This window comes from Streptomyces sp. NPDC090045, assembly GCF_044747975.1.
Taxonomy (GTDB): Bacteria; Actinomycetota; Actinomycetes; order Streptomycetales; family Streptomycetaceae; genus Streptomyces.
In genome coordinates this window covers 1-56,064 of record NZ_JBIVFA010000004.1, presented here as the reverse complement: position 1 = coordinate 56,064, position 56,064 = coordinate 1, and the positions used below count along the sequence as shown (strand labels likewise).

At 72.9% G+C, this 56,064-nt stretch carries 48 protein-coding genes and 2 pseudogenes (1 of these 50 only partly in view); 21 read left to right on the top strand and 29 right to left on the bottom strand.

Annotation, left to right across the window (positions count from 1 at the left end):
- From lanKC to ACIPYQ_RS12455, 6 genes are all read right to left on the bottom strand, one after another.
- Nucleotides 1-2,439: the 5' portion of a class III lanthionine synthetase LanKC gene (gene lanKC / locus ACIPYQ_RS12480; protein ID WP_401249503.1), read on the bottom strand. The gene continues 198 nt to the left of window position 1, outside the view; 2,439 of the gene's 2,637 nt are visible here — the first part of the coding sequence; its start codon is at nt 2,437-2,439; the stop codon falls past the left edge of the window.
- A gap of 159 nt (nt 2,440-2,598) precedes the next feature.
- A complete protein-coding gene (locus ACIPYQ_RS12475) occupies nt 2,599-3,210 on the bottom strand; it encodes a VanZ family protein (protein WP_401249500.1) in 612 nt (203 codons plus the stop codon).
- Entirely contained in the window at nt 3,197-3,688 is a 492-nt protein-coding gene (locus tag ACIPYQ_RS12470; RefSeq protein ID WP_401249497.1) for an ATP-binding protein, read from the bottom strand. Before ACIPYQ_RS12470 ends, ACIPYQ_RS12475 begins: the two co-directional genes overlap by 14 nt.
- Nucleotides 3,689-3,780: 92 nt before the next feature.
- Nucleotides 3,781-3,936: a DUF6131 family protein gene (locus tag ACIPYQ_RS12465; RefSeq protein ID WP_319732060.1), complete on the bottom strand. Its 156-nt coding sequence runs from the start codon at nt 3,934-3,936 to the stop codon at nt 3,781-3,783.
- Nucleotides 3,937-4,089: 153 nt separating this feature from the next.
- The gene (locus ACIPYQ_RS12460) at nt 4,090-4,461 is read right to left on the bottom strand and encodes a PRC-barrel domain-containing protein (RefSeq protein WP_361758570.1); all 372 of its coding nucleotides are present in this window, start codon (nt 4,459-4,461) and stop codon (nt 4,090-4,092) included.
- 147 nt (nt 4,462-4,608) lie between these two features.
- On the bottom strand, nt 4,609-4,788 hold the full coding sequence (locus ACIPYQ_RS12455; protein WP_361758567.1) for a CsbD family protein: 180 nt from the start codon (nt 4,786-4,788) through the stop codon (nt 4,609-4,611).
- Between the two features lie 236 nt (nt 4,789-5,024).
- On the opposite strand from ACIPYQ_RS12455, the gene ACIPYQ_RS12450 reads away from it, so the two are divergent.
- From ACIPYQ_RS12450 to ACIPYQ_RS12435, 4 genes are all read left to right on the top strand, one after another.
- A complete protein-coding gene (locus tag ACIPYQ_RS12450) occupies nt 5,025-7,478 on the top strand; it encodes a SpoIIE family protein phosphatase (protein ID WP_401249493.1) in 2,454 nt (817 codons plus the stop codon).
- A 178-nt stretch (nt 7,479-7,656) separates the two neighbouring features.
- Nucleotides 7,657-8,019: an STAS domain-containing protein gene (locus tag ACIPYQ_RS12445; protein WP_401249490.1), complete on the top strand. Its 363-nt coding sequence runs from the start codon at nt 7,657-7,659 to the stop codon at nt 8,017-8,019.
- Between the two features lie 13 nt (nt 8,020-8,032).
- Nucleotides 8,033-8,494, top strand: coding sequence for an ATP-binding protein (locus tag ACIPYQ_RS12440; protein WP_401249487.1), 462 nt, complete (start codon nt 8,033-8,035; stop codon nt 8,492-8,494).
- A 535-nt stretch (nt 8,495-9,029) separates the two neighbouring features.
- Nucleotides 9,030-9,197 carry a hypothetical protein gene (locus ACIPYQ_RS12435; RefSeq protein WP_401249484.1) on the top strand — a complete coding sequence of 56 codons (168 nt, stop codon included), beginning with the start codon at nt 9,030-9,032 and terminating at the stop codon, nt 9,195-9,197.
- Here the strand turns inward: ACIPYQ_RS12435 and ACIPYQ_RS12430 are convergent.
- Nucleotides 9,176-13,126: a hypothetical protein gene (locus ACIPYQ_RS12430; protein WP_401249482.1), complete on the bottom strand. Its 3,951-nt coding sequence runs from the start codon at nt 13,124-13,126 to the stop codon at nt 9,176-9,178. The genes ACIPYQ_RS12435 and ACIPYQ_RS12430 overlap by 22 nt on opposite strands.
- Nucleotides 13,127-13,164: 38 nt before the next feature.
- Between ACIPYQ_RS12430 and ACIPYQ_RS12425 the strand changes: the two genes are divergently transcribed.
- A complete protein-coding gene (locus tag ACIPYQ_RS12425) occupies nt 13,165-13,320 on the top strand; it encodes a hypothetical protein (protein ID WP_401249479.1) in 156 nt (51 codons plus the stop codon).
- 45 nt (nt 13,321-13,365) lie between these two features.
- On the opposite strand, the gene ACIPYQ_RS12420 is transcribed toward ACIPYQ_RS12425, so the two are convergent.
- On the bottom strand, nt 13,366-13,557 hold the full coding sequence (locus ACIPYQ_RS12420) for a hypothetical protein (RefSeq protein ID WP_361758546.1): 192 nt from the start codon (nt 13,555-13,557) through the stop codon (nt 13,366-13,368).
- Nucleotides 13,558-13,906: 349 nt separating this feature from the next.
- Here ACIPYQ_RS12420 and ACIPYQ_RS12415 point away from each other — a divergent pair, with 349 nt between their 5' ends.
- Both ACIPYQ_RS12415 and ACIPYQ_RS12410 read left to right on the top strand, forming a co-directional pair.
- Entirely contained in the window at nt 13,907-14,077 is a 171-nt protein-coding gene (locus tag ACIPYQ_RS12415; protein ID WP_401249475.1) for a hypothetical protein, read from the top strand.
- A gap of 619 nt (nt 14,078-14,696) precedes the next feature.
- On the top strand, nt 14,697-14,966 hold the full coding sequence (locus tag ACIPYQ_RS12410; protein WP_401249472.1) for a hypothetical protein: 270 nt from the start codon (nt 14,697-14,699) through the stop codon (nt 14,964-14,966).
- On the opposite strand, the gene ACIPYQ_RS12405 is transcribed toward ACIPYQ_RS12410, so the two are convergent.
- Nucleotides 14,956-16,455 (bottom strand): DUF2079 domain-containing protein, encoded by a 1,500-nt coding sequence (locus ACIPYQ_RS12405; protein WP_401249469.1) that lies wholly within the window; start codon nt 16,453-16,455, stop codon nt 14,956-14,958. The genes ACIPYQ_RS12410 and ACIPYQ_RS12405 overlap by 11 nt on opposite strands.
- 217 nt (nt 16,456-16,672) lie before the next feature.
- On the opposite strand from ACIPYQ_RS12405, the gene ACIPYQ_RS12400 reads away from it, so the two are divergent.
- Nucleotides 16,673-17,221 carry a hypothetical protein gene (locus ACIPYQ_RS12400; RefSeq protein ID WP_401249466.1) on the top strand — a complete coding sequence of 183 codons (549 nt, stop codon included), beginning with the start codon at nt 16,673-16,675 and terminating at the stop codon, nt 17,219-17,221.
- Nucleotides 17,222-17,305: 84 nt separating this feature from the next.
- On the opposite strand, the gene ACIPYQ_RS12395 is transcribed toward ACIPYQ_RS12400, so the two are convergent.
- Both ACIPYQ_RS12395 and ACIPYQ_RS12390 read right to left on the bottom strand, forming a co-directional pair.
- On the bottom strand, nt 17,306-18,211 hold the full coding sequence (locus ACIPYQ_RS12395; protein ID WP_401249464.1) for a twin-arginine translocation signal domain-containing protein: 906 nt from the start codon (nt 18,209-18,211) through the stop codon (nt 17,306-17,308).
- Nucleotides 18,212-18,339: 128 nt separating this feature from the next.
- Complete coding sequence (locus ACIPYQ_RS12390) at nt 18,340-20,274, bottom strand: serine hydrolase domain-containing protein (protein ID WP_401249461.1); 1,935 nt, start codon at nt 20,272-20,274, stop codon at nt 18,340-18,342.
- Nucleotides 20,275-20,389: 115 nt separating this feature from the next.
- Here ACIPYQ_RS12390 and ACIPYQ_RS12385 point away from each other — a divergent pair, with 115 nt between their 5' ends.
- On the top strand, nt 20,390-22,285 hold the full coding sequence (locus ACIPYQ_RS12385; RefSeq protein WP_401249458.1) for a sensor histidine kinase: 1,896 nt from the start codon (nt 20,390-20,392) through the stop codon (nt 22,283-22,285).
- A gap of 7 nt (nt 22,286-22,292) precedes the next feature.
- On the opposite strand, the gene ACIPYQ_RS12380 is transcribed toward ACIPYQ_RS12385, so the two are convergent.
- The 8 genes from ACIPYQ_RS12380 to ACIPYQ_RS12345 form a co-directional block, all read right to left on the bottom strand.
- Nucleotides 22,293-22,901, bottom strand: a complete 609-nt coding sequence (locus tag ACIPYQ_RS12380; RefSeq protein WP_362236529.1) for a response regulator transcription factor — start codon at nt 22,899-22,901, stop codon at nt 22,293-22,295.
- Between the two features lie 147 nt (nt 22,902-23,048).
- On the bottom strand, nt 23,049-23,264 hold the full coding sequence (locus tag ACIPYQ_RS12375) for a DUF6243 family protein (protein WP_401249454.1): 216 nt from the start codon (nt 23,262-23,264) through the stop codon (nt 23,049-23,051).
- 136 nt (nt 23,265-23,400) lie between these two features.
- Nucleotides 23,401-24,189, bottom strand: coding sequence for a formyltransferase family protein (locus ACIPYQ_RS12370; RefSeq protein ID WP_401249451.1), 789 nt, complete (start codon nt 24,187-24,189; stop codon nt 23,401-23,403).
- On the bottom strand, nt 24,186-27,590 hold the full coding sequence (locus ACIPYQ_RS12365) for an amino acid adenylation domain-containing protein (RefSeq protein WP_401249448.1): 3,405 nt from the start codon (nt 27,588-27,590) through the stop codon (nt 24,186-24,188). Before ACIPYQ_RS12365 ends, ACIPYQ_RS12370 begins: the two co-directional genes overlap by 4 nt.
- Nucleotides 27,587-28,747, bottom strand: a complete 1,161-nt coding sequence (locus ACIPYQ_RS12360) for an NAD-dependent epimerase/dehydratase family protein (protein WP_401249445.1) — start codon at nt 28,745-28,747, stop codon at nt 27,587-27,589. Before ACIPYQ_RS12360 ends, ACIPYQ_RS12365 begins: the two co-directional genes overlap by 4 nt.
- Complete coding sequence (locus ACIPYQ_RS12355; protein WP_401249442.1) at nt 28,732-30,780, bottom strand: fatty acid CoA ligase family protein; 2,049 nt, start codon at nt 30,778-30,780, stop codon at nt 28,732-28,734. The genes ACIPYQ_RS12360 and ACIPYQ_RS12355 overlap by 16 nt, the downstream gene beginning before the upstream one ends.
- A gap of 5 nt (nt 30,781-30,785) precedes the next feature.
- On the bottom strand, nt 30,786-31,640 hold the full coding sequence (locus ACIPYQ_RS12350; RefSeq protein WP_401249439.1) for a hypothetical protein: 855 nt from the start codon (nt 31,638-31,640) through the stop codon (nt 30,786-30,788).
- Nucleotides 31,641-31,649: 9 nt separating this feature from the next.
- Entirely contained in the window at nt 31,650-32,708 is a 1,059-nt protein-coding gene (locus ACIPYQ_RS12345) for a 3-oxoacyl-ACP synthase III family protein (protein WP_401249436.1), read from the bottom strand.
- 426 nt (nt 32,709-33,134) lie between these two features.
- Here ACIPYQ_RS12345 and ACIPYQ_RS12340 point away from each other — a divergent pair, with 426 nt between their 5' ends.
- Nucleotides 33,135-34,214, top strand: a complete 1,080-nt coding sequence (locus ACIPYQ_RS12340; protein WP_401249433.1) for an LLM class flavin-dependent oxidoreductase — start codon at nt 33,135-33,137, stop codon at nt 34,212-34,214.
- A gap of 31 nt (nt 34,215-34,245) precedes the next feature.
- Here ACIPYQ_RS12340 and ACIPYQ_RS12335 read toward each other — a convergent pair whose 3' ends face one another.
- Nucleotides 34,246-34,467 carry a helix-turn-helix domain-containing protein gene (locus ACIPYQ_RS12335; RefSeq protein ID WP_401249430.1) on the bottom strand — a complete coding sequence of 74 codons (222 nt, stop codon included), beginning with the start codon at nt 34,465-34,467 and terminating at the stop codon, nt 34,246-34,248.
- Nucleotides 34,467-34,958, bottom strand: a complete 492-nt coding sequence (locus tag ACIPYQ_RS12330; protein WP_401249427.1) for a DUF2975 domain-containing protein — start codon at nt 34,956-34,958, stop codon at nt 34,467-34,469. Before ACIPYQ_RS12330 ends, ACIPYQ_RS12335 begins: the two co-directional genes overlap by 1 nt.
- Nucleotides 34,959-35,135: 177 nt before the next feature.
- Here ACIPYQ_RS12330 and ACIPYQ_RS12325 point away from each other — a divergent pair, with 177 nt between their 5' ends.
- On the top strand, nt 35,136-37,229 hold the full coding sequence (locus ACIPYQ_RS12325; RefSeq protein ID WP_401249424.1) for a protein kinase: 2,094 nt from the start codon (nt 35,136-35,138) through the stop codon (nt 37,227-37,229).
- Between the two features lie 262 nt (nt 37,230-37,491).
- Here the strand turns inward: ACIPYQ_RS12325 and ACIPYQ_RS12320 are convergent, their stop codons facing one another.
- From ACIPYQ_RS12320 to ACIPYQ_RS12310, 3 genes and pseudogenes are all read right to left on the bottom strand, one after another.
- Nucleotides 37,492-37,800, bottom strand: a complete 309-nt coding sequence (locus ACIPYQ_RS12320) for a peroxidase family protein (RefSeq protein ID WP_401249422.1) — start codon at nt 37,798-37,800, stop codon at nt 37,492-37,494.
- Nucleotides 37,801-38,037: 237 nt separating this feature from the next.
- On the bottom strand, nt 38,038-38,343 hold the full coding sequence (locus tag ACIPYQ_RS12315; protein ID WP_401250822.1) for a thiamine pyrophosphate-dependent enzyme: 306 nt from the start codon (nt 38,341-38,343) through the stop codon (nt 38,038-38,040).
- 92 nt (nt 38,344-38,435) lie between these two features.
- A pseudogene (locus ACIPYQ_RS12310) lies at nt 38,436-39,605 on the bottom strand (thiamine pyrophosphate-binding protein); the annotation flags it as partial.
- A 356-nt stretch (nt 39,606-39,961) separates the two neighbouring features.
- Here ACIPYQ_RS12310 and dhaK point away from each other — a divergent pair.
- From dhaK to ACIPYQ_RS12295, 3 genes are all read left to right on the top strand, one after another.
- Nucleotides 39,962-40,966 (top strand): dihydroxyacetone kinase subunit DhaK, encoded by a 1,005-nt coding sequence (gene dhaK / locus ACIPYQ_RS12305; protein WP_401249419.1) that lies wholly within the window; start codon nt 39,962-39,964, stop codon nt 40,964-40,966.
- Nucleotides 40,967-41,047: 81 nt separating this feature from the next.
- Complete coding sequence (gene dhaL, locus ACIPYQ_RS12300; protein ID WP_401250819.1) at nt 41,048-41,632, top strand: dihydroxyacetone kinase subunit DhaL; 585 nt, start codon at nt 41,048-41,050, stop codon at nt 41,630-41,632.
- Complete coding sequence (locus ACIPYQ_RS12295; RefSeq protein ID WP_401249416.1) at nt 41,629-42,045, top strand: PTS-dependent dihydroxyacetone kinase phosphotransferase subunit DhaM; 417 nt, start codon at nt 41,629-41,631, stop codon at nt 42,043-42,045. Before dhaL ends, ACIPYQ_RS12295 begins: the two co-directional genes overlap by 4 nt.
- Nucleotides 42,046-42,131: 86 nt before the next feature.
- Here the strand turns inward: ACIPYQ_RS12295 and ACIPYQ_RS12290 are convergent, their stop codons facing one another.
- A complete protein-coding gene (locus ACIPYQ_RS12290) occupies nt 42,132-42,530 on the bottom strand; it encodes an RNA-binding S4 domain-containing protein (RefSeq protein WP_361758453.1) in 399 nt (132 codons plus the stop codon).
- A 134-nt stretch (nt 42,531-42,664) separates the two neighbouring features.
- Here ACIPYQ_RS12290 and ACIPYQ_RS12285 point away from each other — a divergent pair, with 134 nt between their 5' ends.
- From ACIPYQ_RS12285 to ACIPYQ_RS12270, 4 genes are all read left to right on the top strand, one after another.
- Nucleotides 42,665-43,060, top strand: coding sequence for a helix-turn-helix transcriptional regulator (locus tag ACIPYQ_RS12285; protein WP_326593088.1), 396 nt, complete (start codon nt 42,665-42,667; stop codon nt 43,058-43,060).
- 191 nt (nt 43,061-43,251) lie between these two features.
- Nucleotides 43,252-44,064 (top strand): molybdate ABC transporter substrate-binding protein, encoded by an 813-nt coding sequence (modA, locus tag ACIPYQ_RS12280; protein ID WP_401249412.1) that lies wholly within the window; start codon nt 43,252-43,254, stop codon nt 44,062-44,064.
- Nucleotides 44,065-44,311: 247 nt separating this feature from the next.
- Nucleotides 44,312-46,273, top strand: a complete 1,962-nt coding sequence (locus ACIPYQ_RS12275) for an ABC transporter permease (protein ID WP_401249409.1) — start codon at nt 44,312-44,314, stop codon at nt 46,271-46,273.
- A 127-nt stretch (nt 46,274-46,400) separates the two neighbouring features.
- Nucleotides 46,401-47,129: a DUF4328 domain-containing protein gene (locus ACIPYQ_RS12270; protein WP_401249407.1), complete on the top strand. Its 729-nt coding sequence runs from the start codon at nt 46,401-46,403 to the stop codon at nt 47,127-47,129.
- 73 nt (nt 47,130-47,202) lie between these two features.
- On the opposite strand, the gene ACIPYQ_RS12265 is transcribed toward ACIPYQ_RS12270, so the two are convergent.
- Nucleotides 47,203-49,272, bottom strand: a complete 2,070-nt coding sequence (locus ACIPYQ_RS12265) for a SpoIIE family protein phosphatase (protein ID WP_401249404.1) — start codon at nt 49,270-49,272, stop codon at nt 47,203-47,205.
- Nucleotides 49,273-49,475: 203 nt separating this feature from the next.
- Here ACIPYQ_RS12265 and ACIPYQ_RS12260 point away from each other — a divergent pair, with 203 nt between their 5' ends.
- A complete protein-coding gene (locus ACIPYQ_RS12260; RefSeq protein ID WP_401249401.1) occupies nt 49,476-50,399 on the top strand; it encodes a S41 family peptidase in 924 nt (307 codons plus the stop codon).
- Between the two features lie 12 nt (nt 50,400-50,411).
- Here the strand turns inward: ACIPYQ_RS12260 and ACIPYQ_RS12255 are convergent, their stop codons facing one another.
- On the bottom strand, nt 50,412-51,077 hold the full coding sequence (locus ACIPYQ_RS12255; RefSeq protein ID WP_401249398.1) for a response regulator: 666 nt from the start codon (nt 51,075-51,077) through the stop codon (nt 50,412-50,414).
- Between the two features lie 34 nt (nt 51,078-51,111).
- Nucleotides 51,112-52,290, bottom strand: coding sequence for a sensor histidine kinase (locus ACIPYQ_RS12250; protein WP_401249395.1), 1,179 nt, complete (start codon nt 52,288-52,290; stop codon nt 51,112-51,114).
- A 126-nt stretch (nt 52,291-52,416) separates the two neighbouring features.
- Here ACIPYQ_RS12250 and ACIPYQ_RS12245 point away from each other — a divergent pair, with 126 nt between their 5' ends.
- Nucleotides 52,417-52,665, top strand: coding sequence for a hypothetical protein (locus tag ACIPYQ_RS12245; RefSeq protein ID WP_401249392.1), 249 nt, complete (start codon nt 52,417-52,419; stop codon nt 52,663-52,665).
- 581 nt (nt 52,666-53,246) lie between these two features.
- On the opposite strand, the pseudogene ACIPYQ_RS12240 reads toward ACIPYQ_RS12245, so the two are convergent.
- Nucleotides 53,247-54,488, bottom strand: a pseudogene (locus ACIPYQ_RS12240) (DUF6777 domain-containing protein); the annotation flags it as partial.
- Between the two features lie 183 nt (nt 54,489-54,671).
- Here ACIPYQ_RS12240 and ACIPYQ_RS12235 point away from each other — a divergent pair.
- A partial coding sequence (locus ACIPYQ_RS12235) for a streptophobe family protein (RefSeq protein WP_401250816.1) occupies nt 54,672-56,064 on the top strand: 1,393 nt, incomplete at its 3' end.

Genomic DNA, 56,064 nt, shown 5'->3' with positions numbered 1-56,064 from the left:
CTCGCCGGGGAAGGCCAGATGCCCCTGGTACGGCACGGCGTGCCGGGCCAGTGCGTCGATCTGGCGGGCTATGGCGCCGGCCCCGGTGCCCGGGCCCGGTGTGGTGGTCCGGGCCAGGTGGAGGATCATCCCGGCGGCGCCGCGCAGCAGCCCGGGCTGGGCGTAGAAGGTCGCCTGCGCCGCTCGTACGATCTCGCGCCGGGCCTGTTCGAAACGCTCGTCCGGGCCGTGCTCCAGCCAGTCGTCGAGCACCATGCCGATGCCGACGCTGCCCTCGCCGAGGTACGGCATCGTGCGCCAGCCCTCGTTCACCTGGAGGGTGCCGAACGCGCTGGTGACGCAGCGGTCGAGGTCGCGGTGGAGCGCTTCGGCGGCCTGGACCAGCAGTTCCTTGTCGCCGGTGCGCTCGTAGAGCCGTACGAGGAGCAGGGCCGCTCCGGAGTTGCCGTAGAGCAGTCCCGCGCGCCGGGGCCGCCGTTCGGGCCGGACGATCAGTTCGGCGCAGCGCAGGGCCGCGGCGTGCAGTGCGCTCTCGCCGCTCGCGGTGCCGAGTGCGTCCAGGGCCAGGCCGATGCCGGCGAGTCCGCCGTGCAGGTCGGGGCCCGCGCTCTCCCACGGCTGGTGCAGCAGCAGGTCGACGAGGGCGAGGGCGCGGTCGTGGTGTCCGAGCCGGTGCAGCGTCCAGGCCGTGCCGGCCAGGCCGTCGTAGAAGCCGAGCGGGGTGCCGGAGACGGGTTCCCGGGTCCGGTCGAGCAGCCATTCCTCGGCCTCGGGCCAGGGTCCGGCGCCGGTCTCGGCGAGGGCGTGGAGCACGCCCGCGACCCCGTAGCCGAAGCCGACGCCTCCCCCGGCGGCCGCGAACTGGGCGATGTCGCCCGGGAGGAAGCGGTCCTCGCGTTCCGGGGTGGCGCTCGCGCGCAGCGCCGCGGTCATCGACGTACGGGTGGCGGGCCATGCGCCCGGCTCGACGGGCAGGTACGGCCCGGCCGGTGCGGGCGGGCCGGCGGCCGGTGCGCCCTGCCGGACGCCGGACAGGATCTCCTCGACGGCCTCGTCGAGGAACGATCGCGGTACGGGGAACTGCTCGGCGGCGACGGCGGCCAGATGTGCGGCCTTGGCCCGGTCCAGGACGAGCAGGCTGGTCAACGGGAGGAAGAGGGCGAGCCGCAGGCAGGCGAGGGCGTAGCGGTCGACGGAGAACCCGCGCCGCCCGGCCGGGGCGACGAAGGCGGGGTTGGCCACCGTCTGCCGCAGCCCCTCGTCGACGTGCGCGGCGGCTTCGAAGTCCAGGAGCGCGACGGTGGGTTCGCCGCTCTCGTCCTCCGCCACCATGATGTTGAAGAGGTGCAGGTCGTTGAAGACCACGCCGCGGGCGTGCACGGCGTCGACGGCCTCCGTGACCCGCCGGTGGATCGTGAGGGCCCACTCGGTGTACGAGGCGAGCTCCGCCGGGTCGGGATCCGCCTCGATCAGGGGGTGACGGCGGGCGAAGTAGGTGTTGAGCGGTTTGCCTGGCAGGTGTTCCAGCACCAGGAAGTGGTGGTCGCCGACCGTGAACGTGCCGCGGACCGCCGGGACGCACTCCAGGCCCGCCAGCCGTTCCAGTGCGGCCTGTTCGCGGTGCAGCCGGGTCACGGCGTCGGCGCCGTCGGCGGCGAGGCCGGCGTACGGCCGGGCCTCCTTGAGGACCACGCTCTCGCCGGTGCGGCTGTCCTTGCCGACGTAGACGCCGCCGCCGTTGGAGAAGTGCAGCGCCCGCTCGACCGTGAAGGGGATGCCGGTCAGGGTGACCGCGGAACGCGCTTCGAGGTGCGGCTTCAGGAAGCCGGGCAGTTCGAGCCACTCGGGCGGCTGGAAGGCCGGCCCGCGCTGGTCCGGTACGAGCCGCCCGTCGGGGGCCTCGATCGCAGGGACCAGTTCGCCCTGCTCGGTGTAGCAGTGCCGCAGGGTGAAGCTGCCGTAGCGCAGGTGGACGGGTCCGGCACCCCAGCGCAGATCGCTGAGGATGTACGGGCCGGCCGCCCCCGCCAGCGCGGCGTCGAGGTCCTCCGCGATGCGGCGGCACTGCTGCTCGTCGGACGGGTACACGGTGATGAACTTCCCGCTCGCCGCGCGGTCGGCGTACTTGGCGTTGCGCAGGTGCAGGAGGTACCGGCTCGGTATGAACTTGAAGGCGATGCGCCGGTCGGTGCAGTACTCGTACACGGTCGTCAGCAGCGACTCGGCGTTGTCGAGGGTGGCCGATACGTGGATCTTCCAGCCCTGCGAGGGCAGTTCGGCGTCGGCGGGACGCAGCGCGAGCCAGTCGCCGCTGCGGTGCGAGCGCCACCCCGCCGGGACGGGGGCGTCGGCCGCCGGGTAGTTCTGACCGGCCCGCCGGTACGGCGCGTCGTAGAACCAGCGGTCGGTGTCGCAGAAGGCGGCGTACCCCTTGTTCACACCTGCTCCCTCGGTCGGCGGCAGACCGAAGGTGTCACGCCGGGCTGACGCGCCGACAGTCACCGCTGTCACCGATGGGGTGTGCAGTACTCACGAGTCACGAGGAACGGGGCACACGTCCTGGGGCACACGCCCTGGGTCACGGTCACGGGTCACGGGTCACGGGTCACGGGTCACGAGGCTTCCGGAGTCCCGGGGTGTCTTGGGGAGTCCGGGCCGGCGGGGGCGGGTCCAGCGGTGCCACCAGTGCCTGCGGCGCGGGTGCACGGCCCGCCCCAGCCGCCGGCCGATCAGCAGGTACCCGAGGAGCGCTCCGGCCGTGTTGAGGATGACGTCGTCGATGTCGAAGACGCGTCCCGTGACGAGGGCGCCCTGAGTGAGCTCGACCAGCGTCATCAGGCAGACCGTCACGGCGGCGACCCGCAACAGGCCCCGGGCCGGGGGCAGCAGGACGGGCAGGAGCACACCGAACGGCAGGCCCAGCAGCAGGTTCCCGCCCAGCTGGCGCACCGCCTCGATCGTCGAAGTCCCGTCCAGGTAGGCGCTGATCGAACGGCCGGGGCGGACGTTGCTGTGCACGAGGGCCGCCGAGGCGGCGGAGGGTTCCAGCGTCAGCCGGGCCAGGACCACGCTGAACAGGACGGTGCCGGCGAAGGCGGCCACCATGGCCAGCGCCCGGACGGCCGGGTGTGCCGGGCCGCGTCTCCTCCCGGTGGCCGGGACGACCGCTTCCTCCGGCTGCACACCGCGTCGCGCGTCACTCCGTGTCATACGAGCGCGTCTGCCCGGTGAACGGCCGGGTACGCAGGGACGGCTGACGGTCCGCCATGGCGGGACCGGGTTCCGTGGAGAGCCGGGCGGACTCGATCTCAGCCCAGACGACCTTGCCGGTGTCGTGGGCGTAGGAGCCCCATCGGTCGGAGAGCCGCTGCACGATGTGCAGGCCGTGGCCGCCGGGGACGCCGGGCCTGGCCACGGCCTGCGGGCGTGGCAGCGCCCTCGCGCCGTCGAGCACGTCGATGCGCAGGGTCTCACCGGCGGTCAGTACGAGTTCGTGACAGCCGCTCGCGTGCAGGGCCGCGTTGGCGACCAGCTCGGACACGACGAGCAGGGCGTCCTCGGCGCTCTCGCGCCGGTCCCACCCCCAGTCCCGCAGGGTCCGGCGGGTGAAGTCGCGGCCCTTGCCGACCGCGCCCCGGACGCTGCGGAGGGCGAGACGGCGGCACTGGCCCGTGACCGGCACTCCCATACGCCGGGGATCTCCGGTGGCTGCTCCCGTCGTGTTCACTGTCGCCTCACCCTGGCCGTCTACGCTGCTCGGTTGCCGTGCTGGAGGGGCGGTTACCAGTAATGGCGCCGGCCGCCGACCGCGTGCCCGACCGAACCCAGGATCCACAGCACCGCCCCCACCACGAGCAGGATGACCCCGATGGTCCACAGGATGGAGATTCCGGTCAGGAATCCCACGATCAGGAGAATAAGTCCGACGAGAATCATGATGCCCCTCGTTGTCACGTTGGGAATTCGGCGGACCGATCGGACCGCCGTGGCGTCTCGGATCGCGTCTACCCTCGAAGCTCGTGTACGAACGGACCGCCGGCATGGAAAAGGGCCCGAACTCGACGAGTTCGGGCCCGTTCCTGTACCGGGTCAGAAGGGGCGGCGGCCGAGGGGGCCGCCGGCGGAGTAGTAGTACGTGCCGAGCGCCTCGCGGTAGTCGACGTCACCGAGGTGCTTGTCCCGGTGGAATTCCGGGGCGTTCCTGATCTGCTCCTTGGTGCCGTCGACGTAGACCCTCTTCTCGGCCTCGTCGATCCGGATCACCGTGCTCGCCGGGAGCAGGACCTCCTTGCCGAAGATCCACACACCGGTGTCGACGACGAGGTAGGCGTCGCCGGCCTCGTACGAGTGCTTGTCGACCTTGCCGATGTCGCCGTCGATCGCCTCGACCTTGTACCCGGCCAGATCGGCACCGACCAGGTGGCCCGCGGTCGGCCTGTAACTCCACACATGCTCGGTCACGCGAGAACAACTCCTCCGGCGGGCCGGGGACGGCGGGGATTTCCCCGCCGTCCCTCCCTCTTCGATGTCGTACGCGGCGGCCTTGTCGCCCCGCACGGACTTCGATTGCCCCGCTTTCGGCGCTTCATTCATCGGGTCGGTGCGAGGTCAGGACCTGCCCGTTCCCTTCTTCATCTTCTCCGAGGCCTTCGCCGTCATTTCCTCGGCCTTGCCGCTCATTCGCTCGGCACTGCCCTCCGCCTGCATGCCCTTGTCGTCCATGGCACTGCCGGCGCTCTCCTTGATCTTGCCCTTGATCTGCTTGGCCTTGCCCTTTGCCTTGCTCATGACGGGATGGTTCCTTCCTGGAGGGGGGTGCTGCCCACCTTGCTTCGACGGCAGCCACTCCGCAATTCGGACCGGAATTCCTTGGTTCCTGCCGAGCCGGCACCCGTGGCGTCTGCCCCGTCGGACGCGCCCCAAGCGGGGGCCGCGGCGACCGGGGCGTCACCGCGCGCCGGGGCCGCCCCGAGGGGCCGCCCCACCTGGGCGCACGCCGGGTACGGCCGTGGCATGCTCAAGGAATGAAGGGCGATGCCGCGCCTGAGGGCGAGGGCGCCGGACCCGAGGTGCTGGCGCTCGCCAAGGTGGTGGCCAGGTTGCGATCGGAGGTCGCGGACCTGGAAGGCGTCGCCGCGACCACGGCTGTCGTCGAGCGGGCCAAGGGCGTCCTGATGGCCCGGTCGGGCGTATCCGCCGACGCGGCTCACACCGTGCTGCTCGGCCGTGCCGCCGAGGGGGGCCACACCCTTCTGGAGGAGTGCTGGATCACCCTGGGGCAGATCCGCTCGCACCCACCGCCCGGAACCGCACCGCCCGGAACCGCAGCACCCTCCGACCCGCCCGGCGGCCCCACGGCGGGCGCGGGGACGAAACCGGCGGCCGCGGCGTTCAGCTCCGGGCGCCGTCTCGTCGGCCGCGCCGGCGAGGCCGCACTGCGCCCGCCCCTGGCCCGGCTCGCCGACGGCCTGGCGGTGGCGCACGGCGGTGACGCCGTCGCGGAGCTGCTGAGGACCGTGCTGGGCGCCGAGGCGGGCGTGGACGCGGTGATGATCTACACCCTGACGTCCGCCGGAAGCCTGGAGCTGACCGGCAGCGCCGGCATCGACGACGTGCTGGCCGAGCGGTGGCGCCGCATCCCCCCGCTCGCCGGGGTGGCCGCCCACGAGGCGGTCGCCGGGCACCGGGCCCTGTGGCTGGAGGACCCGGTGCAGGACGCCCGCCACTACCTGCTGATCTCGGACGCGACGGACCGGTGGCGCTCGCGGGCCTGGATCCCCGTACCCGCCGACGGCTCCCCGGACACGGCGATCGGCTTCCTCAGGACGCGGCCGGGGCCCTTCACGGCCGACGTCCGGGCGCTGCTGCGGCGGGCGGCCCGGCTGTGCGCCGGTCCGCTGGGCGTGCCGGAGCGGCCCCCCGACGCCGACGACGGGCCGGCAGACGTCGACGTGGCCTCCGCCCAGCGGATGCTGGACGCGCTGGCCGGACCGGCGATCCTCCTCACCCCGCTGCGTTCGGAGACGGGCGAGGTCGAGGACTACCGCATCGACGCGGCGGCGCCCGAGTCGGTGGACGTCGCCGGGCGGCGCGGCAAGGAGCTCGTCGGCCGCCGGGTCCTGGAGACGTACCCGACGGTGGTGGGCACCGCGCTGTGGGACGGGTACCTGGAGACGCTCACGACGGGAACGGCGTACGAGGGCGAGCCCTTCACCTACGAGGAGGTGGTCGCCGGCGTCCCGCAGCAGTCCGTCTACTCCGTCCGGGCCTCCAGGCTGGGCGACCGGCTGGTCGTGTCGTGGATCCGCCACGACACGAGCGAGCGCGAGGCACGGCGGCTGGCCGACATGCAGCGGCTGGGCAACCTCGGCTGGGCCGGATGGAACCTCACGACGGACACCGTCACCTGGTCCGATCAGGTCTACGCCATATTCGACCGGGACCCCCGCCACGGGCCGATGGCCCTGGAGGAACTGCCGCGGCGCGTCCTCCCCGACGACCTGCCCAGGCTGGGCGCCGCCGTGCGGCGGCTGCTGCGCAGCGGGGAGGCCGTGGACCAGCCGTTCCGGATCACGACCGCCGCCGGCGTGCGTCACCTGCGGATCGTCGCCGAGGCCCGGACGGACGCGGACGGCACACCGGTGGAGGTGCACGGCTTCTTCCAGGACCTCAGCGCACAGCGCGGCGCCGAGCTCGCCCTGCGCGAGAGCGAGCGCGCCGTCCTCGTCCAGAGCGGCATGCTCCAGGCCGAACGGGCGCTCGCCGCGAGCCTCCAGGACACCCTGCTGCCGATCCCCGACCAGTCCCTGGAACTGGCCGGCCTGTGCATCGACGTCGCCTACGTTCCCGCCGACCGCGGGATCAACGTCGGCGGCGACTGGTACAGCGCCATCGAACTCCCGGACGGCAGCGCCCTGTTCGTCGTCGGGGACGTGGCCGGCCACGGGCTGGCCGCCGTCGGCACCATGGCCCAGCTGCGGTTCACCACGAAGGGCATGACGATCACCGGATCGCCCCTGCCCGATGTGCTGCGCCGGCTCAACACCCTTCTGCTCCATACCGCTTCGGACCCGTCCGCCACCGCCACCGCCACCATGGTCATGGGCCGCTACCAGCCCTGGGACCGGCGCCTGACCTGGGTACGGGCGGGCCACCTGCCACCCCTGCTGGTCCGCGGCGACCTGGCGGACTTCCTCGACCAGCCGCAGGGCAACCTCCTCGGCGCCGGCTTCGACTCCTCGTACGGGCAGGCCGTCATCGAGCTGATGCCCGGTGACCGCCTGCTGTTCTACACCGACGGGCTGGTGGAGGAGCCGGGCGAGGACATCAGCGTCGGACTCGACCGGCTCGCCGCGTCCACCCTGCGGCTGCTCCGGGAGGGCCACGGCGAAACCCTCGCCCGGACGCTCGCCGCGCTGTGCCCGGGCAACCGCGACGACATCTGCGTACTGGACATCCACGTCCCGGACGACCCGTGATCCGGCACACCGGGCGCGGCCGCGCCAGGACACCGACCGCCGCCGCACGCCCCCCGGTCCCAGGCTTGGACGGCGCCCCACGGGGTAGGCGCGACGTGCCCCGAACATTCCGGATGGGAGGAGCCATGGCAGCCCCAGCGGTTCATCCGACCGGGCACGGAGAGGGAGTGTGTGCCTGATGGCCACGTCGAACGGAGAACGATTCACCGTCGAGGCGCGGTCCCTCCAGGGGGCCACGGTCCTGGCCATGGCGGGGGAACTCGACCACGACACCGCCGAGCCCCTGCGGCAGGCCCTGGACACCACGTGGCCGGACGGCGGGCGGCTGCTCGTCGACCTGACCCGCCTGGATTTCTGCGACTCGACGGGCCTGAACGTGCTGTTGCGCGGCCGGCTCGCGATCCAGGAGTCCGGAGGCACCCTCGAGCTGGTCGGCCTGCACCCACCGGTCGCCCGCATGTTCCACATCACGGGCGCGGACCGGATCTTCCGGGTCCACACGGATCTGGAAGCCGCGCTCGCGACGTCCCAGCGCCCGTAGGGGAGGAGCACCCATGGACGAGGGCCGGTCACCGGAGCTGACCCGGCTCCTCGTGCTGCACGGGGCCGCGAACGCGGTCACCCGGTGCCGCGACTTCGCACGTCAGGCCCTCACGGAGTGGCGCTGGCCGCCGGGCCCCGTGGAAGAGGGCACTCCCGGTGCGGAGGCCACCGACGACGCCCTGCTCCTGGTCTCCGAGGTCGTGGCCAACGCGTGCCTGCACGCGGGCGGGCCCACGTCCCTGGTCCTGCGCTGTACGGGCGAGCGGCTGCGGATCGAGGTGACGGACGGGAGCCCCGCCGCACCGCGGGCCGCGCACCGGTCCGATCCGTCCCGGCCCGGGGGCCACGGGCTGCTCATCGTGGAACGGCTGGGCCGGAACTGGGGCTGGCATCCGCTGGACGACAACGGCATCGGCAAGTGCGTGTGGGTGGAGATCGGCTCCCCGCCGGGCGGATCCGGTACGGGGACCTGACGGGGGTGGACCGGCGCGTGGTGCCCGTCCGCCTGACGGGTGTGGACCGGCCGGTTCACCAGATCCAGCGGAAGCCCGCGGCGGCGTTCTCCAGCGAGGCGACCTGCCCCTGCCGCAGCGGGCGCGGGAGCGTGATCTCCAGCACCGGAGTGCTCCAGTCGCATGTCCGGGAAGATCTCGCTCTGGGACCTCTCCGACCCCCGTCATCCCCGCAGGACGGCCCGGCTCCAAGGCGGTGACCCGCAAGCCGAGCTCAGGGCCGTTCAGTTCAGCCCGGACGGCGGCACGGTGGCGGCCGGCCACAAACGGTGGACGGTCACCGATCCCCACCACCCGAAGGCCGCCCCCGACCTGCCACTACCCGCGGGTCTGCGCAGGATCGACCTGCTCGCCTACGGCCCCCACGGCGCCGTGGCGACCAGCATGGAACACAGGGACGTCACGGTCTGGTACCTGTCCGACGGCTTGACGCCGGTCAAGGCCGGGCGAGTCGTCCACACGGCGCATCCGCACGCTCCATCTGCCCGAAGGACATGTGCTCTCCGCCTCTTCCGACAGCGTATGGGTCCTGGACATCACCCACATCACCGATGTCACCGCCGATCCGGCCGCCGCGGCCTGCCGCGCCGTAGGCCGGTCGCTGAGCCGGGAGGAATGGGCCGAACACGTACCGGACGCGGACTACGCCGCCGGCTGCACCTGACGCAACACCTCACGTGCGAGGGCCTTCACGGCCTCGGGTGCCAACCGGGCCAACAAGTGCAGGCTGTTGTCCCAGTGCAGGAAGCGCAGTGCCATCGCGAGGAACCGCCGCGCGACGACGGCCGGGGTCACCTCCGCCAGCGCCGTCAGCGCGGCGGACTGCTGTTGCCGATCGTCGATGGAGGCGACCACCGATTCCGCTCGGCTGACATCGCCGGCGCGTGCGAGGGCGACCGCCACAGCGGTCATCGCCGCTGCGCGCTGGCGCTGGTCGGCGATCGACCGGGCCACGCTTTCCGCAGGGCCCGGTTGGTTCGCGCGGGCGAATGCGGTCGCCAGGTACCGCGCCAGTTCGCCTTCCTCCACCCCATCGTGGTGGTCGTCCTCGGCAATCATCCTGCTCACGCGCATCACACCCGAGGGGTCTCCCGCACATCCGACCGTCTCGGCGATCCAGGCCCACCCGGCGCTCCTGCGATCTGCGCTGTGGATCCTCGGCATGACGCCCATCGCCTCCTCGGCCATGGACCGTGCGCGATCCCGGTCTCCCAACCGGGTAGCCGTCCTCGCCAGGATCTTGAAGTGCTCGATCATGCCGAGGTTGTGGCCCATCACCCGGATCGCTGCTTCGGCCTCATCGATCAGGCGGCGTGCCCTGTCTTCTTCTCCGGCATGGGCCAACGCGGATGCCGTCTTCACCAGTGCGCTGGCGTGATAGAAGCTCTCTTCCAGTGACCTGGCCATGCGCTCCGCACGATCGAACTCGCCCACGTACGCCAATACGGGCGCTGTCCGACACAGCGCGCTGGGCAGCTCCAGGAGATCGGCAATCTTGCGCACGACCAACTCGCCGCGCTCCACCTCGCCTCCGCAGATCAACCCTTCCGCCAGCATGACAGCAGCGTCAGTTCCGGAGCTCGAGCGAACGAGCGACTCGGCACGTCGGGTTCTACCCGCTCGTGCCAGGCACCGGATGGCCCCGTTGAGCGCAACCTGACGGTGGACCGGGTCCGTGACCAGCACGGCCTGCGCCTCGGCCCGCTCGGCGAGGGCACCGGCAGCACGCAGTTCGCCGGCCTCCGCGGTCCACCACGACAGCCGGGTCAGACTCAGCGCCCACGACCAGGGATCCGTCATCGCGCGTGCGTCGCGTTCGACCTCGTCGGCCAGCTCGCCGGCCCGCGTGAGGTCGCCCGCCGCGGCCAGCGCCCGGGCCCGGGCTGTCATCAGCACCAGACGTTCGCCGAGCTTTGCCTGGGACCGGCACAGCGATTCGGCGGCCTCCTCCTCACCGATGAGGACGGCACCTGCCACAACCAGGGACATGGCCTCGACCCGGTCGTCGTCAGTCCAGATCGCATGCGCGGCCGTCGTGGCTTCCTCGATCAACGCGCGTGCCCGATCGTGTGCGTCCATGTCGGCGTAGAGCCGCACGACACCGATCAGCGCCACCACCCGGTCCGGGTGCATGCGCGTACGTACGGCGGCCAACGCCTCCTCGGCGGCCGACAGCGCCTGATCGGCACGGCCGGCTCGCTGCCATGCCCCGGCAACGCCGATCAGCGCACTCGACCGGCTCTCAGGTTCTGCGATCGCTCGGCACGCTCTCAGCGCGCGAGCGGGCTCGCCCCTCGCGACCAAGGCTTCCACGACCGCGCTGCGCGCCTCGGACTGCCGGAATTCGTACGGAACGGCGCCGATGAGGCGTTCCGCTCTCGGGACGTCGCCCTGCCGAGCTGCGGCTGCCGCCAGGGCGACGAGGGCAACGTCCTCCCCCTTTGCCTGCGCGAGTGACCGCGCCTCCGCTTCGGCGGCGTCCCAGTCTCCGGTGTATGCGAGAGCGCGTGCGTAATCGCCCCGGTGGTGCGCTTCCTGCCGCGGGCAGCCTTCGTACAGGCGGACACAACGTTCGGCCAGTCGGGACGCCTTGACGCCCTCGCCCGCCTCCGCGGCCAGTTCCGCCAGCGTCACCAGAGAGGTGAGCTGTCGTTCCTCATCGCCGAACGAGGCGATGAGTGATTCGGCTCGGTCCGTCAAGGAACCGACTGCGGCTTGCCGGCCCAGCTTGCCGAAGCTGGTGATCGCGCCGAAGAGCAGCCGCAGTTGCGCCTCCTCGTCGTCCGCCGAGTCGACCAGGGCTTCGACGCCGTCCATGTCGCCGGCGACGGTGAGGGGTTCGACCATCTCCGTCAACGCCTGCGTGCGCCGCTGCGGGTTCGGGATCGACTGTGCCGACGCCAGCGCGCGGATCGACTGGCCGAGCATCGTCCGTACCGCGGGCAGGCCCACGGGCACGTTGGCGTTGCGCTGCTCGATCTCGCTGCGGTGCAGGGCCAGCCTGGCCAGGCTGGTCAGGTCATGGGAGCCGTCCGCCAGCAGTGCTTCGTGGGCGGAGTTCACCTCGTTGAGCGCCGCCGTGTCTCCCCCGGTGACTTCCGCCAGGCGGTCGTGCCGCATGCGATCGGTTGCGCAGGCCACCAGTCGGCGCAGGTCCCTGGCTTCGCGCAACATCCGGAAGTACCCGTTCAACAGGTACTCGGGCGTGCCGGCCGGCCAGCCCTCGGCACGGTGTTGGTCCGCCCAGGCGTGCAGGCGGTGCCGGTATCCCGCGATCCCCGGCTCCTCCAGATGCTGTCGAGCCGATCTCTGGATCTCCTCGTGACCGAGGACGTACGCGAAGGACTCGGTGTCCGGTCGCCAGCTGCCGGTCTGGGCCACGAAGCTCCGCCCGGCGACCGCGTGCAGGTGGTCCTTGATCCTCCAGGCGGGCTGGCCGGTCAGCGCGGACAGGTCCGCGCCGGTGAGACCGCCACCGGCGGAAGTGATGAGGCCGAGGAGGTGCTGCTCCAGCGGGGAGCCGTTGAGCATCCGCTTGAGGTCGCGTTCCATGTCGTTCCGGGCGACTTGGGCGTGTTCGGAAGGCACGAGCGTTCTCACCGCGTCCGCGGCGTGCAGGGGGTGATCGGCGGGAACGTCCCGCGGCAAGGGCGGGTTCAGCCGGCCCGCGACCACGATGCGCATGCCGTGCGGCGGCTCGGCCGGCAGCAGTCCGGCGACGCTGTAGGAGTCGGGGTCGGCGGTCACCCCCCGGTCCTCGTCCAAGCCGTCGACCACCAGCACCAGTCGCTCGCCCTGCTTGTGGCAGTGCTGCGCGGCCTCGGTGAGCATGCGCCGCAAGTGCGCCGCCCGGGTGGCATAGGGCAGGTACGCGGGCATCGGCTGGTGGAGGAGGTCCGCGATCTGCTCCATCACGACGTCGGTGAACGCGAGCCAGTCGCTCTGGCCGGCGAAGCGAGCCGTGATGAAGAAGGAGATGACCCGGACCCCGGGGGGTGGGTCGAGCACGAACCAGGACAGCAGTGCCGACTTGCCCGCCCAGGCCTCCGACCTCCACCACACGTAGGAGGGGCCGTCCGGGCTGGTACAGAAGGCGGTGAGCGCAGCCAATTCCGTGCTCCGCCCGCGCAGCTCGGCCGGCGCGATGCTGCGCACCTGTTCGAGGTACGCCGATCGGACGACCGGTGCTTTCGCAGCCTGTACGCCGACCTGCCGACTGAAAGCCGGTTCGCAGCGGTCCATCCAGTATTTCGGCGTGTCCATTCCACTGGGCAGGACGACGGACGATCTTCTGGAACCCGCGTAGTGCAGGCATCCGTGGACGAAGGCCTCGACCGTGGAGCGGCGGGGGTTCGTCGTCGCTTTGAGCAGATTGCCCACGGTGGCGCTCGACAGCGTCCCCTGGACGTCGGCCTGAGCCGCGTGATCACTGACGGCCCTGACTCCTGGACGTCCGACCAGCCCGTACAACTCGACGAGGACCGCGTTCCAGCCTTCCGGTGACGGCTCCAACTCCCCCTCCTGCGCCTCGTTCTCCCTGCCTGCAGGTGTCCAGTTTCCATCCTGGACCACATTGGACAGGTGGCTCGCCATGGTCGGTCAAGTCCCCGACGACCGAACCAGGAGTGATCATGCTGACGACGATCTCGACCATCATCCTCACCCACGCCCACACCGCCCAGGAGTGGCTCCCCGCATGCGTCATCGCCCTGAAGTTCGCCACGGCGGGCATCAGCTTCAGCGTCGCCGCCCACCGGGCCGTCCGCTATTGGCGCGGGCACCGGTGACACTGCTCCTCCAGCCCGACAGGCTGCGCCCACGGGAGCGGAACGCTAGAGAGGCGGGGCCAGCCGGGAGACGATGCGAAAGCGCATCTCCCCGGCCGCGTGACGGATCTCCTCGGGCTGCGCATCGTCCTCGAGCACCCCGAGGAGGAGCATCAAGGCCCGCGCCTCGTCCCCGCTGATCAGCTTCAGGCGCGGCTCGGTGACCCCGTCGAGGAGCACGTCCAACATCTCTTCCATGCAGGCAACAACGCACCACGGCCCCTCGCGTCACCCTGCCCGCTCCGACGCGGCGGTCAGCTCGCGCCCCAAGGCAAGGTCACCGATCTTCGTGTTCTCGACTACAGCATTCAGCGCAAATTACCTACGCACAAATCCCTTATGCCCAGGTTGAGTTGACACCGTGGTGTATTTTTATACGAGCGCGACTCGCGCGCTCGCCGCACTCGTACACAACCACACCACGCTTGCAACTCACGGCCCCTGACCTGCGAAAACGCGGTTTGAGTGCCCCGCCCTCCGTCCCCAATCTGGTTCTTGTGCCCGGGATGACCCGGGTCTCCAGATAAGCGCGAGGGGATGCGGGACCATGCTGGAAGTTGCCCAGGCAGTACTGAACAGCGGAATGGCCTTCTTCTGGGACGAGGTCCTCGGGGAGTACATCGCGGGTCTCCTGGTCGCACTGACCATCGGTGTGGCCGGCAGGACCTACCGGCGCCGGCGCCACCGGCAGACTCCCGAGGGCCAGTCCGGGGAGTAGTAGGTGGAGGGAGAACTGTGGCGGGGTCCCGCCCCGGGCGGGGGCCCGGGCAGGTCCTGGCTGGTGATCGCCGATCTGCGGAGCAGGCGCCACAGTGCGGAGGGGAAGAGCCGGCCAGGCCCAGGAACGCGCCACCGGTCATGGCGCTTGCGCTCGGCGCTACGGCAGGACCACCACCCGCCTGGTCGCCGAAGTCGGCGGATCGAGCCGGTCCGCCCCCGGTGGCCGCGACACAAAGGGCGTGAGCGGTGTCCGGAGAATTCGCACCGCTCAGCCAATAACCGGCCACTATCTGACTGACGGCCAGCTTCGTCGCACTGCCGAACCGGGAGATCGTGAGCTCCGTATCGGAAGTCGGTGGGGGACTTCACCCGGCTGTGACCAGCTCGCTTCACGGAGGACACGTGCCGCAGGACATCGAGTTCCGCCTCCCCTTCCCGACCTCCCTCAGTCCGGATCTGGAGGGCGCGCGCCAGCGCAATCTGGCGTGGGTACGGCGTATGGGGCTGGTCGGGGAGGGCCGCTCGCTTCAGTGGTACGCGTCGTGGGACATGCCGCTCCTGGCCGCCCACGGTTTCCCCTACGCCCAAGGCCCGGCCCTGGACCTGTCGCGGACGCCATGGCGTTCTTCTTCGTCTTCGACGACCAGTTCGACGGCCCCCTCGGACAGGACCCGGCCCGCGCCGCGGCCGCATGCCGGCAACTGATCGACATCGTGCACGGCGCCGCCCCCGCCGCGGGGGCGGACGCGTGCTCGGTGGCGTTCGCCGACCTTTGGGCGCGCAGCTGCGGCGGCGCGCCCCCGGGCTGGGTGGCCCGTACCGCGTATGTCCAGCGAGCCCGGTGCGGGGAATTGCCACGCGGCGCCCCGGAGTGGCCTACCGGCTGACGGAGCTCCGGCCGGAGCCACCGGCTTGTGGTCCGGGTGTGGAACGGTGGAGCAAGAGGAATCCGTCGTCCTGGGCAACGGCGCGGTATCCGTCGAGGCGGGCTTGGTCGAGGGCGTCGGATTGGGCCTGGGCCGACATCGGGAATCCCATGGGGTATTTGACATCAACGATGATCCAGTCGGCTGTGAGGGGGATGTTCGGGAAGCCGAAGAGTGTCACCGTGCACCGGTGGGTGAGTTGGGGGACGAGGCGGTTGCTGGCGGCCACGGTCGCATCGTCGGGAATGTTGTCCATGACGCGGTGCGCGGCTGCGGCGCGTGGTGGGGTCTGCCAGGTCACCGGATCGGCGAGGGCGGAGAGGGGGAAGCCGGCGATCAACAGAACGGTCATGGCGCTGCTGATGGCCAGTCCGGTACGCAGGGTGCGACGGTCCTGCGTCGAGCCGTCAGGGGCCCAGCGGTTCAGGGAGTGGACGAAGGCCCCGAAGACGACCGGCATCAGGATGGCGCTGTAGTGGTAACTGGTCCCCCAGTAGGGCGGATATGCGGACAGGAAGCGCCAGCAGAGCGTGGGCAGAGCCAGCAGGATCAATGGGGAGCGCAGCGCCATGAACGCGGTGGGCGCCAGCAGCAGGACCAGGGTGATGACTTTGGTCTGCGGGGTGATCAGGTCCATCGGCAGGTGCAGCAGGCCGAGCAGGATGCCGCCCGGTGACTCGATGCCGCCGAAGCTCCCCGCGTGGGAATAGGAATGGTCGGGGTTGAAGGCCGGAACGATGACGAGAACTTCCAGCAGGGTGCCCGCCAGCCCCGCGAGGGCAGTGGCCAAGCCCAGGCGCCGCGAGCCCTGCCAGGCGATGTAGGCGCCGATCACCATGACCGTGAGGCCCAGATCCTCCTTCACCAGGAGCAGCGGCAGCGCCCATCCCGCGGCAGCGCGCCAGCGCTCGTTGCCCAGGGCCGTCACCGAGAAGGCCAGGAGCGGGACGGCGAAGCAGATCTCGTGGAAATCGAAGCCCACGGCCGAGGCGATTCCCCATGAGGCCCCGTAGCCGATGCCGGTCACGAGTGCGGCCGTCCGGCCGTGAGCCTGGTAGGCCCAGCGGCTCAGCGGTACGACGGCAACGGCGAGAAGGGCTGCCTGGGCCACGAGAAGGGTGATCGGCGAAGGGAAGATCCGGTAGACGGGGGCGAGGCTCGCGAGGACCGGGGAAAAGTGGTCGCCGAGCAGATGGAAGCCGGGCCCCTTCAACGCCGAGACCGGCGCGCGGCCATGGGCGTAGGAGCGGACGGCCTGCTCGAAGATCCCGAGATCGTAGCCGGTGGTGAGGAGCCTCTGGTGCAGCCGCACGGACAGCGCCGTGTACAAGGCGAAGAACACCGCGGCAAGGGCCCACGGCAGCGCACGATCGGCGGGCAGCATCCTCCGCAGACGTCCCTCGCCTGCGGAGGAGGGCTGCGGACGGGTGAAGGCCCCCAGCAGGCTCACTGACCGGTCCCGTTCATTTGACGTGGTCCATTGGCTCGCGGCCCAGGACCATGTCCCCAAGCCGGTACGGGATCGACAATGAACGACATCACGCGCCCATTCGCTCCGGACACGCTGGTGCGGGAGTGACCTTGGGCCTTCTGTGGGTGTACTGGTGCGTCAGGACCCCACCCCGCGTCTGCTCGCTCCAACTGGGCGCCAGGGGTACGGTCTTCATATGATCTATCTGATCGGCGGCCCGCCCCGCGTGGGCAAAAGCACCCTGGCGTGGATGCTGCTCGAGCGAGAGGGCCTCCCGGGATGCCCGACCGACGCTCTGGTGTCGATGCTGCAACGCGCTGCCCCCGAGCACGGCGTGCGGCACGGTACGCATCCGGACAAAGCCGCGCTCGCCCAGCCGTTCCTCATCGAGTTCATCCGCGCGGCTGCAGAAGCCCTCGACGCCTCCGACCCCCAAGACGGCTACGTGGTCGAAGGAGACATCGTCACACCGACGGCGGCCACGGCCGCCACCGCTCTCGGAATACCGCTGACCTCCGTCTTCCTCGGAAACACGAAACTGACCCCCGAACATCTACGCGCAGCCCCGGACTGGCTCGCGGACGCCGACGACACCACCTACCGGGAAATCTCCACGTGGGTCAGAGAGCGGAGCGCCGCTCTACGCGAAGCGTGTACGGCCACCGGGCACGTCTACGTCGAGTTGGGGACCGGCTACGCGCAAGGCATCGAGCGGGCCTATTCGACACTGCTCGAGCAGTCCTGACCGGATGCCGTCGGCCCGCTGCAGGGTGAGCCGGAAGCCGGTTCACCCCGCAGCGGGTTCGAGCGCGGACCACGAACGGGGCGCTCAGGGAACGTTGACGATGAGCACCTGGCCGTGGGCGGACAGGTGTTGTGCGTCCTTCATGCTGGCAACCCAGCTGGTGAGGGCGTAGCGGCCCTGGACAAGAGGCATCTCGATGACCGCGCTCCGGCCCGGGGAGAGCGGTGGCGTGCCCAGCTGCGCGGCGAGCTCGAAGGGCCTGGGCGCGTGCAGGGGGTCCTGGAAGAACCTCTGGATGTCGGCCTCGGTGACGGAGTCGTCGGTGAGGGGGTACACCGCGAGCTCGTCGACCTGTCCTCGCATCGCGTTCAGGTAGCGCAAGGGCCGGCCCCGCTGGATGCGTCCGTCCACGACGAAGCGCGGGCCCCGCCCCGTGTCCACGGCGGTGACGGTGGCGGAGGGACGCGGGCCCCCGGCTCCGGCGTGCTCCGCCGCGTGGACGAGGAGCGGGCTGACGTACTCCGCGCCGGGGAGGGGATCGCGTCCGACGTACGGGCCCTCGAAGTCCTTGTACTCCAGGAGCAGGTACGGGCCGGGCGGCAGCCAGGCGGTGAAGGACGACTGCGAACCGGGTACCGCCATGGCGCCGCCGAACAGCTCGGCATCGGCCATCAGTTCCTTGGAGGCCTGGATGACGTCCTTCGGATCCTCCTTCTCGAAGACGTCGCGCAGGTGTCTGCGGAAGGCGGCCTCACCGGTGCCGCGGCGGAGTCGGGCGATGCCGACGATGCCGGTACGGCCACTGGTCGTCCGTACCCGGAAGGTCACCGCGCCTGCGGCCGCGGTCGCCGGCGTGCTGAACCCGTCCTCGCCGGTCACGATGTCGAGCGGCTCCGGCCGCCGCGGCGACGGCGGCCCGGCGCCGATGAGTGCGACAACTCCAGCCGCCGTGCCGGCGGTCAGAAAACCACGCCTGGTCCACGTGCTCATGATCTGCTCCTCTGCTCGGTGGGGCATCGGATGGTCGTGTGCCTCGTACGGTTGGCGGTCGGCTCAGGAGCGGCCGGGCGGCGCACGGGCGGGGACGCCGCATGACCGCGTGGGGGCGGGCCGGAAGTTCACCCGGCCGCCCAGGCCAACGGGTGGCCCACCAGATGGTATTGGAGCAGCATGCTCGCCATCGTGACCGCGGCCACCGCTGTGACGGTGAACAGGATGCGGCCGGTGACGCTCCACCAGCTGCGGAACCAGGCCGCGATCGCCCCCGCCACCACGCCCAGCGTCAACGGCACGAGCGCCGTGCCCAGCATCGTCACGGTGGACAGCAGCGGGGCTCCCAGCGGCACCATTTCCATCATCGCGTTGCCGTCCGAGACGACCGCGGCGAGTGCGGCCGCGAACGCTGCCGCGATCAGCCCGGTCGCCGCGGCCGTGGCGCGTGCGGCCCGTGCCGCGCGAGGGTGCGCGGTCCGGCCCCGAACCCGCCGCACCAGGGCGGTTACGGGGAAGGCGATCGCGGCGAGCAGCAGCGTGCCCGTACTGATGCCGAGCAATCCCAGCTGCAGGGACGGAGACTGATGCCAGGTCAGTTTCTCGTACGCGGTCGACGGCACCGCCGACGTGACGAGCACGCCGCCGTTGGTGAAGGCCAGCGTCGCGCCGTGTCCGCCGTGCTCTTGGAAGAGGCCGTCGCCGAGTGCGAGCCAACTCTGTTCGGGCCGGCCGGGGTCGAGGGAGAGCCCGGTGGTGCGCAGCCCGTTCTTGCCGTCCTTGCGAACGGTGACACTCGTGACCAGGCCCTCCACCGCCATCAGGCTGGTGCGGCTGACCCGGGCCGGGCGGTAGGTGCCGGTGTAGGAGTCGAGCGACGGATCGGTCGCGGCGCCTGGGGCTTCGGATACGGGTTGGTCCGGGACGAGGGCATCCACGATCCGGTTGATGAGGTCCCTGCCGTCCCAGGAGGCGCGTCCGTCCGTGCCGTCGCCGTTGAAGACGACGAAGACACCCACGTCGTGGCCGGGGATGAGCAGCAGGTTGGAGTGGAAGCCGGGGATGTCGCCGTCCTTGAACCAACCGGTCTGCCCACCGCGACGCCACTCCTCGAATCCGTAGCCGAGGCCGGGCATGCGGGGATCCTGCCGGTAGTGCACCTGCTGCATGAGGCGGTTCGCCGCCGTGTCGTCGGTGAGCTGCCCGGTCATCCAGCGGCCCATGTCGGCGGCGGTGCTGACTGCACCGGGCCCGGCCGGGCTCCACGCGCCGTACTGGCCCTCGTCCTGCGTCCAGCCGGACGTGCCGCCGGGGCGGTAGCCGCGGGCGAGGTCGGCGGCTATCGGGGCCGGCTGCGGCTGGGCGAAGGTGGAGCGGGTCATGCCCTGGGGTCCGAGAACGTGCTCGGCGACGTAGTCGGGGAAGGACTGGCCTGAGACGTCGGCGACGAGTTGGCCCGCGAGCGCGTAGCCGTAGTTGTCGTAGGCGGCGGTCGTGCCCGGGGCGCGGACTCTGTGCGGACGGCGCGTCACGACGCTCTCGGCGAGGGGTTCGACGTCGTTCGCACGGGTTCTGTTGCGGCCTACGAGGTCGCTGTCGAAGCCCGCGGTATGGGTGAGGAGCCGGTCCAGGGTGACGGGGCGTCCGGGGTACGTGTCGGGGACGGTGAGCGCACGGAGGTGGTCGTTGACGTCCCCCTTCGGGTCGACCTTGCCCTTGGTGACGAGCTGGGAGGCGGCCTGTGCCGTGAACAGCTTGGCGAGTGAGCCGAGGAAGAAGCCGGTGCGGTGGGGGTCGACCGGCGTTCGGGTGTGGACGTCGGCGACGCCGTAGCCCTTGGCCAGGATGGTCCGGCCGTCGGCTACGACGGTGACGGCCGCGCCGGGGATGCGGTCCTTCTCCAGGTAGTCGGCGACGGCGGCGTCGACGAGGGAGTCGACGTGGGAGTCGAGACGGGGTGGAGCGGCCGCGCGGGCGGGGGCCGCGGCGCAGAGCAGCGCGGCGGTGGTGATCGTGATCGTGGCGGCCATCGTGGTGAGGGTCCGTGTCGACGTCGTACGCATGGGTCGACGGTCTCGTTCGGGGGCCGGTCGGCGGCAGTGCGAGGCGCATCGACCAATGTGTATTTCACATGGGTGGGTCGGGTGCGGTGCACGGGTGTGCGTCTAACGTGACCTCATGAGCGGGTGGAGCCGGGGACTTCGGCACGGGCGGGTGCCTGGTGGCACCGATACGGATGCCGATGCCGATGCCGATGCCGATGCCGATGCCGATGCTGCCAAGGAGGCCGACTCCGGCTCCGATGCCGGGCCCACGCCGACGGTCGTCTCGGTGATCCTCGTCGTGGTCGTTCTCGGATTCTCCTTCGAACCCGGTGTGGTCCTGCCGCGCCCGGCGGCCGTGCCGATGCTGCTGCTCCAGTTGGCCATCTGTCTGCCTTCGACGTGGCGGCTGCGCGGGGCCTGGCCCCTCGCCGCACAGGTCCTGCTCACTCCCTGGTCCGGGCTGCCCGGTTTTCTGGGCGCCTCCGTGCTGCTGGTCGTCGAACGGCCCGTCCGATGGCCTCTGTTCGCGGTCGTCGTGCTGGCGGCCGGGCCGCTCGCACCCGGCGACGGCAGTGTCCATTCCGTCCTCAACGGCATCGGCAACGCCCTCGCCCACGGATTGATCATCTATGCGCTGACCCGGCTCACCGACCTCTACGCCGAACTCCGCGCCACGCGTGGGGCACTGGCCCGGGCCCGGGTCACGGTCGAACGGGAGCGCGCCGGCCGCGACCTGGACGCGGTGCTGGGTACGGCCCTGGCGGAGATCACCCGGCTGGCCGGGCAGGGCAGGCGAGCGGCGGGAGAGCTCGTGACGGTCGCGCGGGCGGCGACGGAGCGCGTACGGGCGGCGCCGCCCGTACAGTCGGCCGACGGTGCGGACGTCCCTTCGGGTGGCCTGGCGCCTCGGCTGGTGTGGCCCATCGTGGTCGCCACCCACCTCGAGTACCTGATCGTGGGTACGGCGTTCCTGCTCGGCGGCGGGGTGCGGGACTGGTGGTTCGTCGGGTACGCGACCGCGCTGGCGGCCGTGGTCGGACTGCAGGCGTACCACTCCTTGCCGCGTCCGCCGGGTGTGCGTCCCCCGTACGTCGCGTGGACACTGGGCGTGCAGCTCGCCCTCGCCCTGGGCATGCTGGCCGCTCCGGACGGGCCGTACCCCCAGCTGGTGGGTTTCGCGGCGGCCTCGGTACTGATCGTCCTTCCCGGGCGCACCGCCTGGCCGACGGCCGGGTCGCTGACCGTACTGGCAGCGATCGTGATGCTGCTGCGGACGGACGGGCCCGGGGCCGGTGGCACCGTTCTCCTGCTGCTGGACATCGTGGTGATCGCTTCGGTCTTCTACGGCCTCGCCCTGCTCACCGGTCTCGTCCACCAGGTGCGGGAGGCTCGCGAAGCACTGGTGGCGCTGGCCGTGGCGCGAGAGCGCCGGCGCATCGCCCGGGACGTCCACGACCTGCTGGGCTACGGGCTGTCGGCGATCGCCCTGAAGGGCGAGCTGGCGGTCCGCGACCCTGACCCGGAGCGGGCCGACCGTCATCTGGCCGACGCGGTGGCGCTGGCGGACCGGGCCCTGGCGGACCTTCGGGCGATCCCGGGGGAAGGCCCGAAGATCACGCTGAGTGAGGAACTGGCCTCTGCGCGGAAGGTCCTCGCCGCCGCGGGCGTCGTCGTGCACGTGCGGGGCGCGTCGTGCGTGCCGGACGAAGTGGACGGGATGTCGGGGGCACTGTTCGCCACGGTGTTGCGCGAGGCGGTGACGAACGTGCTGCGCCACGCGGCGGGAGCCCGCCGGTGCGAGGTGGATTTCGGTCCCGGACTGCTGCGGGTGGCGGACGACGGCCGTGTGGTTCCCCGGCCGTCAGGGGAGCAGGGAGGCCGCGCGGGGGCCGGCGGCAACGGGCTGAGGAATCTGCGTGAGCGTGCGGCCGCGCTCGGCGGGGTCCTGGAGGCCGGGCCGGCTCCGCATGGCCGCGGCTACGTCCTGACCGTCCGTCTGGATTCCGCTCCCGTCGCCACCGTCGGATGACCTCGTATCAGTCCAGCCAGCCGTGCTCCCGTGCGATCCGCACCGCGTCGAGCCGGTTGCGGGCATCGAGCTTGGTGACGGCCGCACCGAGGTAGTTCCGTACGGTGCCCTGGGTGAGGTGCAACTCGCGGGCGATCTCGTCGAGTTCGGAGCCGGCGGCGGCCAGCCGCAGCACATCGGTCTCGCGTGGGGTGAGCGGGCTCTCCTTTGCGGTGAGCGCCGCAGCGGCCAGTTTCGGATCGATGACGTGCTCCCCCGCCACCACGCTGCGGATCGCGGCGGCCAGCTGATCCGGCCGGGCGTCCTTGAGCATGAACCCGCCGACCCGGGCGGCGAGTGCCGACCTCAGCGCCTCGGGCCGGCCCAAGGCGGTGAGGATCAGGGTCCGGCAGTCGGGAAGTGCGGCTGCGAGGTCGCGGGCGGCTGAGATTCCGTCGGCCCCGGGCATGTCCAGGTCGAGCACCGCGACGGTGGGGCGGTGGGCGAGGGCGGCGGGGACGACGGCGTCCCCACGGGCCACCTCGGCCACGACCTCCATGTCGGGCTCCAGGTCCAGCAGGGCGGCCAGCGCCCCACGGATCATGTGCATGTCCTCGGCCAGCAGAATGCGGATCACAGTCCCTCCCGGAGGATCGTAACGAACCCTCGCGCCGGTAGTTCCTTGCCGATCGCCGTTCCGACGCCCCGATACGGAAGCAGGGCCCGGACCGCGCGTCGCGGTCCGGGCCCTGCCCGTGCGGTGCCGCCCCGCGGCGGCGGCGCGTCAGCTCTGGGCGGTGTCCTCGCCCGACTGCCCGGCGCCCTCGGCGGCGCCGGCCTTCTCGCGCATCTTGCGCACCAGCTCCGCCTTCTGGTCGGCCGCACCCCGGCGGTCGAGGTTGCGGTGCGGACCGTTGTTCTGCCGCTCCGCACGGGACAGCCTCTTGCGCTGGCCGCCGCCCTGGCCGACGGGGTTGTTGATGTTCTTGCTCACGGTCACAGGTTCTCCCGGTCATGATGTGAAGTGATCTACGGATTCATCGGTGGGGGACGGACCGCGACGTCGAAGGACGTCACCAAGTGGCCCATCACGCTCTCACTCGTAAATCGGCCTCTGGAAGAACACGTCAAAGACGTTACCCCGTTCCGTCGGCCTCGCACACCAGCCTCGTCGCCGCCCCGGCGTCCGCCGGCCTTCGGAGAGCGCCCGGGGCCGGTGGCCCGCCTGGGGCCGAAGCCGGTGAGGACAGCCGGAGCAGTGCCCTCGTGAGCTCGTGCGCATGGGCGGCGAAGGGGCCGAGGTCGGTGGCGCGGGCGTAGGCGGGGTGGTCGCGGTAGGCGCCGAGCCGGTCCAGGGCGCGCAGGCCGTAGTACGCGGACGGTTCCGCCGCCGCAGCACGTGCAGGGTGGGCGGTTCCGGCGGCGACGGCCGGGAGGATCTGCTCGAAGAGGGCGTGGCAGGCGCGGATCCCGCGGAGCATCACCTGGTGGTAGCGGTCCTCGGGCCCCACGGGGAAGCGTCGTTCGGCCACGACCGGACCGGTGTCGATGCCGGCCTCGACCTCGTGGACGGTGGCGCCGTACTCCGTGTCGCCGTGCAGCAGGGCGAACAGGACGGCTACGGAGGGCAGCCCACGGTGCCGTGGCAGCAGACCGTTGTGGATGTTGAGGATGCGCAGGCCGTCGATCCGGAGCAGGGGCTCCCGGAAGATCTGCCGGTTGTTGAGGGACCAGACGATGCCGTCGGTGCAGGCCCGGGCCAGCGTGCCGGCGTGGGCGTTGATGTCCGCCGCCGCGAGGTGGGGTGCGTCGGCGGCCGTGGCGTCCAGCGGGTCGGCGGAGCAGACCAGGTCGACCGGGTGGCCGTGGGTGGCCGCGTGGGTGACGGCGCGGCGGAGCAGGGCTCCTTCTCCAACGAAGATCATGCCGCGGCCTCCTCGCGGGCGGCGGTCAGGTGTGCGCAGACCTGGTCAAGCGTCAGGTTTCGTACGAGGCAGTCGAGACGGCCGGTGAACCGCTGGGCCTGAGCGGGGGTCAGCAGATCCGAGGAGAGGGCGGTGAGCATCTCGACGAGGGCCAGGGAATCGCCGCCGAGGGCGTGGAAGTCGGAGTCCACCGACAGCTGCGCAGCGTCGACGCCGAGGATCTCCGCCCAGTGGTGCCTGACCCGCGCCTCCAGGGTGACGGCTGGGGGTGCGGCCGCAGTGGTGTGGGCGAAGGGGTCCGGCAAGGCGTCGAGATCGGCCTTGCCGCTGACCGTGCTGGGCAGTGTGTCGATCACGATGACATGGGCGGGGACCAGGTACGCGGGGAGCGTCCGGGTCAGCTCGGCCCGCAGGGCGGGGGCCAGATCCGCGCGTACCGCGGGGTCAAGGGTGCCGGCCGGCAGTACGTACGCGCAGAGCACGGCCGACGTGGAGCGCGGGCGGCGACGGGGCACGACGACGGCGCGGTCGACGGCTGCGTGGGTTTCGAGGGCGGCGACGACCTCGGCGGGGTCGACGCGGTGCCCGGCGATCTTCACCTGCTCGTCGATGCGCCCGGCGAACTCGACGGAGCCGTCGGCGAGGCGGCGCCCGAGATCACCGGTGCGATAGGCGCGGACGCCGTCGGGGCCGGTGGTGAAGGGGGAAGGACGGCCGTCGGACGGCCCGAGGTAGCCGCGGGCCACCTGGACCCCGCGTACGACGATCTCGCCGGTGCGGCCGGTATCGCCCGGTCCGCTGCCGATGATCTCGTCGTCGGTGACGAGGTCGACCCGGGCGTACGGGCCGGGCAGGCCGATGGGGACGGTGGCGCCGGTCTCGCCGCCGTCCACGGTGTGGGCGAGCACGGCGACGGTCGCCTCGGTGGGCCCGTACGCGTTGATCACACGGCAGTCGGCCCCGAATGCGGCGTGTGCGGACCGTACGGCGGTGGGGGTGAGGGGCTCGCCGCCCAGCAGCAGGGTGCGCAGGCGGTGCGCGGGATCGCTGCCCGCGGTGCCGAGGAGGGCGAGGTGGGAGGGCGTGAGCGCAAGGGTGTCCGCATGGTGCTCGGCGACGAGCTCGCGCAGGGCAGCGGGTGAGGGTGTGCCCGGGGCGAGGACGGCCGTGCCGCCGGCCAGCAGCGGGAGGAAGAGGGGGAAGCACGAGATGTCGAATGCGTAGGAGGAGGCGAAGCCGAAGCGCGTGCGACCGGTGACCCGGCAGACGCCGGTCATCCAGCGGACGAATCCCATGAGGCTTCCGTGCTCGATCTGCACGCCCTTGGGTCGGCCGGTGGAACCGGAGGTGTGGATGACGTACGCGAGGTCCGCGGGCCGCATTTCCGCTGTGACGGCAGGTCCGGCGGCACGGAGCTCGCGGGCGTCCGACGCGCCCGTGTCCGGGCCGGGGCAGGGGCCGGTGGCCGGGGCGTCGAGGAGGTCCTCGACCGCGAGCAGGGTCCCGGGGACGAACGGAGCGAGTTCCTCGGCCAGGTGCCGCCCGGTCAGGCAGAGAGCGACGGCGGATCCCTGGAGGATCTCCCTGATCCGGGCGCCGGGATGGCCGGGGTCGAGCGGTACGTAGGCGGCGCCCGCCTTGAGGATGCCCCACAGGGCGCACACTCCGGCGGGCGTGCGGTCGACGACCAGCCCCACCAGGTCCTCGCGCCCTACGCCGCGCCGCGCGAGCCGGGCCGCGACGGCGTCGGAGCGCCGGTCGAGTTCGGCGTACGTGACCACGCCCTCGGGCCCGTCGAGCGCGGGCGCGTCGGGGGTGCGTGCGGCCTGGGCACGGAAGGCGTCCACGACGGTGAGCTCGGCGGCCGCCAGGTCCGGGCTGGCTGCCGGATCCGGGTCCGGGACGGACGCCAGGTCCGGCTGCGTCGCCTGTGGTGCAGGGCCCGTGTCCGAAGCGCCCGCTCCGACGGGACCGTGCCCCGGAATCGGCGCCGACGCGAGAGGAAATGCGGTCGCCGGAGCGGCCGCCCGACCGTCGGAGCCGGTTGCGGTGCCCGGGCGGAGCCGCGCTGCCGTCGCCGACCAGTCTTCCTGCGGCAGCGCGAGTGGGCCGCCCCCTTCGGCATCCGGCCCGGCCCGGTGGGCCTTCGCGGCCGTGTCCTCGGCTTCGAAGCCGGCCAGGACCGTGTCCAGCAACTCCGCGGCGCGGGTCTCGAGGCCCCGGCCCCCGCCACGGACGCCGAGCGTGATCTCGGTCGCCGTCCCGCTCTCGGCGGCGACGAGGGAGAGCGGGACCAGTGGGGCATGTACCGGCAGCGCGTAGGCCGTGGACGCCGTGAAGCCACCGCCGGAGAGTTCCGCCAGGTCCAGGCGGCCCAGGTGGGAGACGACGGCCGAGGCGAGGTGCCGGTCGGTACGCGACGCCACGGTCTGGGCGGTGCGCAGCAGGCCGGCGGTCACGGGCAACGGCAGTGGCGCGAGGGCCGTCTCGAATCCGGCGGCGAGTTCGCGGCCCTCGGCCAGGGCGGTCAGCAGGCGGATGTGTGCGCACGTCCAGTCCGCCCCCGGGCGCAGGTCCAGAAACAGCGGGAGGCTCAGGTTGCCCGTGGCCTCGATCCCGGGGCAGTGGCGCCGCAGGTCGACGGGGACCATGACACGGGTGTCGAGCCGTGCGGCATCGGTCAGTGCCTGGGCGAGGCGGGCGGTGAGCGCGGCATGGCGGCCGGGCAGGGTGCGGCGCAGCCACAGCGTCCGCTGCGGGCGGCCGTCGCGGCTGCCCGTGCCGAGCGGGGAGCGGCGGGGAGGACTCGGCGTGGGCCGCGGCCCGGTGCTGCCGAGCCGGCGCAGCAGCCCGGCGTCGGTGTCCGCGTCGAGCGCGGGCCGGGCGGGCTCGCCGCGCAGGGCTCGGAACACCTCCCGTACCCAGGTCAGGGCGCCGTGACCGTCCATCATGGCGTGCGAGGCGCTGAAGACGACGGTGGTGGTCGCCTTCGCGTCCCCGCCGGGCACGATCAGCACCTCGCAGCCCGGCGGCTCCGCTCGTCGCGACGGCTCGGCAGGCAGGGCGAACGTCCCCGGCGCCGAGTCGGCGTACGCACCGGCGCGCGGTACGTCGTACCGCACCTGCGGCGACGGCCCCTCGGCGCTCCACATCGCGCCGGCGCGCAGGAGTCGCGACCCCGGGCAGGACTCGGCGGCCTGGGCCAGGGCTGCCTGGAAGTGCCCGGGTTCGGGTGCGCCGTTGCCCTCGACGACGATGCGCAGGGCCATGGTCCCGCGGGCGTCACCGGCGGAGAGGTAGAGGCGTTCGGTGGGCGATACCGGACGCCGGTAGCGGGCGGTGGCACCGCCAGGGGTGCCGGCACCGGCACGGGTACCGGCATCGGCCTGATGGGATGTCATGACTGCGTGCTCCCTTGTTCGGTGTGGTCGCGTGCGGGGCGGGCGGATGCGGTGGTGCCGGTCCAGGCGGCCGGGCCGGCGGTCCAGGCCGCGATGCCGCCGACCGCCGTCACCCACTCCTGCAGTGCTCGCAGCCCGTCCGCCTGGGTGCGTGGAGCGGCGTAGCCGAGGTCGTGTCGGGCGGCATGGGTGTCGTACGTCGCCGAGCGGGTCAGCAGCGCCATCATGTAGCGGCTCAGGGGTGGGGCCGCGTCCGTACCGCCTCCTGGGCAGCTTCCGCTGCCGCTGCCCGCGGACCGGTGGCGCAGGTGCCAGCCCGTCTCGACCGCCGCGGCCAGCCCGCGGCCGAGGACGAGCGGGATGCGCGGAGCGGGCGGCGGGCAGTCGAAGACGGCGCCGACCCGGGCCAGGAACGGCCACAGGTCCGTCTCCTCGCGGTCCACGACGAAGTAGGCCTTGCCGCCGACCCGCCCGGCGGGGGCGAGCGCGGCCCGTATGCAGGCGTCCACCGCGTTGTCGACGTGGCAGAGCGAGACCCGCACCCGTTTGCCGCCCGACAGGTCGGGCAGCCGGCCCGCGCGCATGGCGTCGACCATGCGCGGCAGGAATCCGGCGTGGTCGCGCGGCCCCCAGATGCCGCGCGGCCGGACGGCGCAGGTGGTGAACTCCGGCCCGTCGGCCGCCCGTACGTACTGTTCGGCGATCGCCTTCGTCTCGCAGTAGTGGTTGAACCACCGATCCGGGTACGGGGTGCTTTCGTCGATGCCGAGACGGTCGCCCTCCCGCACCCGCATCAGCGCGCTCGGGCTGGACACGAACACGAACCGCCGCGCCCCCGCCGACCTCGCTGCCGCCAGCAGCCGCTGCGTGCCGGTGACGTTGGCGGCCTCGAACTGCGCGCGGCTGCCGTGGTCGACGACCCGGGCCGCGCTGTGCAGGACCGCCTCGCAGCCCTGTGCCGCCCGCCCGAGCGAACCGTCGTCGGTGAGGTCGCCGGTGACGACCTCGACGCCGGGCAGGGAGCGCAGCCGTACGGCATCGCTGCCGGGCCGTACAAGGGCGCGGACCCGGTGGCCCCGGCGCAGGGCGCCGTCCACCAGGTGCCCGCCCAGGAATCCGGATGCTCCGGTGACCAGGATCTTCACAGTGCCCGCCACCAGGTCGCGCCGTAGAGCATGGTGCGCCCGACCACGGAGGCGGTCCCGTGTCCGGCCGCCCGGCCGCGCGGCAGGGCGAGCGGGATCTGCGCGGCGTGCACGCCGATGCTGAGGAAGGCGTCGGCCCACCACAGCCACCGCAGCACCGGGAGGTCGGGGGCTCCCCCGGTCGCGGCCCACACGGCCCCGCCGACGAGGTACGCCCATCCGGCGAGCGGCACGATCCGGAGCGCGCGCCGCCCTGGGGACGACGCGGACCGGGCCTGCTGCCGCTCGGCCCAGCGGGCCAGCTCCTCGCGGCCGATCTTGGCGTTGTGCCGGATGTCCACGGGGAAGGCGGGGTGGCGCAGGAACTCCTGGAGGCCGGTGGTCGCGGCGTGCGCCTCGGCCATCGTGCGCAGCTCGGCGACCAGCTTCGTCCATCCGCTTTCGTCGAGCGCTTCCCCGCCCTCCCCGGTCTCGGTCTCGACGCAGATGACGGGCCGTTGCGCGCCGGCCGGCCCGATGCCGACCAGGGCGGTGCGCCGGACCAGGGGATGGGCGTTGAAGACTCCCTCGCAGCGCACGGTGTGCAGGTCCCGGTGACCGGTGCGGACCCGCTGCGCGGCGCGCCCGCAGAACCACAGCCGTCCTTCGGCGTCGAGGTGGCCGAGGTCGCCGGTCCGGTGCCAGGTCCGGGGGGCCTCGCCTCCGGGGCGTACCTCGGTCACCTTGTGCGCGAGGTCGGACTGGGGTGCCCGGTGGTAGTGCCGGCTGACGGAGTCGCCGTGGACCAGGATCTCGCCGACGCGCCCGGCGGGCAGGCTGGTCGTGGGGTCGAGGCGGGCGAGCGGGCCGTCGGTGACGGGGGCGATGGTGACGCGGGTGCCGGGGACGGGCCGGCCGACGCAGGTCCCTTCGCCCGCGGCGGCGCGGGCCGCGGTACCGCCGTCTTCGCGGTTGCTTTCGACGTCGTCGTCGCCGAGGATCTCGGCCGCCTCGATCGAGGTGATCGGCAGTACCTCCGTGGCCCCGTAGGTCACATGGATCCGCGCCTTCTCGTCGAGTACGCGGCGCAGCGCGGCCACGACCGCGTCGGGCACCGGGGCCCCGCCGGAGACGACGCAGCGCAGGTCGGGCAGCGGGTGACGGCCGCGGGCGGCACCGGTGAGGTGCCCGGCCAGGTTCCGCAGCAGGGCGGGCGAGGCGAACATCGTGGTGACGCGGAATCGTTCCAGCGCGTCCACGAGCAGCGCCGGGTCCGCCTGGGCGACCCGGGCGGGGGCCAGCGGCGCGAGGACCAGGGTGGATCCGTAGACGAGGTCGAGCACTCCGTAGAAGGGCAGCGTGACCAGGGATACGTCGTCACGGGTGCGGCCGTGGACGGCTTCTATCTGGCGGGCGATGGACAACGCCATGCGGTGGGTGTACTCGACTCCCTTGGCGGGGCCCGTGCTTCCGGTGGTGAAGCCGATCATCAGCAGGTCGTCCCCGCCGGGCGGTGACGCCGTGTCCGCATGATCTCCGGTTGCGGGGGTGGTGGTGCGCAGCGCGGAGAGGGTGTGGCCGCGGCCGAGCCGGCGCCGTCCCAGGGTGACGGGCACGCGTACCCCGGCGAAGGTACGGCGGCCCAGGACGCGCGCGAGCTGGGCGAGGGGCGGTCCGATGAACGCCTCGGCGCCCACGGCCCGGTAGCAGTGGAGCATGCGCCGTACGCCCATGCCGGGATCCACGACGACGGGTACGGCCCCGACCCGGAACAGCGCGAAGCAGAGGGCGAACAGCTCCGGCCCGGGTGGGGCCATCAGCACCGTCCTGGTGCCCCGGGTGATCCCGGCGCTCCGGAATCCGCGGGCCAGCTCCTCGACCGTCTGCTGCAACTCGCCGTAGGTGAGGGTGGCGTAGCTGCCGGAGCCCCTGCCGTCGGGGTGGATGACGGCCGGCTTGTCGGGAAAGGCACGGGCGTTTCGCTCCAGCCACCCGGCCACGCCGTCCGTGTCGGTGGCCGGTTGCTCCACGGCGGGGCCGCCGCCGGTCGTCCTCGTCTGCGGCACGGAGCTCACCGCCCCTCGGGCCGGTAGAGGACACACGCCGCGCTGGGGCCGGCGCCGACCGACACGAACAGGAACTGCTCGTAGTCGTCGCGGCGTACGCCTTCCAGCGCCCGGAGGTAGCCGAGGACCGGGGCCGCGGTGTGCGGCTCGCCCGTCACCCCGGCGCCGTCGGCGGTCGTGGACGGGCCGATCACCAGCGTCCTGTCGAGGTCGATGCCGACCTCCTGCGCGTAGCCGGCGGCGGCACTCGCCGCGAACTCGCTCAGCCGTTCCGCGTGGCCCGGCTCGCGCCGGACGGTGATGGTGGTCCGCCCGTGCCGGCCCATGGTGTCGGTGTCGAGGTAGCCCTCGACATCGGTGGGCCGGTCGGCGGTGTAGTGGCGTACCGGCCCGAACCCGGCGTCGGGGTCGGCGCTGCGCTCCAGCAGGAGGGCGCCGGCCAGGTCCGCGTACGGGTAGTCGGTGTCGCGGTCCGCGTCGCCGCCGGGGTGGACATCGGCAGCGGTGATCAGCAGCCGCTCGGTGCTTCCCGTCTCCAGCAGGGCCTGGCCCACCTGGACGGCGTTGAGTACGCCGCATGCTCCGTTCATCAGGTCGAAGGAGAAGCCGGCGGCCGGTTCGGGGTCGGCGATGTAGTCGAGGTTGATGCCGACCTCCTTCTGGACCAGGGCCGACATGGCCGGTTCGAAGGTGTTGTGCTCGCGGTAGACGCCGACGTTGATGAGTACGCCGATCGAGGATGCCGGCACCTGCGCCCGGGCGAGGGCGCCGCGGGCGGCCCGGCCCGCGAGGTCCACGACGGAGGCCGGGGTGGACGCCGTGTCGTCGGGCAGGGCGGTTGCGGCTGCGGTGATGACCATGCCCATGGCTCAGACCCCCACGTTCGTCAGCGTCGCGGACAGGGCGCCGGTGACCACGCCGGAGGCGGCCGGCACCAGCAGGTACTTGGACCCGGGGCGGGCGCTGCCCGCCCTGAGGTGCTCGCACAGCGTCAGGAAGTGCGAGGTCGTGGCGGTGTTCCCGTACCGCTCGACCACGGAGAGGGAGGCGGGCATGGGGGCGGCGAACTCGGCCTCGGCCGTCTGGTTGACGTAGTCGATGAAGCGGGTGCCGACCTGGTGCTGGATGACGTAGTCGAACTCCTCACCGGCGAACGACCGCCCTCTCTTGGCCAGGAAGTCCCCGTGGAACCGCGGCCACAGCTTGAGCCGGTCGCGGTTGTGCATCTTCTTGTTGTCCGTGTAGAGGGCGATGCCCGGGTTCCGGTCGCTGGGCATGCCCATGCACAGGTGGGAGTACTCGGAGCAGGTCATCAGCTCGATGTAGTGGATGCGGTCGGCGGCGTCGGCGGATACGTCCAGGACGGCCGCGGCCGCCGAGTCCCCGACGGAGAGGGAGGCGAACTGCGGGTCGTAGGAGCCGGTCATCTCGCGCGCGGCGGTCTGCGCGACACGGGTGGCCTGCTCGCCGCTGACGACCAGGCCGCGCCGCACGGCACCGGAGCGGATCATGCGGTCGAGCAGCCACACGCCGGTCACCATTCCGGCGCAGGCGTTGGAGACGTCGAAGTGGATGGCGGAGCCGGCGCCCAGCTCCCTGGCCAGCATCGCGGCGAAGGACGGTTCGAAGGTGAAGCGGCTGCCGTCCTTGAAGCGGGTGATCGAGGCGGAGATGACGATGTCGAGGTCTTCGGCCCGGTAGCGGGAGGACTCCAGCGCGTCCCGGGCGGCGGACAGGGCCATCCCGAACGAGTCCTCGCCGGCCGCCGGTTCGGGGTCGTACACGCGCCGCTCGGCGATCCCGGTGATCTTCTCGATGTCCGCCTCCCCCAGTCCCGGGACCAGGGCGGCGAGTTGGGGAGTGGTCTGGACCGCTGCCGGAAGGCAGATGCCTAAGGCTTCTATTCGACTGTGTGCGGTGGTGCTCATGTGTGTCGCTCTCCGTGGCGGTCCGCCGAGGCATGGGAGTGCCAGGGCGGTGGTGGGCAGGGGGATTCGAGGGACGTCCGGAAGGTAACGGACAGTCAAGTTACCGTAGCGTATGGAGATACTGCCGAGCTGTCAGGGATGCGCAAATGCGGAACATCTAATCCAATACCGGCCACTCGCTCCCACGGCGATACCGGGCAGAACCAGGGCTTCCACCCCTCTCGGCGGCGCCCACCCCCTCGAAAACCTGTCCGGAACCACTCGGTCCACCCCACAGGGCGTGACCCGCCACCGCCGGGACGAACGGGTACGCGCCGGCCGGAGCGACGCTGCGAAGGGGCGCCGCGCAGAGTTCCGCAACGGCCCAGCGCCGGGACCTGCCATGCTGAGCGGGTTCGATTCGGCCCTCACACCTCGGAGGTTCTGATGCGTGCAGGCGTCGTTGTCGCCGCGCAGCCCGGTGTGGAGGACCTCGCCGTGCGGGCCGAGGAGTTGGGCTTGCACAGCTTCTGGGTCAACGACACCCCGATGGTCCACGGCGACCCCTTCGTCGCCTTGAGCCTGTGCGCGAAGGCCACCAGCCGCATCAGGCTCGGCATCGGCGTGACCTCACCGGCACTGCGCTCGGCCCCGGCCGCTGCGAGCGGGCTCGCCAGCCTCAACGCCCTGGCACCGGGCCGGATCATCTGCGGAGTCGGCACCGGAAACACCGCCCGGCGCACCCTGGGCATGCGGCCGACCACGGCGGCCAGGCTGGAGGAGTTCACCGTCGCTCTGCAGGACCTGTGCGCCGGACGTTCTACCGAGTACCGCGAAGGTGACCGGGTCCGCGAGATCCGGTTCCTGCACGCAGGGGCGCACGTCAACACCGCCGACCCGATCGAGTTCGTCGTGGCCGCGCTCCTCGGACCGAAGGCCGCCGCCGTCGCCGGCCGCCGCGGCACCGGCCTCGTCTCCTTCGGCCTGCTGGACCCCACCGCCTGGCACGCGCTGCACGACACCCGCCGCCACGCCGCCCGGGGCACACCCCGCGCCCCCGACGCCCACGCGGACTCCCGGGCGGACTCCTACGTGGTCACCTCGCTCCACCTGCTCGGCGAGGACGAGGACCCCCACGGCGACGCGGCCCGGGACGCGACGGGGCACCTCGTCCTGTCGCTACTGGCCTTCGCCGCCGACACAATCGCCGGCACACCGGCCTTCGCCGAGCAACTCGGCCCCGAGGAACGCGAGGCGGTGCGGCGGCTCCTCGACCGGCGCGGCACCACCGCCACCGCGCCGGACCGGCACACCAAGCTCTACCCCAACTACCTCGGACCCATCGCACCGCAGGACCGGGACCTGGTTCTGCCCTCGCTGATGAACGCCCTGGCCCTGGTCGGCACCCGCGACGACCTCCTCGCCCGCATCACCACCCTGGAACAGGCCGGCGTCGACGAACTCCTCATCCAGCCGGTGATCGACCCGCCCGCCGAGATGGCCCGGCTCGCGAAACTCCTCACCTGAGCCGACCCGCCCGCCGCCGCCCTGGGGAGCGTCATTCGCCGGCGGCGTCCTCGGTCTCCCAGCGCAGCAGGTCACCCGGCTGGCACTCGAGCACCTCGCAGAGCGCGGCGAGCGTTGCGAAGCGTACGGCCTTGGCGCGGCCGTTCTTGAGTACGGCCAGGTTGGCGGGAGTGATCCCCACGCGGTCCGCGAGCTCGCCCACGGACATCTTCCGCCTGGCCAGCATCACGTCGATGTCGACGGCGATCGGCATCAGATCACCTCGTCCAACTCGGCCTGCATCTGCGCCGCTTCGACGTCGCGCGCGACGGCCTGGGTGAGCAGCATCCGTAGTACGAGGACGATGAGCGCGACCCCGAGGATGGCCAGGCCGACCCCGCCCATGATGACGGTGACACCCGGGTCGTCCCGCTGGCCCGGCGCATTGATGGCCGTGACCGCGAACCACAGGAGGGCAGCCGCGACGATCGCCCCGATCACGCCGTCCACGTACCGGAAGGCGGCGTGGGAGAACACGGTTCCGCGTCGCACCATCGTCACCAGCCGCCATACGCAGACCAGGGCGACCTGCGCCGACACCATGCCCAGGATCGTGATCACGCGCAGTGGGGTCAGCGGGAGCGACCCGTCCTCCGGGTCGCTCCCGCTGACCAGCACCCACACCATCCCCGCCTGCACGAACACGGTGCCGGCGAGCACCACCACGAGCACGGCCCGCAGCGCACCCACTGTCAGCTTTCCCATGACCCCTCCTTACATCGAGTTACGATGGGAATCTATCGAATCTCGATAGGTCAGACAAGATGTCGGCTCCCGCCGCGGGCACCTTGTCGGGTTCCCGCATGGACCTCGCTTGACTGGTGGACGGCACGACGGGTAGGGAGAGGCTGTTCATTGCGCAAGGTGTGAAACGGGGGACAAATGAAGCCACTCGAAACGGGCGATCCCACCTCGCTCGGCGAGGGCCGCTACCGGCTGGTGGGACGGCTCGGCCAGGGTGGCATGGGCGTGGTCTACCTGGGCCGTTCCCAGTCCGGCCGGGCGGTCGCCGTCAAGGTCGTACGTCCCGAGTTGAGCACCGAGCCCGGGTTCAAGCGCAGGTTCGCCGACGAGGTCGCGGCCGCGCGGCGGGTCGGCGGCTTCCACACCGCGCCGGTGGTCGACGCCGACCCGGACGGGGAGCCTGCCTGGCTGGTGACGGCCTTCGTGCCCGGTCCCACCCTGCAAGCGGTACTCGCGCGCGTCGGATCGCTGCCTCTGGACACGCTCACCGTCCTGGCGGCCGGTCTGGCCGAGGCACTCGAGGCGATCCACCGGGCGGGGGTCATCCACCGCGATCTCAAGCCCGCGAACATCATCGTCGCGGAGGACGGGCCGCGCGTCATCGATTTCGGCATCGCGCGCGCCCTGGACGGAACGGCCCTGACGCAGACCGGGCTGCAGGTCGGCACGCCGGGATTCCTGGCACCCGAGCAGCTCACCGGTGGTGGCGCGGTCACCCCCGCGGTCGACATGTTCGCCCTGGGGGTGGTGCTCACCCAGGCGGCGGGCGGCGCCCCCTTCGGTGACGGCCCCTCCGCGGCCAGGCACTTCAAGGTGGTCTACGAGGAGCCGGACCTGACCGCGGTGCCCGGTGAACTCCGCGAAGCCATCGGCGCCTGCCTGTCCAAGGACCCGGCGGCGCGGCCCACCCCGGCCGCCTTCCTCGCCACTCTCACTGTCCGCCACCCGGACGGTGGCTCCTGGCTGCCGGAGGCGGCGACGCAGCTGCTCCCGCCCCCGGAACCGGCGGTGCGTCCCACCGTGCCGGACGGCCCGCCGGACACCGCGCAGGACCTCGCGGCACCGGACGCAGTACCGGACGCGGTGCCGGACGCCGTCCCGCCCGTCGTCGCGGAGCCCCGTACGGAACAGCCGCGCACCGTGACGGGACCCACGGCGCGGCTCTCCCCCGACCCCGACCCTGCCACCTCCCCCTCCCCCTCCCCCTCCCCCGCGCAGGCGCCGCAGGCGGTCGCGGAGAAGCCCCGGCGGCGCCGTGCGCTGATGGCGGCGGTGCTCGTGACAGCTCTCGCGGTCGGCGGCCTGTACGTGTGGCAGCCTTGGGCCGACTCCACCAAGGACAACTCCAAGCCCGGCGCCGCCACGCCCACCGGATCCGCCCCGGCCCCTGTCCCTGCCGCCTTCCCGGCCGAACCTCTGCTGATCCGGCAGGACACCGCCCCGGGCTGGCCCGGGACGTGCCACGGCGTCATCGCCCGCCGGGACGCCGCGACGGAGAAGCCCGTGGGGCTCATCGCAGGGGGCGCGGGCGCATGCGACACCCTGCCCCAGTGGTCCCCTGACCGCAGGTCGTTCGCGTTCACCCGCAGCACGCCCGAGGGCACGGCCGTCTGGACCGCCAATGCCGACGGTTCGAACGCCCGGCGGATCACCTCCATCGCCGGCGGCAGGGTGTCCTGGTCGCCGGACGGCAGCCAACTCGCCGTACTCCGCAAGAAGGACGGTGTCCAGCAGCTGTTCGCGGTCGGCGTCGCCGACGGCACGGCTCGCCAGCTCACCTCGGGCGGGGGCCAGGTCGAGGATCCCGCGTGGTCGCCGGACGGCAAGAGCATCGCGGTGTGTCTGCAGACGGCGCCCGAGAACTGGCAGATCCACCTGGTCGACCCCGCCGCCCCGAGCCAGGCCCCACAGCAGGTGACCCGGCTGCCCCATCCGGCACTCGACCCGGTGTGGTCACCCGACGGCTCCACCTTCGCCTACACGGCGGGCACCTACGGCACGGGCACTCAGGGCGACATCCGCCTCGTGGACGCCGACGGCAGTGACGATCGTGAACTGATCGCCACCGATGCCCACGAGATGGACCCCGCCTGGTCCGCCGACGGCACGTGGGTGGCCTTCGTCCGCGGCCCGTACGAGAAGCCCGTGATCTGGGCCGTGCGCGCGGACAAGACCGGCGAGCGTACGGTCACCACCGGCGGCGGCGCCGAGGGGCATCCCTCCTGGCGCTGAGAGGAGCGGCGCTCCCCGTCAGCGAGGGCTTTCGTAGGCCTCCAGGTGGGTCGCCGAGAGGGTCAGGCCGTCCGCCGCCGCCGTGCAGCGGGCGGCCAGGGTTTCGACGCGGTGGCGGAAGGCTTCCGCTTCCGGGCCCTGCCAGGTGAGGGCCTCGGCCGAGGCGCGCAGGCGTCCGCGTGGGCGCGCAGGGCCGCGGAGTGGGCGCGCAGGCCGGTCACGGGGGCGTGGCGGTGTTCGGACCGGGCGGCCGGGATCGTGGTCACAGGGACCTCCACGGGGCGAAGGCGTTGGTGACCCCGGCCAGGGCCGGGGCGAGTTCGGGGTGGTGGCGCAGCAGTACGGTGACCATGGAGTTGCGGTCGACCCACTCCAGGCCCTCGGCCGTGTAGACCTCGGGCCGGTAGTCGGTCGTGAAGAAGCGGTCGCTCTTCAGCCGCCGGCTGGCCATCAGGATGAAGATCCGGAAGAGGGAGTCGCTGAAGCCGAACCCGGCGGGGCGGGGTTCCGCGAGGTTCCCGACCAGGGTGTCGACCCGGTCGAGCCTTCCCTCGTACAGGTCCCGGAGCAAGTGCCGCGTCGCGGGTGTGGGCGGCGAGCGCCTCGCGGTCGGTGCGCAGGGCGTCGGCGGGCAGCCCGGCGCGGAGCCTGTCGAGGAGCACGGTGGAGGGAGCAGCGGGAGCGGAGGGATTGGGGGTGGTGGGGGTGGTGGGCATACCGGGCCTTCTGGAGGTCGTGACAGGGCTCGTGGCGGCGGTCGTGACGGTGCCGGCCACGGCGTTGGCGCTGACGGTGGAGACGGCTGTGCTCAGAGGGAGGGGAGCTCGGTGGTGATCGGTACGTCGATGAGCACCGGTCCGTCCTGCTGGGCCGCCGAGTCCCGTACGAGTTTGGTGAGTTCACCGGCGCCGTGGGCGGTGTGCGCGCGGACGCCGTAGCCCGTGGCGATCGCGGCGATGTCCAGGCCCGGGATGTCGAGGCCGGGGGCGCCCTGCGCGTGCTCGATCTGTGCGAACCACTGGAGGATCGCGTAGCGGGCGTTGCTGAGGACGACGAAGGTGACGGGGACGTTGTAGGTGGCGGCGGTCCACAGGGCCTGAACGGCGTAGTGGATCGAACCGTCGCCGATGACCGCGACGACGGGCCTGTCGGGGCACCGAGCTGTGCTCCGACGGCGGCCGACGCGCCGAATCCGAGGCCGCCGCCGGCGGAGAAGAGGTACGAGCCGGGGGTGCTGATCCGGGTGGCCTCGTGGAACTGCGGGACGTTGGAGGGCGATTCGTTGACCCAGAGGGTGTTGTCGGGGGCGCCCTGGGCGATGGCGGCCATGGCGGCGAGGGGGGTCAGCACGCCCTCGGGCCCTTCGGGGATCCGTACCCGCTCGTGGGTCCGGGGGGCCGGTCCGCCGGGCGGGAGCAGGTCGGCGAGCCGGTCGGTGAGGGCCCGGGCGGACAGCGCGAGATCGGCGACGACCGCGTCCCCGACGGGGGCCCTGGCCGCCTCTTCCGCGTCTCGGGTCAGCAGGATCAGCTCGGCGCCGTCGGGCAGGTAGGAGCCCGGAATGTAGGGGTAGTAGCGGAAGACGGGCGCGCCGATGACCACGACGAGGTCGTGGCCGGACAGCTGCTGGGTGAGCGGGCCGATGGCCGGGACGAGTTCCCCGCGGAACTGCGGGTGGTCGCGGGGGAAGGCCACGCGGGCGGAGACGGGGGCGGCCCAGACGGGCAGGCCGGTGCGTTCCGCGAGTGCGACGACCGCGTCCCAGGCGCCGGACGCGTCGACGTCGTCTCCGACGACGAGGACGGCCGAGCGGGCTCCCGCGATGCGGTCGGCGAGGTGCCGCACGGTCTCCGGAGCGGGGCCGGTGGCGTGGGTGACGCGGCGGGCGGCCGCGGCCCGGGCGCCGCGGTCCTCGGCCTCGGTGAGCTCTGCGTCGAAGTCGTCCATGGGGAGGGAGACGAACACCGGCCCGTGCGGCGGGGTTTCGGCGAGCTGGACGGCGCGGGCGAGGGCGGGGGCCACGTCCGCGGGGCGCGGGGGCTCGTACGCCCATTTCACGGCGGGCTGCGGGAGGAGCCCCGCCTGGGGGTTGGAGAGCAGGGCCTCCATGGTGAGCATGGCGCGGACCTGCTGGCCGGCGGTGACCACCATGGGGGTGCGGTTGGCGCGGGCGTTGAGGATGGCGCCCATGGCGTTCCCGGTGCCGGGGCCGGTGTGCAGGTTCACCAGGGCAGTGGTGCCGGAGGCGAGGGCGAAGCCGTCGGCCATGCCGACGACGACGGCCTCCTGGAGGCCGAGTACGTACCGGAAGTCCTCCGGGAACTGCTTGAGCATGGGCAGTTCGGTCGATCCGGGATTGCCGAACACCGTGGTCATGCCGCGGGCCCTCAGCACGTCCAGGACCGCTTCTCGCACCGTGCGCATGTGTGAACCCTTCCACCCACCGACAACACCGACGGTGATCAAGAAAGCACGCTCCGTGGATCTTGGCGCACCGCTCCACCGGGTGAAACGGCCTGTTGTGTCCACGCCGCGGAGTGCGGCAGGACACCGCCGCGGCCGTTCACCCGTGTTGACGCCGCGTCCACCCGGCGCCGGGGAAGCCCCCCGCAGGGGGCCTTCGCCGCACCCGACGACCTCCATCCGCCTGTCGTTGCGGGGTGGGCTGCCCTAACGTCGAAGCGAGGGGTTCACAGTCGGCATGACACCTGACGGGTCACCGGGAGATGCGCATGAGGATGCTGATCAACAGTCCGCAGACCGTGGTCGACGACGCCCTGCGGGGAATGGCCGCCGCCCATCCCGAGCTGGACGTCGACGTGCAGCGGCGGGTCGTCGTACGGCGCGACGCGCGGGCCGGTGGGCGGGTGGGGGTGGTCTCCGGGGGCGGGTCCGGGCACGAGCCGCTGCACGCCGGGTTCGTGGGGTACGGGATGCTGTCGGCCGCCTGTCCCGGCGAGGTGTTCACCTCGCCGGTGCCCGACCAGATGGTGCGGGCCGCCGCGGCCGTGGACTCCGGTCAGGGGGTGCTGTTCGTCGTCAAGAACTACACCGGGGACGTGCTCAACTTCCAGATGGCCGCCGAGCTGGCCGAGGAGGACGGCCTGCGGATCGAGAGCGTCCTGGTCGACGACGACGTCGCCGTGACCGACAGCCTCTACACGGCCGGGCGGCGCGGCACCGGGGCCACCCTCTTCGTCGAGAAGATGGCCGGGGCGGCCGCCGAGGAGGGCGCGCCGCTGGAGCGGGTCGCGGCGATCGCCCGCCGGGTCAACGCGTCCTCGCGGAGTTTCGGCGTGGCGCTGAGCGCCTGCACCACGCCCGCGAAGGGCAGCCCGACCTTCGATCTGCCGGACGGGCAGCTGGAGTTGGGCATCGGGATCCACGGCGAACCGGGCCGGGAGCGGCGGGCGATGATGCCGGCCGGGGAGATCGCGGACATCGCGGTGGGAGCCGTACTGGAGGAGCTGGCGCAGGTGGGTCCGGCGGACGGGCCGGTGCTGGCGCTGGTCAACGGGATGGGGGCGACACCGCTGCTGGAGCTGTACGGGTTCCACGCGGAGGTGGCCCGGGTGCTGGCCGCACGCGGCGTGCGGGTGGCCCGGGTGCTCGTGGGGAACTACGTCACGTCGCTGGACATGGCGGGGTGTTCGGTGACGCTGTGCCGCGCCGACGAGGAACTGCTCCGGCTGTGGGACGCGCCCGTCCAGACCGCCGCCCTGCGGTGGGGCCGCTGACCGTAGGGTGGCGGTGGGACGGGCCAGACCGATGCGAGGCGAGGAGATCCGGTGCGCGACGCAGACTTCTTCCGGCGCTGGATGGCGGCCGCCACGGCCGCGGTCGAGCGGGAGGCCGACCGGCTGACGGAGCTCGACTCCCCCATCGGGGACGCCGACCACGGGAGCAATCTGCTCCGCGGTTTCACGGCGGTGCTCCCGGCTCTGGAGGCGGAGGCCCCCGAGGCGCCGGGCGCGGTGCTGCAACTGGCCGGAAGGACGCTCATCTCGACGGTCGGCGGCGCGTCCGGGCCCCTGTACGGGACGCTGCTGCGGCGCACCGGCAAGGCACTCGGGGAGGCGGCCGAGGTCTCCGACACGGAGCTGCGCGAGGCCCTGGACGCGGGGGTGGCCGCGGTGGCGCAGCTGGGCGGGGCGGCTCCGGGCGACAAGACGATGCTGGACGCGCTGGTGCCGGCGGTGACCGCGCTGGGCGCGTCGTACCGGGCGGCCGCGGAGGCGGCGGAGAACGGGGCGCTGGCTACGGTCCCGCTGCAGGCGCGCAAGGGCCGGGCCAGCTATCTGGGCGAGCGGAGCATCGGGCACCAGGATCCGGGCGCGACCTCGTCGGCGTTGCTGTTCAGGGCGCTGGCGGACGTGGCGGAGCCGGTGGAGGGCGCGCGGTGACGGGCCCGGACCCGAGCCCGGGGTTGGTGGGCATCGTGCTGGTGTCGCACAGCGCGCCGGTCGCGGAGTCGGTGGCCGAGCTGGCGCGCGGCCTGGCCGCGGGCGGCCCCCTGGCCCCGGTGGCCGCTGCGGGCGGCACCGCCGGCGGGCTCGGCACGAGCGCGGAGCGGATCGTCGCGGCCGCGCGGGAGGTGGACCGGGGCGCCGGGGTCGCGCTGCTGGTGGACCTGGGCAGCTCGGTGCTGACGGTGAAGGCCCTCCTCCTGGAGGACGAACTCCCGCCGGACTCCCGCCTGGTGGACGCCCCCTTCGTGGAGGGCGCGGTGGCAGCCGTGGTGGCCGCCTCCAGCGGACTCCCCCTGTCGGCGGTGGCCTCGGCCGCCACCGAGGCCTACGCCTACCGCAAGACCTGACCCCGGCACCTGCCCCGGCCCCGGCCCCCGGCGAGGTGACTGCGCCGGGGGCCGGACTGCCGGGCTGCCGGGCTGCCGGGGACCGCCTACGGGCGGCCGCGGAGGGTTTCGATCTCGCGGCGTTCGCGCTTCGTCGGCCGGCCCGCGCCGCGGTCGCGGATGCCGACCACGGCGGCCTCCACGGGGGTCGGCGGCGGCGGGCTCTTGTCGATCAGGCACTCCGCGGCGACGGGGGCGCCCACCCGCTTGGACACGGGCCGCTTCACCACCACGATCCGCTCGCGCCCGGCGTGGAAGAGCCGTACCTCGTCACCCGCGCGCACCGCCTGCGCCGGCTTCGCACGCTCCCCGTTGACCTTCACGTGGCCCGCCCGGCAGGCGGTCGCCGCGACCGAGCGGGTCTTGGTCAGACGCACGGACCAGATCCACGCGTCGACCCGCACCGTGCCCGATTCCGTTCCCGTTCCCGTTCCCTCATCTGCCATGCCCCGACTCTAGCGAGGCGGGCAGGCCGGAGCGGAACGACTTTTGGCAGATACACCAAGAGGCATGGCATCTGCCATAGAGATCAGCCCAACAGAATTGCAAACGCGCCATACGTGCGCCTACCTTGTCGCACATGCAGTCCTACACCATCGGACAGGCGGCGCGTCTGCTGGGCGTCAGCCCGGACACCGCGCGCCGCTGGGCCGACGCAGGCCGGGTCGTGACCCATCGCGACGAAGGCGGCCGACGCCTGATCAACGGCCGTGACCTGGCGGCCTTCTCCGTCGAGGTGGGCCAGGGCGCACACACCGAGGACGGAGAGCCGTACACCTCGGCACGCAACGCCTTCCCCGGCATCGTCACCGCCGTCAAGCTCGGCGACGTGGCCGCCCAGGTCGAGATCCAGGCAGGTCCCCACCGCCTGGTCTCGCTGCTCACCCGTGAGGCCGTCGAGGAGCTCGGACTGGAGGTCGGCATGCAGGCCACCGCCCGCGTGAAGTCCACCAGCGTGCACATCGACCGCACCTGACCCGGACGACACGACGGAGCCCGGACGGCCCCGCCCACCGGCCCCGCGTTCCCCGCCGTCCGCCGCGGTCCCCGCACCACCCGCTCAGCACCAGCGCACGTCCCCACCCGCTCCGCCCGTCACCGGCGCGGGTCACCACCGCGCGGAACCGGCACCTGCCGGCCGCCGACCCGACCGAGGAGCTCCTGCTCATGTTCCCGACCCTGACCCGCCGCCGCGCCGCGGCCGCCGCACTGACCGCCGCCCTGCTCGTACCGCTGGCCGCCTGCGGCAAGGCCGACGAGAAGCCCGCCGCCGGCTCCACGCCCGGCTCGGCCTCGGCCTCCGCCGAGGCCAAGGCCGCGAACCTCACCGTCCTCGCCGCCTCCTCCCTCACCGACGTCTTCAAGACGGCGGGTGAGGTGTACCAGAAGACCCACCCCGGCACGAAGATCACCTTCTCCTTCGCCGGTTCGCAGGAGCTCGCCGCGCAGGTCAAGCAGGGTGCCCCGGCCGACGCGCTGGTGACCGCCGACACCAAGACCATGGACGGGCTGAAGGCCGAGACCGGCGAGCCCACGATCATTGCCAAGAACCGCCTGGTCATCGCGGCCGGCAAGGGCAACCCGTTCAAGATCGACGAGCTCAAGGACCTCGCCGACACCAAGCTCAAGGTCGTGCTCGCCGCGCCCGAGGTCCCGGTCGGCCGCTACAGCAAGCAGATCCTCGACGCCCAGAAGGTCGAGGTGAAGCCGGTCTCCCAGGAGCCCAACGTGCGCGCCGTGCTGAGCAAGGTCGAGCTGGGCGAGGCCGACGCCGGCCTCGTCTACAAGACCGACTCCGCCAAGTCCGGCGACAAGGTCGTCACGGTGGACATCCCGGACGAGCAGAACGCCGTGGCCTCCTACCCGGCCGCCACGCTGAAGCAGTCCAAGAACGCCGAGGCCGCCGCCGCGTTCGTGGCCTGGCTGAGCACCCCCGAGGCCCAGAAGATCCTGCAGGACGCGGGCTTCCAGAAGGTCTGAGCGCCGCCGGCGTCCGCATGACGAGGGGCTGCCTGGTCCGGGGGGACAGGCAGCCCCTCCCGGCGTGCCCGCGCAAGTACGCCCGTACGACGGCAGGTTCGGACTCCGGCAGGGACGCCCGTACGACGGCAGGCGCCAACGCCCGTACGGCGGCCGCCGCCAGGGGCAGGGCCACCCCTTCCGCCCGGACCGGCCTGCCGCGGCATACCCTTCCCCCGCCGTCACTCTCCCCCAGCCAGGAACGCCCATGAGCAGACTCCGTACCCGCACCCGGCCCCCGCTGGCCCTGGCACTCCCCGCGCTGCTCGCCGTCGCGTTCCTGCTGATGCCGCTCGTCGGCATCCTCGTCCGCACCCAGTGGGGCGACCTCGGCGCCCATCTCGGCAGCCCCGGCGTGGTCGAGGCGCTGAAGCTCTCTCTCGTGGTGTCCCTGTGGGCCCTCGGCCTCTCCCTGGTCCTCGGCGTGCCCCTCGCCTGGCTGCTGGCCCGCGTCCCGTTCAAGGGCAAGGCGCTGGTCCGCTCGCTCGTGCTGCTCCCGATGGTGCTGCCGCCGACCGTCGGCGGTGTCGCCCTGCTCCTCGGCTTCGGCCGGCGCGGGCTGCTCGGGCCCTGGCTGGAGGGCACCTTCGGGATCACCCTGCCGTTCCACACGTCGGGGGCGGTCCTGGCGGCCACCTTCGTCGCCATGCCGTTCCTGGTCATCAGCCTGGAGGGCGCCCTCGGCGGCCTCAAGCAGAGCTACGAGGAGACCGCCGCCTCGCTCGGCGCCTCACCGGTTTGCGTGTTCTTCACGGTGACCCTGCCCATGGTGGGCCCCGGCCTGATAGCCGGCGCCGCGCTCACCTGGGCCCGCGCACTGGGCGAGTTCGGCGCGACCATCACCTTCGCGGGCAACCTGCCCGGCACCACCCAGACCCTGCCGCTGCAGGTGTACCTGCTGCTCCAGGACCAGCCCGAGGCCGCCACCTCGGTCTCGCTGCTGCTCCTGGCGATCGCCATGGGCGTGCTGATCGCCCTGCGCGGGCGCTGGACGGGCACGCCGGCCGCCGCCCGCGAGGCCGTGGCCGCGCCGCCGGTCCCGGACGAGGCGCCCGACACCGGCGCCTCCACCGTCACCACCACCGGGACCGCCGGGACCACCGCATCGCCGGAATCCGCGGCGCACGAGGCCGGCCACTGGCCGCTGCACGCCACCGTCACCGGCTTCAACCAGCTCACCCTCGCCGCCGAACCGGGCACCACCATCGCCGTCGTCGGCGAGAACGGCGCCGGCAAGACCACCCTGCTGCGGGCCCTGCTCGGCCTGACCCCCCGGGCCCACGCCGAGCTCCGGCTCGGCGACGCCGACGTCACCGCACTGCCCCCGCACAAGCGGCAGGTGGCCTGGGTCCCGCAGGACGGAGCGCTGTTCCCGCACCTGAGCGCCCTCGCGAACACCGCGTACGGACTGCGCGCCCGCGGGGTGTCGCGCGCCGACGCCCGCCGCGAGGCGCAGGCCTGGCTGGACCGGCTCGCCGTCGGGCACCTCGCCCGGCGCAAGCCGACCCAGCTGTCCGGCGGCCAGGCCCAGCGGGTGGCCCTGGCCCGCGCGCTGGCCGCCCGCCCGCGGCTGCTGCTGCTCGACGAGCCGCTGGCCGCCCTCGACCAGACCACGCGGGCCCGCGTCCGGCACACCCTGCGCACGCACCTCGCCGGCTTCGGCGGGGTCTGCCTGATCGTCACGCACGATCCCGTCGAGGCGGTGTCGCTGGCCGACCGGGTCCTCGTACTGGCCGACGGGCGCACCCTCCAGGACGCGCCGCCCGCCGAGGTGAGCCGGCACCCGCGCTCCCCGTGGGTGGCCCGCATGCTCGGGCGCAACGCCTGGCCCGGCATCGCCTCGGCGGCCGGGCTGGCCCTCGCCGAGGGCGGACGGCTCGTCGTCGCGGAGGCACTGCCCGAGGGCGCACAGGCACTGGCGATCATCGCCCCGGAGGCGGTGTCGGTGCACCGGGAGCGCCCGGACGGCAGCCCCCGCAACGTCTGGCCGGGCACCGTACGGGAGATCACCGCGGTCGGCAGCCGGCTGCGCGTGCTGATCTCCTCGGGCGGTGTGCCCGACCTGGTCGCGGAGATCACCCCGGAGGCGGCGTCCGAGCTGGGCATCGTCGACGGCGCCGACGTCTGGACGAGTGTGAAGGCCACCGAGGTCACGCTCGTCCGCCTCTGACGGCTCTGCGGCGCAACGGGCGGAACCCTTTGGACGGGTGGGTGGGCTGACATGTCTTCAGCGGAGCCTGCGCCCGTCGGCGGGCGCCATCCGCATGTCACACGTTCCCGTGGGGGGGTACTCCGTCATGTCCGTCAGCACGCCCGGCCCACCGCCGCCGATGACGCCCGCTCCGCCGCAGCACTCCGGCCCGCCGCCGCGCGTCGACGTGCTGCGCTCCCCGCAGGGCCTCGCGACCGCCGTGACCGTGCTGCTGTGCGTCGCGGCGGGGGTCAACCTGCTCTCGGCCGGCGTCAACGTCTTCACCCTGTCCGTGACGACCGGCCCCGCCGGGGTCCCGGACGGCACGGTCGACCTGGCGGCCGTTCTGACCGGCCTCGCGGGGATCGTCCAGCTGCTGTCGCTGCTCGGTACGGCAGCCGTCTTCCTCGTGTGGTTCCACCGCGTGCGCGTCAACGGCGAGATCTTCCGCGCCGAGGTCTTCACGCAGAAGCGCGGCTGGGCCATCGGCGGCTGGTTCATCCCCCTCGGCCACATGTTCCTCCCCTTCTGGACCGCACGGGAGACGTGGAGGGCCGGCACCCGGCTCGGGCCCGACGGCTCCCCGGTGCGGGTCTCCACCGCTCCGCTCACCGCCTGGTGGGTGGTCTGGGTCGTCGCGGCGCTGGCCGGCCGGCTGACGAGTGGTCTCTACAACCACGCCGAGACCCCCGAGGAGCTGGGAACGGCCTCCGCCTTCGGCCTCGGCTCCGACCTGCTCATGGTCGCCGCCGCCGTGCTCGCCGTCCGCTTCGTCCGCAAGCTCACGGCCATGCAGCACACCATGGCCGTACAGGGGCCGTACGCCACGGCCTGACACGGCCGACACGGCCGACACCGCTGATACGGGCGCCCGGCGCGAAGGCGGCCTGGCGGCGGGGCGCCCGGCGTCAGGCTCCCGGCTCCGGGCCGGCCAGGGCGAACTCGCACCACACGCACTTCCCGCCGCCCCGGGGCTCCACGCCCCACTCGTCCGCGAGCCGCTCCACCAGCATCAGCCCGCGCCCCGACACGGCCCAGTCCCCCGCCTCCCGCCGCCTCGGCAGGGCGCTGCTGGTGTCCTCGACCTCGATGCGGATCCGGCCCTGCGCCGTGAGCCGCATGCTGACGTCGCCGCCGCCGTCGGTGTGGACCAGGGCGTTGGTCATCAGCTCGTCCGCCGCCAGTTCGATCTCGTCGGCCCGGTCCCGCGCTCCCCACGCGGCCACCGCCGCCCGGATCAGGTGCCTGGCCAGCCCCGGGGCCTCCGTGTCCCCCGGTTCCAGGCGCTGCCGCAGCGGGCCGCCGCCGCGCGCGCCGGGCGTGCCGCGGCGACGCAGGACGAGCAGGGCCATGTCGTCGCCCCCGCCGGAGTCCCCGACCAGTTCGCACAGCACGTCGGCGAGCTCCTCCACGTCGACCGGGCCGCTGTGGACCGCGGCCATGAGCTCACGCATGCCGGTGTCGTGGTCGGCGCCGGGGCGTTCGATCAGGCCGTCCGTGCACAGCACCAGGGTGTCCCCCGGGTGCAGCTCGAGGCTGGTGACGGGGTAGCCGGTGCCGGTGCCGGGCTGGTCGCGGGGCGGCAGTCCGAGCGGCAGACCGCCCGCCACCTGGATGCGGTGGCAGCTACCGTCGCCGCGCCGCACGACCGGGTCGAGGTGGCCGGCCCGGACCATCCGGAGCATCCCGGTGCTGAGGTCCACCTCGGCGTACGTGCACGTGGCGAACCGTTCCGTCTCCAGTTCGCGCAGGAAGGCGGAGGCGCGCGCCATCGCCGCCGCCGGGGTGTGCCCCTCGACGACGTACGCGCGCATGACGATGCGCAGCTGTCCCATGACGGCGGCCGCGTCCGTGTCGTGCCCCTCGACGTCGCCGATCATCACCCCGACCCGGCCGTCGCCGAGCGGGATCACGTCGTACCAGTCGCCGCCGATGTCCCGCCCCATCCGGGCGGACCGGTAGCGTACGGCGATCCGCGCGCCCGGCACCTCCGGGATCCGGCGGGGCAGCATGGCCCGCTGGAGCCCTTCGGCCAGGTCGTGCTCCTGCTCGAAGAGCATGGCGCGCTGGAGGCCCTGCGCGACGCCGCTGCCGAGCGCCATCAGCAGGTTCCGCTCCTCGGCGGTGAAGTCCCCGTCCCGCGTGTAGAGCAGCCCGAGCGCCCCGATGGCCCGCCCCTGGGCGATCAGCGGCAGGTAGACCCCGCTGCGGACGGACAGCGGCTCGATGTACGGCCACAGCTGGGGGTAGCGGCGCTGGAACTCCTCGCGCGAGACGAGGAAGACCGGCTGCATGGTCCGTACGGCCTCGCTCATCGGGAACCGCGCGTCGATGCGCGTGTACTCGATCTCCGGTACGTACGAGCCGAGCTGTCCCTCCGCGACCAGGTGGATGCGGCCGCCGTCGACGATGCCCAGCATCACGCTGACCGCGCCGAGGTGCCCGAGGGCCTGGGGGTCCTTGAGGACGTCGGTCACGTCGTTGACGGTGCGGGCGTGGGCGAGGATGGCGGTGGTCCGCTCGACGACGCCGGTCATCCGGCGCCGCCCCTCGGCCTGCTCCCCGGCCGCCCCGGGCTCGCCCGGGTCGTGGGCGGCGTCGCGCAGGATCCCGATGACGCGGTACGGGCGGCCGTCCGGGTGGCGCAGGATGTGGCCCTGGATGTGGGTCCAGGCAGGCGTTCCGTCACGGAGGCGGGTGCGTACGTAGGCCCCGTAGTGGCTCCGGCCGTCCTTGATCGCCTGCGCGACCCGGGCGTCGAGGCGGGCCGCCTCTGCGGGGGCCAGGCGCTGCCGCAGCCCCCCGGAGGTCCCGTCGTACTCGTCCGGGCGCAGGTCGAGGACCTCGAGGGCGGTGGGATCCAGGTGCATCCGCCCACTGTCGAGGTCCCAGTCGAATGTGCCCATGCGGTTGAGCGCGAGGCTCGTATCGGGCCGCGCGGGCCAGTCGACCTCGGGGTTCTTTCCCCTGCGGGCCATGCAGCCAGGGTCTCACTCTCCCCCGCCCGTGTCCCCGTGGGGCGGCCGGCTCCCGGGGACGCGGCCCCGGCCACCGGTTCAGCAGTGCTCAAGGGCGCCGCCCCGGCCGGGCCCGCACCCGCCCGGACGAAGGGGCCGCGGCCTGCGGAGCGTGCGGGAAACCCGCTGTTCCAGGGCTGGTTGGCCGTCTAGCATGACCCGCTATGCCCACCAACGAAAAGATCATCGAGCAGGCCCTCGACCGCATCGTCGCAGGTTACGTCTTCCCCGAAAAGGCCGTCGTCATCGAGGCGGCGATCCGCAGCCGTCTCGCGGCGGGCGCGTACGCGGACCTGGACGGTCCGGCCCTCTGCGAGACGGTGACGGAGCACCTCCAGGAGGTGTGCCCGGACCGGCACCTGCGCCTGCTCTGGTCCGAGGAACCGCAGCCGCTGGAACCGCTCGACGACGACGGGGGGCAGGCCGCGTTCCTCAAGCTGCTGAGGGAGCACAACCAGGGCGTCCGCCACGTCGAACACCTCGAAGGCAACATCGGGCTCATCGAGATCGGGTGGATAGCCACCGCCGTCGAGGGCGCGAGCGTGATCGGCGCGGCCATGCAGCTGGTCGCGGGCAGCTCCGCGCTCGTGCTGGACCTGCGCGGCTGCCGCGGCGGGGTGCCGGAAGGGGCCGCGATGTGGTGCAGCTACTTCTTCGGCGACGACCAGGTACACCTGAACGACATCTACGACCGGACCACCGACACGACCCGCCAGTACTGGACGTCCGGGTACCTGCCGGCGCCGCGCTACACCGACCGCCCGGTCTACGTGCTCACGAGCGAGACCACCTTCTCCGGCGGCGAGGACGTGGCGTACACCCTGCAGGCGCAGGGCCGGGCCGTCGTCGTCGGTGCGACGACACGGGGCGGCGCCCATCCCACGGCCCGCCACGCGGTCGCCGAGCACGTGCTCGTGACCGTGCCGGCGGCCCGGTCGATCAACACGGTCACCGGCACCAACTGGGAGGGCGTGGGCGTCGTTCCGGACGTTCAGGTCCCGGCGGACCAGGCGCTCGACACCGCGCTCAAGGCCGCACTGCGGCAGGCGGAGGCGGGGGCGCAGCCGGGCGGCACGGCGGCGCGCTGACGCCGGTTCCCCTCACCCGGGCGGGTCCTGCGTGCCGGCGTCATGGACCAACAGGGCGATCTGGACCCGGTTGTTGAGGTCCAGCCGGGTCAGGATCCGTGACACGTGCGTCTTCACCGTGGGCAGCGCCAGGTGGAGTTCCCGCGCGATCTCCGCGTTGGACAGGCCCCGCCCGACCGCCAGGGCCACCTCCCGCTCGCGGTCGGCCAGCAGTACCAGCCGGGCGCGGGCGGCGGCCGCCCGGCCGTCCTGGCCCGATCCGCCCGCCACCTGGTCGATCAGGCGGCGCGTGACGGCCGGGGAGAGCACCGGGTCCCCGGCGGCCACCGTCCGGATGGCCGTCACGATCTGCTGCGGCGGCGTGTCCTTGAGGAGGAACCCGGCCGCACCGGCGCGCAGGGCCCGCAGGACGTGCGCGTCGGTGTGGAAGGTGGTCAGGACGAGGACTTCCGGAGCTCCCGGCCGTGCCCGGAGGGCCTCGGTCGCGGCCAGCCCGTCGACACCGGGCATCCGGATGTCCATCAGCACCAGGTCGGGGCCGTGCGCGGCGACCAGCCCGGGCACCTCCGCCCCGTCGGCGGCCTCGGCGACCAGCTCGATGTCGGGGGCCCCGCCCAGCATCAGGCGCAGCCCGGCCCGGACGATCGCGTCGTCGTCGACCAGCAGTACGCGGATCACCCGGCGCTCCTCCCTCGTCTCCCTCGTCCTTCGGTCAGCCCTGCCAGGGTAGCCAGGCGTTGACCCGGAACCCGCCGTCGGCGGGGGCGGCCGTCAGCTCCCCGCCCGCCAGCCGGGCGCGTTCCGCCAGGCCGATCAGCCCCTGCCCGCCGCCCTCGCCCGTCGCCCCGGCGGCCGCCGCGGCCGGGGCCTGATCCGGCCCTGGCGGCCGGGCGTTGCGGACCTCCACGGTCAGGCCCTCCCCCGGGCCGCCGGTCACCCGTACGTCGACGGCCGCGCCGGGCGCGTGCTTGCGTACGTTGGTCAGCGACTCCTGGACGATCCGGTACGCCGTACGCCCCACCAGGGGCGGCGGCGCGGCCTCCTCGGGCGGCCCGGCCAGGTCGATCCGGCCTCCCGCGGCCCGGGCCTCCGCCACCAGCCGGGCCAGGTCCGCCAGTTCGGGCTGCGGCCGTTCGCCCTCCGCGGGCGCCGACCCGGATCCCGTCCGCAGTACGCCGATCACCTCGCGCAGATCGTGCAGGGCCAGGTGGGCGCTCTCCCGCATCACCCCGGCGGCCCGTTCGATCTCGGCCCGCGGGGCACCGGAGTTGAACTCCAGGGCGCCCGCATGCACGCTCAGCAGCGTCAGCCGGTGGCCGAGCACGTCGTGCATCTCGCGGGCGATCTCCTCCCGGGCCTCCCTGCGCGCCCGTTCCGCGCGTGACTCCGCGTCCGCCTCGGCCAGTTCGGCCCGCTCGCGCAGGGAGGCGATCAGCTGCTGCCGGGACCGCCGGAACAGCCCCCAGCCGATGGCCCCGGCGATCAGGGCGAAGTACGTCACCGCCGAGCCCGCCCGCTCCTCGGCCATGTCCGGCAGCTGCCACAGGAGCACGGGCAGCGGGGCGAAGGCCAGTGCCACCACCCACGCCGTGGTCTTCCACGGCCGGGCCGCGGCCACCGTGAACACCGCGACCATGGTGGGGCCGGCCAGATAGTGCGCCTGACTGCCCGCCAGGAGCAGGACCACGGCGAGCTGGACCGGCCAGCGCCGCCGCAGCAGGACCGCCGCGCAGCCCAGCCCGCCGGCGACCTGGTCGGCGGCCCTCCACCCCGGACCGAGGTCCTCCGCGACCGGGATGGACTGTGAGCTGACCGCCGCGAAACAGGCGGCGAAGAGGAAGAGCCCCAGGTCGACGGCCCAGTCCCGGCGGGTTCGGTGGATGCGGCGCATAGCCCCGGAATCTACGCGGGCGGACCCGTGACGGGAGCCGCCCGCCCCGGACCGGATACTTAAGTACGAGCCCTGAGCGCCCTAAGACCGATCCGGGGGCCGGCGCCCGGCTCCTACCGTCGGAGCATGACCTCCTCCACCCCGAAGTCCCCGAAGTCCCCGCTGGCCGCCGTCACGGGGCTGCTCTCCTTCGTCCTCGTCGTCGGCGGCGCGAGCGGTCTCCTGCACGAGTGGCTCGGCTGGATCCACTTCATGGGCTTCGTCCGGTTCCTCGCCCCCGGCGGCTACGAGATCTACAGCTACGTCGTCATGGTCGTCCTCGGCCTCGCGGTGGGCGCGGCGGGCGACGCACTGACCCGGCGGGGCCTCGCCTGATCCGGCACGTCGCGCCGTCGGCCGTTACGCCATTCGTGTCTCCGCCGGCCGGGACCGGCGAGAGGGGTTCCGGACCTGGAAGTGCACCGCCTGCCCCGCGTGGGGGGAGGCGGTGCACTGAAGGGCTGTCGCTGGAGGCCGGCACCGGCCTGCTAGGACTCATTGCCCTCCTGCTGCTGTTCCTGCTGCTGCTCCTGCTGCTGCTCCTGCTGCTGCTCTTGGTCCTGCTGCTGTTCCTGGTCCTGCTGTTGCTCTCCGGGCGGCGGCGGAACCTCGCTCTCGGGCTGCGCCGGGGTGGCCTTGTCATGCTCCTCGTTGGACGTGTCCGGCTTCGCCTCCGTCTCGGCCGTCGCCGTCGTGCGCGTCTCGGTTTCCGTCGTGGGCGTCTCGGTGTCCTTCTCGGTCGACGCCGTGGGCGTCTCGGTCTGCTTCTCGGGCTCCGTCGTCGGCGTCTCCGTCTCAGTGGGATTCGCCGTCTCCGTTTCCGTTTCCGTCGCCGTGGGCTTTCCCGTCTCGGTCTCCGTCTCCGTGGGCTTCGGCGTCTCCGTCTCGGTCTTCGTCTCCGTGGGCTTCGGCGTCTCCGTCTCCGTCTTCGTATCCGTCGGCTTCGGCGTCTCGGTCTTCGTATCCGTCGGCTTCGGCGTCTTCGTTTCCGTGGGCTTCGGCGTCTTCGTTTCCGTGGGCTTGCCCGTCTTCGTCTCCGTGGGCTTGCCCGTCTTCGTTTCCGTGGGCTTGCCCGTCTTCGTCTCCGTGGGCTTGCCCGTCTTCGTCTCCGTGGGCTTGCCCGTCTTCGTCTCCGTGGGCTTCGGCTTCGGCTCGGTGCCGGTCGGGTTCGGCTGCGTCGGGATGAGCGTCGGCGTGTGGATCACCGGCGGCGGCACCGGGCGGTCGGGCCTGCCGTGGTGGCTGCCCTTGTCGCGCTCGTACCAGCTCCGGTTGTCCTGGTCATAGATCACGATCTTGTGCACCACGGTCGGCGCCGGTGCGATGACCACCACCTTCTGCGGCTGGTACGAGGGCCACGTCTGCCCGAAGCGCTTCGGCTCGGCCTTCAGGGCCACCGGCGGGCCGAGCGGGTTCCCGCACGCGCACCGCACCCGCGGCACTCCCCGGTCGTCCACCAGCACGGCCGTCCCGGCCTGCAGTACGGCCTGGTAGCTGGTGAGCTTGCCGTCCTGGTAGCCGTGGTTCGTGACCCGGGTGTCCATCCGCAGCTGCACCGAGGTGAGCGAGCGGAGGTACGTGGGGACGGACTGCGGCTGGATGCCGAGGGCCGAGGCGAAGGCGGCGTTCTTGCTGGGATCCGCGGACAGCGCCTTGATCTGCTTCTCCACGTCGCAGCTGGCGGTGTCCCGCGTGCCCCCGTACACGCCCGGCGCGGAGCCGCTGATGCTCCTGGTGCCCGTCGTGGTGCCCCCCGTGGCGCTGGGGGTCTTGGGACCCGTGGGAGACGAGGGGGACGCCGTCGGGCTCTCCGGCGGCGTCTCGGCGGTCACGGTCGACTCGGTGAACGGATCGGGACCGGAGGCGGCGGCCGGCTGGAGGAAGACCTCCCCACCGGCGTTGTCGGTGCCGCTGGGCCGGGTGAGGACGATGGCCAGGGCCACGACCGCCACCACCGCGACGAGCGCCGTGGCGAGCCGTGGCACGGATCGCCACCACGGCCCCTTGTCGGGACCACCGGGCCCGCCGGGGGATCCCGAGGCGGGCGGTGCGGGCGGAGGCGGGGGCGGCGGCCCTTGCTGCCCGCCCGAGAGCGGGCCGGAAGGCGGCCCGCTGGGGCGCTCTGACGAGGGCGGCCGGCCGGAGGGTTGCGTGGTCACGGGCTCTTCTTCCCAGGAGGAGGGAGTTCCCTGCGGACCATTGTGTGCGCCATCCGGGTGGTGCCCGCAAGCCGAGGATGCCACGGTGGCAGGGTGAGCCGGATACCGAGATCACCATCGTCCGGGGGCTCCGCGAGGGCATGGCGCGACGCCCTCGTCGCCGTCGTCGCGGGGTTCGCCGTGATGACCGCGGTCGCCGCCGCGGGGCTCGCGTGCGCGGGCGCGGGCGATCTGCCGGGCGGTGCGTTCCCCCGCGTGGTCGCCGCGGTCGTCGTGATGGCGGCCGGCGGTTCCCTGGAGGTGTCGGGCGGGGCCGGTGTCCTCGCGGGAGCCGACGTGAGCCTGTCGGTGCTCCCGCTCTCGGTGAGCCTGGCCGGCGCCCTCACCGCGGGCTCCTGCTTCCTGCACCCCCTGCACAACCGGGCGGTGGCGGGGCCCCGTGAACTCGTCGGCCGGGCCCTCCCGTTGGTCGTGCTGTGGCTGCTCGCGCTGACCGGGGCCGCGCTCCTCGCCCGGCAGTCCTTCGGCATCTCCACCGGCGACTCCCCGGTCGGGGTGATCGGTGAACTCCTCGACTCCGCCCCGACGGTGGGCTTCCGGGCCGACCTGCCCGCCACGCTCCTCTTCGGACTGCTGTGGATCCTGGGCCTGTTGCTGATCGCCCTGCTGGTCTCGCGCCGCGCGCCGCTCCCCGCCCGGCTGGTCCGCTACCACGCGGCGCTGCGCCCGGCCGCCTTCGCCACGATGCTGCTGCTCCTGGCCTACGTCGCCCTCGGTGTCGTGGTCGGCCTGGTGGTGGCCGCCACCCAGGGCCATGCCGCCCGGACCTTCGCCGTGATCCTGCTCGCGTTGCCGAACCTCGCCTGGTTCGCGTTCACCGTGGGCTTCGGCGGCGCCTGGGAGGGCCGGGTGGAGGGGCCGTTCGGGCTGCCGATGCCCCAGCTCCTGGACGAGGTCCTGCGCGGCTCCGAGCTGTCCACGGTGGACGTGGCCTCGCTCGCGGAGCGCGACTCCCGGGCGTGGTGGCTGGTGGCCGTGGCCGCCGTCCTGCTGCTCGGCACCGGGGTACTGGCGGCCGTACGCTCCCCCGCCCACGTCCGCCCCTGGCAGCATGCGCTCCACCTGGGCGTGGCCCTGGCCCTGGCGACTCTGATGGTCTGTCTGCTCGCGCGCGTGCAGGCGCAGTTCGGCCTCTCCCTGCTGGGCATCGGCGAGGTGGACGGGCTCGGCGGCGAGCTCGTGCTGGATCCCGTCCTGTGGCGCACGGTCGGGCTCGCCCTCCTCTGGGGTGCGGTGGCGGGCTTCGTGGGCGCCCTGCTGGCCCGCCCCCTGCACCGTCGCGGGGGCGGGGGGGGGGCCCCCCCCGCCCCCCCCCCCCCCCCCCCCCCCCCCGCACCCCCCCCCCCCCCCCCCCCCCCCCCCCCCCCCCCCCCCCCCCCCCCGCGGCCCCCCCCCCCCCCCCGCGGGGGGGGGGGGGGGGGGGGGGGGGGGGGGGGGGGGGGGGGGGGGGGGGGGGGGGGGGGGGCCGGGGGGCGGGCGTGGCGGCGGCGTGAACGAGGACGAGGGCGAGGGCGAG

Coding starts and splice junctions, on each gene's coding strand:
- dhaK (WP_401249419.1), top strand. CDS start 39,962: ATGAGGATGCTGATCAACAGTCCGCAGACCGTGGTCGACGACGCCCTG.
- ACIPYQ_RS12410 (WP_401249472.1), top strand. CDS start 14,697: ATGGCGTTCTTCTTCGTCTTCGACGACCAGTTCGACGGCCCCCTCGGA.
- ACIPYQ_RS12345 (WP_401249436.1), bottom strand. CDS start 32,708: ATGAGCACCACCGCACACAGTCGAATAGAAGCCTTAGGCATCTGCCTT.
- ACIPYQ_RS12430 (WP_401249482.1), bottom strand. CDS start 13,126: ATGGCGAGCCACCTGTCCAATGTGGTCCAGGATGGAAACTGGACACCT.
- ACIPYQ_RS12260 (WP_401249401.1), top strand. CDS start 49,476: ATGCCCACCAACGAAAAGATCATCGAGCAGGCCCTCGACCGCATCGTC.
- ACIPYQ_RS12400 (WP_401249466.1), top strand. CDS start 16,673: ATGATCTATCTGATCGGCGGCCCGCCCCGCGTGGGCAAAAGCACCCTG.
- ACIPYQ_RS12425 (WP_401249479.1), top strand. CDS start 13,165: ATGCTGACGACGATCTCGACCATCATCCTCACCCACGCCCACACCGCC.
- ACIPYQ_RS12270 (WP_401249407.1), top strand. CDS start 46,401: ATGTCCGTCAGCACGCCCGGCCCACCGCCGCCGATGACGCCCGCTCCG.
- ACIPYQ_RS12330 (WP_401249427.1), bottom strand. CDS start 34,958: ATGGGAAAGCTGACAGTGGGTGCGCTGCGGGCCGTGCTCGTGGTGGTG.
- ACIPYQ_RS12455 (WP_361758567.1), bottom strand. CDS start 4,788: ATGAGCAAGGCAAAGGGCAAGGCCAAGCAGATCAAGGGCAAGATCAAG.
- ACIPYQ_RS12285 (WP_326593088.1), top strand. CDS start 42,665: ATGCAGTCCTACACCATCGGACAGGCGGCGCGTCTGCTGGGCGTCAGC.
- ACIPYQ_RS12275 (WP_401249409.1), top strand. CDS start 44,312: ATGAGCAGACTCCGTACCCGCACCCGGCCCCCGCTGGCCCTGGCACTC.
- ACIPYQ_RS12415 (WP_401249475.1), top strand. CDS start 13,907: ATGCTGGAAGTTGCCCAGGCAGTACTGAACAGCGGAATGGCCTTCTTC.
- ACIPYQ_RS12340 (WP_401249433.1), top strand. CDS start 33,135: ATGCGTGCAGGCGTCGTTGTCGCCGCGCAGCCCGGTGTGGAGGACCTC.
- ACIPYQ_RS12440 (WP_401249487.1), top strand. CDS start 8,033: ATGGACGAGGGCCGGTCACCGGAGCTGACCCGGCTCCTCGTGCTGCAC.
- ACIPYQ_RS12365 (WP_401249448.1), bottom strand. CDS start 27,590: ATGACATCCCATCAGGCCGATGCCGGTACCCGTGCCGGTGCCGGCACC.
- ACIPYQ_RS12420 (WP_361758546.1), bottom strand. CDS start 13,557: ATGGAAGAGATGTTGGACGTGCTCCTCGACGGGGTCACCGAGCCGCGC.
- modA (WP_401249412.1), top strand. CDS start 43,252: ATGTTCCCGACCCTGACCCGCCGCCGCGCCGCGGCCGCCGCACTGACC.
- ACIPYQ_RS12250 (WP_401249395.1), bottom strand. CDS start 52,290: ATGCGCCGCATCCACCGAACCCGCCGGGACTGGGCCGTCGACCTGGGG.
- ACIPYQ_RS12265 (WP_401249404.1), bottom strand. CDS start 49,272: ATGGCCCGCAGGGGAAAGAACCCCGAGGTCGACTGGCCCGCGCGGCCC.
- ACIPYQ_RS12390 (WP_401249461.1), bottom strand. CDS start 20,274: ATGCGTACGACGTCGACACGGACCCTCACCACGATGGCCGCCACGATC.
- ACIPYQ_RS12475 (WP_401249500.1), bottom strand. CDS start 3,210: ATGACACGGAGTGACGCGCGACGCGGTGTGCAGCCGGAGGAAGCGGTC.
- ACIPYQ_RS12370 (WP_401249451.1), bottom strand. CDS start 24,189: ATGATCTTCGTTGGAGAAGGAGCCCTGCTCCGCCGCGCCGTCACCCAC.
- ACIPYQ_RS12445 (WP_401249490.1), top strand. CDS start 7,657: ATGGCCACGTCGAACGGAGAACGATTCACCGTCGAGGCGCGGTCCCTC.
- dhaL (WP_401250819.1), top strand. CDS start 41,048: ATGGCGGCCGCCACGGCCGCGGTCGAGCGGGAGGCCGACCGGCTGACG.
- ACIPYQ_RS12465 (WP_319732060.1), bottom strand. CDS start 3,936: ATGATTCTCGTCGGACTTATTCTCCTGATCGTGGGATTCCTGACCGGA.
- ACIPYQ_RS12450 (WP_401249493.1), top strand. CDS start 5,025: ATGAAGGGCGATGCCGCGCCTGAGGGCGAGGGCGCCGGACCCGAGGTG.
- ACIPYQ_RS12470 (WP_401249497.1), bottom strand. CDS start 3,688: ATGGGAGTGCCGGTCACGGGCCAGTGCCGCCGTCTCGCCCTCCGCAGC.
- ACIPYQ_RS12290 (WP_361758453.1), bottom strand. CDS start 42,530: ATGGCAGATGAGGGAACGGGAACGGGAACGGAATCGGGCACGGTGCGG.
- ACIPYQ_RS12350 (WP_401249439.1), bottom strand. CDS start 31,640: ATGGTCATCACCGCAGCCGCAACCGCCCTGCCCGACGACACGGCGTCC.
- ACIPYQ_RS12395 (WP_401249464.1), bottom strand. CDS start 18,211: ATGAGCACGTGGACCAGGCGTGGTTTTCTGACCGCCGGCACGGCGGCT.
- ACIPYQ_RS12335 (WP_401249430.1), bottom strand. CDS start 34,467: ATGCCGATCGCCGTCGACATCGACGTGATGCTGGCCAGGCGGAAGATG.
- ACIPYQ_RS12245 (WP_401249392.1), top strand. CDS start 52,417: ATGACCTCCTCCACCCCGAAGTCCCCGAAGTCCCCGCTGGCCGCCGTC.
- ACIPYQ_RS12385 (WP_401249458.1), top strand. CDS start 20,390: ATGAGCGGGTGGAGCCGGGGACTTCGGCACGGGCGGGTGCCTGGTGGC.
- ACIPYQ_RS12325 (WP_401249424.1), top strand. CDS start 35,136: ATGAAGCCACTCGAAACGGGCGATCCCACCTCGCTCGGCGAGGGCCGC.